At 74.3% G+C, this 57,671-nt stretch carries 47 protein-coding genes; 19 read left to right on the forward strand and 28 right to left on the reverse strand.

Translation table 11 applies throughout. The features are described 5' to 3' along the window. The first annotated feature begins 157 nt into the window (after positions 1 to 157). Genes V6U77_RS16520 through V6U77_RS16545 form a run of 6 tightly spaced genes read left to right on the forward strand, consistent with a single transcriptional unit; the run spans position 158 to position 5,968 of the window. Entirely contained in the window at positions 158 to 604 is a 447-nt protein-coding gene (locus tag V6U77_RS16520; RefSeq protein ID WP_334607220.1) for a ferritin-like domain-containing protein, read from the forward strand. 55 nt (positions 605 to 659) lie between these two features. After that, entirely contained in the window at positions 660 to 1,247 is a 588-nt protein-coding gene (locus tag V6U77_RS16525; RefSeq protein WP_334607221.1) for a PadR family transcriptional regulator, read from the forward strand. Further along, positions 1,244 to 2,002, forward strand: a complete 759-nt coding sequence (locus tag V6U77_RS16530) for an ABC transporter ATP-binding protein (RefSeq protein ID WP_334607222.1) — start codon at positions 1,244 to 1,246, stop codon at positions 2,000 to 2,002. Before V6U77_RS16525 ends, V6U77_RS16530 begins: the two co-directional genes overlap by 4 nt. Continuing rightward, the gene (locus tag V6U77_RS16535; RefSeq protein WP_334607223.1) at positions 1,999 to 4,704 is read left to right on the forward strand and encodes an FtsX-like permease family protein; all 2,706 of its coding nucleotides are present in this window, start codon (positions 1,999 to 2,001) and stop codon (positions 4,702 to 4,704) included. The genes V6U77_RS16530 and V6U77_RS16535 overlap by 4 nt, the downstream gene beginning before the upstream one ends. 28 nt (positions 4,705 to 4,732) lie before the next feature. Next, positions 4,733 to 5,233 (forward strand): nitroreductase/quinone reductase family protein, encoded by a 501-nt coding sequence (locus V6U77_RS16540; protein WP_334607224.1) that lies wholly within the window; start codon positions 4,733 to 4,735, stop codon positions 5,231 to 5,233. Between the two features lie 9 nt (positions 5,234 to 5,242). Then, positions 5,243 to 5,968 (forward strand): nucleotidyltransferase domain-containing protein, encoded by a 726-nt coding sequence (locus tag V6U77_RS16545; RefSeq protein ID WP_334607225.1) that lies wholly within the window; start codon positions 5,243 to 5,245, stop codon positions 5,966 to 5,968. A gap of 11 nt (positions 5,969 to 5,979) precedes the next feature. On the opposite strand, the gene V6U77_RS16550 is transcribed toward V6U77_RS16545, so the two are convergent. Together V6U77_RS16550 and map are read right to left on the reverse strand one after the other, a co-directional pair. Continuing rightward, entirely contained in the window at positions 5,980 to 6,696 is a 717-nt protein-coding gene (locus V6U77_RS16550; protein WP_334607226.1) for a VIT1/CCC1 transporter family protein, read from the reverse strand. After that, positions 6,693 to 7,550 (reverse strand): type I methionyl aminopeptidase, encoded by an 858-nt coding sequence (map, locus tag V6U77_RS16555; RefSeq protein ID WP_334607227.1) that lies wholly within the window; start codon positions 7,548 to 7,550, stop codon positions 6,693 to 6,695. The genes V6U77_RS16550 and map overlap by 4 nt, the downstream gene beginning before the upstream one ends. Positions 7,551 to 7,645: 95 nt before the next feature. Here map and V6U77_RS16560 point away from each other — a divergent pair, with 95 nt between their 5' ends. Next, on the forward strand, positions 7,646 to 7,963 hold the full coding sequence (locus V6U77_RS16560; protein ID WP_334607228.1) for an STAS domain-containing protein: 318 nt from the start codon (positions 7,646 to 7,648) through the stop codon (positions 7,961 to 7,963). A gap of 96 nt (positions 7,964 to 8,059) precedes the next feature. On the opposite strand, the gene V6U77_RS16565 is transcribed toward V6U77_RS16560, so the two are convergent. The 8 genes from V6U77_RS16565 to pcaF all read right to left on the reverse strand — a co-directional run bounded on the left by V6U77_RS16565 (position 8,060) and on the right by pcaF (position 21,019). Beyond that, positions 8,060 to 11,728 carry a SpoIIE family protein phosphatase gene (locus tag V6U77_RS16565; protein WP_334607229.1) on the reverse strand — a complete coding sequence of 1,223 codons (3,669 nt, stop codon included), beginning with the start codon at positions 11,726 to 11,728 and terminating at the stop codon, positions 8,060 to 8,062. 320 nt (positions 11,729 to 12,048) lie between these two features. After that, the gene (locus V6U77_RS16570; RefSeq protein ID WP_334607230.1) at positions 12,049 to 12,816 is read right to left on the reverse strand and encodes a 3-oxoacyl-ACP reductase; all 768 of its coding nucleotides are present in this window, start codon (positions 12,814 to 12,816) and stop codon (positions 12,049 to 12,051) included. Positions 12,817 to 12,820: 4 nt separating this feature from the next. Continuing rightward, entirely contained in the window at positions 12,821 to 14,176 is a 1,356-nt protein-coding gene (locus V6U77_RS16575) for an aldehyde dehydrogenase family protein (protein ID WP_442934445.1), read from the reverse strand. Between the two features lie 132 nt (positions 14,177 to 14,308). Then, positions 14,309 to 15,670: a glutamine synthetase family protein gene (locus V6U77_RS16580; RefSeq protein ID WP_334607232.1), complete on the reverse strand. Its 1,362-nt coding sequence runs from the start codon at positions 15,668 to 15,670 to the stop codon at positions 14,309 to 14,311. Positions 15,671 to 16,046: 376 nt separating this feature from the next. Further along, positions 16,047 to 16,547, reverse strand: coding sequence for a DUF456 domain-containing protein (locus tag V6U77_RS16585; protein ID WP_334607233.1), 501 nt, complete (start codon positions 16,545 to 16,547; stop codon positions 16,047 to 16,049). Then, positions 16,544 to 18,718 carry a putative bifunctional diguanylate cyclase/phosphodiesterase gene (locus V6U77_RS16590; protein WP_334607234.1) on the reverse strand — a complete coding sequence of 725 codons (2,175 nt, stop codon included), beginning with the start codon at positions 18,716 to 18,718 and terminating at the stop codon, positions 16,544 to 16,546. Before V6U77_RS16590 ends, V6U77_RS16585 begins: the two co-directional genes overlap by 4 nt. Positions 18,719 to 18,722: 4 nt before the next feature. Continuing rightward, positions 18,723 to 19,541, reverse strand: a complete 819-nt coding sequence (locus V6U77_RS16595) for an SAM-dependent methyltransferase (RefSeq protein ID WP_334607235.1) — start codon at positions 19,539 to 19,541, stop codon at positions 18,723 to 18,725. A 275-nt stretch (positions 19,542 to 19,816) separates the two neighbouring features. Further along, positions 19,817 to 21,019: a 3-oxoadipyl-CoA thiolase gene (gene pcaF, locus V6U77_RS16600; protein WP_334607236.1), complete on the reverse strand. Its 1,203-nt coding sequence runs from the start codon at positions 21,017 to 21,019 to the stop codon at positions 19,817 to 19,819. Between the two features lie 107 nt (positions 21,020 to 21,126). Here pcaF and V6U77_RS16605 point away from each other — a divergent pair, with 107 nt between their 5' ends. The 4 genes from V6U77_RS16605 (at position 21,127) to V6U77_RS16620 (ending at position 25,504) form a co-directional block, all read left to right on the forward strand. Beyond that, entirely contained in the window at positions 21,127 to 22,092 is a 966-nt protein-coding gene (locus V6U77_RS16605) for a glutathione S-transferase family protein (protein ID WP_334607237.1), read from the forward strand. Further along, entirely contained in the window at positions 22,085 to 22,723 is a 639-nt protein-coding gene (locus V6U77_RS16610) for a DUF998 domain-containing protein (protein ID WP_334607238.1), read from the forward strand. Before V6U77_RS16605 ends, V6U77_RS16610 begins: the two co-directional genes overlap by 8 nt. Positions 22,724 to 22,983: 260 nt before the next feature. Further along, positions 22,984 to 24,288, forward strand: a complete 1,305-nt coding sequence (locus V6U77_RS16615) for a dicarboxylate/amino acid:cation symporter (RefSeq protein WP_334607276.1) — start codon at positions 22,984 to 22,986, stop codon at positions 24,286 to 24,288. A gap of 148 nt (positions 24,289 to 24,436) precedes the next feature. After that, complete coding sequence (locus V6U77_RS16620) at positions 24,437 to 25,504, forward strand: NADH:flavin oxidoreductase/NADH oxidase (RefSeq protein WP_334607239.1); 1,068 nt, start codon at positions 24,437 to 24,439, stop codon at positions 25,502 to 25,504. A 163-nt stretch (positions 25,505 to 25,667) separates the two neighbouring features. Here the strand turns inward: V6U77_RS16620 and V6U77_RS16625 are convergent, their stop codons facing one another. The 6 genes from V6U77_RS16625 to V6U77_RS30075 form a co-directional block, all read right to left on the reverse strand. Further along, positions 25,668 to 29,273 (reverse strand): ABC transporter ATP-binding protein/permease, encoded by a 3,606-nt coding sequence (locus V6U77_RS16625; protein WP_334607240.1) that lies wholly within the window; start codon positions 29,271 to 29,273, stop codon positions 25,668 to 25,670. Positions 29,274 to 29,430: 157 nt separating this feature from the next. Beyond that, entirely contained in the window at positions 29,431 to 30,270 is an 840-nt protein-coding gene (locus V6U77_RS16630) for a GNAT family N-acetyltransferase (protein ID WP_334607241.1), read from the reverse strand. Between the two features lie 94 nt (positions 30,271 to 30,364). Next, positions 30,365 to 31,537, reverse strand: coding sequence for a flavodoxin-dependent (E)-4-hydroxy-3-methylbut-2-enyl-diphosphate synthase (gene ispG / locus V6U77_RS16635; RefSeq protein WP_334607242.1), 1,173 nt, complete (start codon positions 31,535 to 31,537; stop codon positions 30,365 to 30,367). Between the two features lie 9 nt (positions 31,538 to 31,546). Next, positions 31,547 to 32,797 carry a M50 family metallopeptidase gene (locus tag V6U77_RS16640; protein WP_334607243.1) on the reverse strand — a complete coding sequence of 417 codons (1,251 nt, stop codon included), beginning with the start codon at positions 32,795 to 32,797 and terminating at the stop codon, positions 31,547 to 31,549. After that, on the reverse strand, positions 32,797 to 34,011 hold the full coding sequence (gene dxr / locus V6U77_RS16645; RefSeq protein WP_334607244.1) for a 1-deoxy-D-xylulose-5-phosphate reductoisomerase: 1,215 nt from the start codon (positions 34,009 to 34,011) through the stop codon (positions 32,797 to 32,799). The genes V6U77_RS16640 and dxr overlap by 1 nt, the downstream gene beginning before the upstream one ends. Further along, positions 34,008 to 34,664: an SRPBCC family protein gene (locus V6U77_RS30075; protein WP_442934447.1), complete on the reverse strand. Its 657-nt coding sequence runs from the start codon at positions 34,662 to 34,664 to the stop codon at positions 34,008 to 34,010. The genes dxr and V6U77_RS30075 overlap by 4 nt, the downstream gene beginning before the upstream one ends. Positions 34,665 to 34,715: 51 nt before the next feature. Between V6U77_RS30075 and V6U77_RS16650 the strand changes: the two genes are divergently transcribed. Further along, positions 34,716 to 36,032 carry a family 43 glycosylhydrolase gene (locus V6U77_RS16650; RefSeq protein ID WP_334607245.1) on the forward strand — a complete coding sequence of 439 codons (1,317 nt, stop codon included), beginning with the start codon at positions 34,716 to 34,718 and terminating at the stop codon, positions 36,030 to 36,032. An 84-nt stretch (positions 36,033 to 36,116) separates the two neighbouring features. On the opposite strand, the gene V6U77_RS16655 is transcribed toward V6U77_RS16650, so the two are convergent. Further along, complete coding sequence (locus V6U77_RS16655) at positions 36,117 to 36,671, reverse strand: GNAT family N-acetyltransferase (RefSeq protein ID WP_334607246.1); 555 nt, start codon at positions 36,669 to 36,671, stop codon at positions 36,117 to 36,119. Positions 36,672 to 36,722: 51 nt separating this feature from the next. On the opposite strand from V6U77_RS16655, the gene V6U77_RS16660 reads away from it, so the two are divergent. After that, complete coding sequence (locus V6U77_RS16660; RefSeq protein WP_334607247.1) at positions 36,723 to 37,598, forward strand: YhjD/YihY/BrkB family envelope integrity protein; 876 nt, start codon at positions 36,723 to 36,725, stop codon at positions 37,596 to 37,598. On the opposite strand, the gene V6U77_RS16665 is transcribed toward V6U77_RS16660, so the two are convergent. Further along, on the reverse strand, positions 37,502 to 39,700 hold the full coding sequence (locus tag V6U77_RS16665) for an MMPL family transporter (protein ID WP_334607248.1): 2,199 nt from the start codon (positions 39,698 to 39,700) through the stop codon (positions 37,502 to 37,504). The two genes, V6U77_RS16660 and V6U77_RS16665, sit on opposite strands and share 97 nt — an antisense overlap. Positions 39,701 to 39,803: 103 nt before the next feature. On the opposite strand from V6U77_RS16665, the gene V6U77_RS16670 reads away from it, so the two are divergent. Then, positions 39,804 to 40,535 carry a TetR/AcrR family transcriptional regulator gene (locus tag V6U77_RS16670; protein WP_334607249.1) on the forward strand — a complete coding sequence of 244 codons (732 nt, stop codon included), beginning with the start codon at positions 39,804 to 39,806 and terminating at the stop codon, positions 40,533 to 40,535. 165 nt (positions 40,536 to 40,700) lie between these two features. Next, the gene (locus V6U77_RS16675) at positions 40,701 to 42,296 is read left to right on the forward strand and encodes a phytoene desaturase family protein (RefSeq protein ID WP_334607250.1); all 1,596 of its coding nucleotides are present in this window, start codon (positions 40,701 to 40,703) and stop codon (positions 42,294 to 42,296) included. A 148-nt stretch (positions 42,297 to 42,444) separates the two neighbouring features. Here V6U77_RS16675 and V6U77_RS16680 read toward each other — a convergent pair whose 3' ends face one another. After that, positions 42,445 to 44,016 carry a Rieske 2Fe-2S domain-containing protein gene (locus V6U77_RS16680; protein ID WP_334607251.1) on the reverse strand — a complete coding sequence of 524 codons (1,572 nt, stop codon included), beginning with the start codon at positions 44,014 to 44,016 and terminating at the stop codon, positions 42,445 to 42,447. A gap of 271 nt (positions 44,017 to 44,287) precedes the next feature. Here V6U77_RS16680 and V6U77_RS16685 point away from each other — a divergent pair, with 271 nt between their 5' ends. After that, positions 44,288 to 44,509 carry a DUF2631 domain-containing protein gene (locus tag V6U77_RS16685; protein ID WP_334607252.1) on the forward strand — a complete coding sequence of 74 codons (222 nt, stop codon included), beginning with the start codon at positions 44,288 to 44,290 and terminating at the stop codon, positions 44,507 to 44,509. Between the two features lie 100 nt (positions 44,510 to 44,609). Here V6U77_RS16685 and V6U77_RS16690 read toward each other — a convergent pair whose 3' ends face one another. The 8 genes from V6U77_RS16690 to V6U77_RS16725 all read right to left on the reverse strand — a co-directional run bounded on the left by V6U77_RS16690 (position 44,610) and on the right by V6U77_RS16725 (position 53,822). Then, positions 44,610 to 45,968, reverse strand: a complete 1,359-nt coding sequence (locus V6U77_RS16690; protein ID WP_334607253.1) for a DivIVA domain-containing protein — start codon at positions 45,966 to 45,968, stop codon at positions 44,610 to 44,612. Positions 45,969 to 45,999: 31 nt separating this feature from the next. Continuing rightward, positions 46,000 to 47,151 (reverse strand): 23S rRNA (adenine(2503)-C(2))-methyltransferase RlmN, encoded by a 1,152-nt coding sequence (rlmN, locus tag V6U77_RS16695; protein ID WP_334607254.1) that lies wholly within the window; start codon positions 47,149 to 47,151, stop codon positions 46,000 to 46,002. Between the two features lie 104 nt (positions 47,152 to 47,255). After that, positions 47,256 to 48,458 (reverse strand): phosphatidate cytidylyltransferase, encoded by a 1,203-nt coding sequence (locus V6U77_RS16700; RefSeq protein WP_334607255.1) that lies wholly within the window; start codon positions 48,456 to 48,458, stop codon positions 47,256 to 47,258. A gap of 280 nt (positions 48,459 to 48,738) precedes the next feature. Then, positions 48,739 to 49,296, reverse strand: coding sequence for a ribosome recycling factor (frr, locus tag V6U77_RS16705; protein ID WP_089001534.1), 558 nt, complete (start codon positions 49,294 to 49,296; stop codon positions 48,739 to 48,741). A 79-nt stretch (positions 49,297 to 49,375) separates the two neighbouring features. Then, positions 49,376 to 50,143 (reverse strand): UMP kinase, encoded by a 768-nt coding sequence (gene pyrH, locus V6U77_RS16710; RefSeq protein ID WP_334607256.1) that lies wholly within the window; start codon positions 50,141 to 50,143, stop codon positions 49,376 to 49,378. Between the two features lie 160 nt (positions 50,144 to 50,303). Continuing rightward, complete coding sequence (gene tsf / locus V6U77_RS16715) at positions 50,304 to 51,134, reverse strand: translation elongation factor Ts (protein WP_334607257.1); 831 nt, start codon at positions 51,132 to 51,134, stop codon at positions 50,304 to 50,306. A gap of 136 nt (positions 51,135 to 51,270) precedes the next feature. After that, positions 51,271 to 52,203: a 30S ribosomal protein S2 gene (gene rpsB, locus V6U77_RS16720; RefSeq protein ID WP_334607258.1), complete on the reverse strand. Its 933-nt coding sequence runs from the start codon at positions 52,201 to 52,203 to the stop codon at positions 51,271 to 51,273. 380 nt (positions 52,204 to 52,583) lie between these two features. Beyond that, on the reverse strand, positions 52,584 to 53,822 hold the full coding sequence (locus V6U77_RS16725; protein WP_442934446.1) for a hypothetical protein: 1,239 nt from the start codon (positions 53,820 to 53,822) through the stop codon (positions 52,584 to 52,586). A 295-nt stretch (positions 53,823 to 54,117) separates the two neighbouring features. On the opposite strand from V6U77_RS16725, the gene V6U77_RS16730 reads away from it, so the two are divergent. Genes V6U77_RS16730 through V6U77_RS16740 form a run of 3 tightly spaced genes read left to right on the forward strand, consistent with a single transcriptional unit; the run spans position 54,118 to position 57,270 of the window. Then, positions 54,118 to 54,477 (forward strand): YraN family protein, encoded by a 360-nt coding sequence (locus tag V6U77_RS16730; protein ID WP_121396090.1) that lies wholly within the window; start codon positions 54,118 to 54,120, stop codon positions 54,475 to 54,477. 43 nt (positions 54,478 to 54,520) lie between these two features. Then, the gene (locus V6U77_RS16735) at positions 54,521 to 56,041 is read left to right on the forward strand and encodes a YifB family Mg chelatase-like AAA ATPase (protein ID WP_334607260.1); all 1,521 of its coding nucleotides are present in this window, start codon (positions 54,521 to 54,523) and stop codon (positions 56,039 to 56,041) included. Beyond that, on the forward strand, positions 55,951 to 57,270 hold the full coding sequence (locus V6U77_RS16740; RefSeq protein WP_442934448.1) for a DNA-processing protein DprA: 1,320 nt from the start codon (positions 55,951 to 55,953) through the stop codon (positions 57,268 to 57,270). Before V6U77_RS16735 ends, V6U77_RS16740 begins: the two co-directional genes overlap by 91 nt. A gap of 26 nt (positions 57,271 to 57,296) precedes the next feature. Here the strand turns inward: V6U77_RS16740 and V6U77_RS16745 are convergent, their stop codons facing one another. Continuing rightward, complete coding sequence (locus V6U77_RS16745; protein ID WP_334607262.1) at positions 57,297 to 57,632, reverse strand: hypothetical protein; 336 nt, start codon at positions 57,630 to 57,632, stop codon at positions 57,297 to 57,299. Positions 57,633 to 57,671: the final 39 nt, after the last annotated feature.

Below are 57,671 nucleotides of genomic sequence, written 5' to 3' on the forward strand. Positions count from 1 at the left end.
CGCCCGGCGACCGGGCGGCGGCCCGGGCCGCGCTGCGCGAGGGCGAACGCGCCGGCCGGGAGACGGCGACCAGGGCCTGCGCGGCGGCGCCGGCGGAGCGGGCCGCGCTGCTCGCCTCCATCGCCGCCGCCCGGGCCACGCACGTGGAGGCGTTGAAGTGACCGCACCGACACCGTCCGGGGCGGCCGGGGCGCTCCGTGCGGCGCTCTCCGCCGAGTACGCCGCGATCTGGGCGTACGGTCCCATCGGGGTACGCCTCACCGGCGCCGCCCGGAACGCCGCGAGGGAGGCGGAGGCCGCGCACCGGCGCCGCCGGGACGGCCTGATCGTGCAGTTGAGCGCCGGCGGCGGGAGCGTCCCGCCGGACCGGGCCGGCTACACGCTGCCGTTCCCGGTCACCGACCCGGCGGGCGCGCTGCGGCTGGCCGTCGAGGTGGAGGAGCGCACGGCCGCGTTCTGGCGGGCCGTGGTCCCGGTCACCACCGGCGTCGACCGGGACCGGGCCCTGGCCGCCCTGGTCGAGTACGCCCTGCGGGCCACCCGCTGGCGACGCACGGCCGGGATGACCCCGCTGACGGTGCCGTTCCCGGGCCGTTCCACCTGACCGCCGCCCCCGCTCCGGTTGCGGGTCGCATACCAGGTATGCATACTCCGTTGCCATGTCCATCCGACACGGTCTGCTCGCCCTGCTCGAACGCGGCCAGATGTACGGCTACCAGCTCCGCGCCGCGTTCGAGGAGTCGACCGGTTCGACCTGGCCGCTGAACATCGGGCAGGTCTACACCACCCTGTCCCGCCTCGAACGCGACGGGCTGGTCCGGTCGCTGCCCGAGAGCGAGGCGGGGCAGCGACCGTACGAGATCACCGACGCCGGGCGGGCGGACCTGGCCCTGTGGTTCGCCACCCCGATCAGCCGCACCGACCGTCCCCGTGACGAGCTGGCGATCAAGCTGGCCCTGGCGTTGACCACCCCCGGGGTCGACGTCCGGTCGGTGGTGCAGACCCAGCGCAGCGCGACCATGCGGGCACTGCAGGAGTTGACCCGGTTGAAGTACGCCAGCGACCGCCCCGAGGACCTGCCGTGGCGGCTCGTGCTGGACGCCATGGTCTTCCAGGCCGAGGCCGAGGTGCGCTGGCTGGACCACTGCGAGACCAGCCTGGTGCGCTACCGTCCGACGGAGCCCGGCCGCGTTCCGACGACGCCCGCCGAGGCGGTGAACCGCACGGACGAGGAGGCGCGACGGTGAACACGGGGACCCCGCCGGCGGACGGGAGCCCGGCCACACCCGTGCTCGACGTGCGTGACGTGCACCGCACCCACGGCGGCGGCGCGGCGGCCGTGCACGCGCTGCGGGGGGTGAGCCTCGCGGTGCACGCGGGGGAACTCGTCGCCGTGATGGGGCCGTCCGGTTCGGGGAAGTCGACCCTGCTCGCCCTGGCCGGCGGGCTGGACGGCCCGACCGCGGGCGAGGTGTACGTGGAGGGCGAGCCCCTCGGCGCCCTGGACCGGCGGCGGCTGGCCCAGGTACGGCGCCGCCGCATCGGCTACGTCTTCCAGGACCTGAACCTGGTCGGCAGCCTCAGCGCCGTGGAGAACGTCGCCCTCCCCCTCGAACTCGACGGCACGGGCGTCCGGCGGGCCCGCCGCCTCGCGCTGGACGCGCTGGCCGAGGTGGGCCTGCCCGAGCTGGGCGACCGGTTCCCCGACCAGCTCTCTGGCGGGCAGCAGCAGCGGGTGGCCATCGCCCGCGCGCTCGTCGGGGAACGCCGGCTGGTGCTCGCCGACGAGCCGACCGGCGCACTGGACTCGCAGACCGGCGAGGCGGTGCTGCACCTGCTGCGCCGACGGGTCGACGCCGGGGCCGCCGCCGTGCTGGTCACCCACGAGGCGCGGCACGCCGCCTGGGCCGACCGGGTGGTCTTCCTGCGCGACGGGGTGCTGGTCGACACGACGGCCCCGCTGGGCAGCGTGGAGCAGCTGTTGAGCGGCAGCGGTCGGTGAGCGCCGGCCGGGGCGGCCGACTCGCCCGGGCGACCGGCTCCTGGTGGGCGGCGCTGCGCATCGCCCGGCGGGAGGCCCGGCGGGCCCGGGGGCGTACGGCGCTGGTGCTGGCGATGATCACGCTCCCGGTGCTGGTGCTGGCCTTCACCGCGGTGAGCTGGCGGATGTCCGAGCTGACCCCGGCCGAACGGGCCGACCGCCAGCTCGGCGCGGCCGACGCGGAGCTGAACTGGGTGGTGCGGCACCCGCTCGTGCAGAGCGCCTGGGGCGACTCCTGGCGCACCGACCCGGAGGACGTGCCCTCAGCCGGGCTCGTCACCGCCGAGCAGGTGAGCGCCCTCCTGCCGGCCGGGAGTCGGGTGGTCCCGCTGCGCCGCTGGGTGTCGTTCGACGCCCGGGTCGGCGAGCGGGTCGACGACGGCCTCGCGGCGCGCGCCGTGGACCTCGCCGACCCGCTCGGCCGGGGGCTGGTCCGGTTCCACTCGGGGCGGGCGCCAGCCGGGCCGGACGAGATCGCGGTCAGCCCGGAGGCGCTGCGCCGCCTCGACGTCGGCCTCGGCGGCACCGTCACCTCCGGCGACGGCGCCCGTTCCTGGCGCGTGGTCGGGGTGGCCGAGTACCCCGACGACCTGGGCGCGGTGGTGACGCTGCACCCGGCGGCGGGTCGCTCGGAGACCGAGCCGGACGTGAGCTGGCTCGTCGACCTGCCCCGCGCCGCCGACGAGGCACTGTTCCGTCGGCTCAACGCGCACGGCGTCCTGGTGCGCGCCCGTGTCGCCGCCCCGGCGTCGGAGACCGTCACGTTCGCGCCGTACGGCCGCTCCGCCATGGACGTGGAGGGGATGAGCGTCTCGGTGCTCGTCGGCGGGCTGGGGCTGCTGGAGGTGGTGCTACTCGTCGGACCGGCCTTCGCGGTCGGCGTACGGCGGCGGCGCCGGGACCTCGCGCTGGTCGCGGTGGCCGGCGGGGACGACACCCACCTGCGCCGGATCGTGCTGGCCGACGGCGTGGTGCTGGGCGCCCTCGGCGCCGCCGCCGGGGTCACGCTGGGCGTCGCCGCCGCGTTCGCCGGCCGGCCCCTGGTGGAGCAGCACCTCTTCGGCGCGCGCTTCGGCGCGTACCGCTGCTGGCCGGAGGCGCTCGCGGCGATCGCCGCCGCCGCGGTGCTGGCCGGGGTGCTGGCCGCGCTGGCCCCGGCCTGGACGGCCGCCCGGCAGGACGTGGTGGCGGGGCTGGCCGGCCGGCGCACCCCGCCCGCGCACCGGCGGCGCTGGCTGACCGCGGGGGTGGCCCTGGCCGTCGGCGGGGCCGCGGTGGCCGCGTTCGGGGCGGCCCGGACGGCACCGGCGGTGATCCTCGCCGGCCTCGTCCTCGGCGAGCTGGGCCTGGTCTTCGCGACCCCGACGCTGGTCGGGCTGCTCGCCCGCCTCGGGCGGTCCCTGCCGCTGGCGCCCCGCATCGCGCTGCGCGACGCCAGCCGCAACCGGTCGTCCACCGCCCCGGCGATCTCCGCCGTGATGGCGGCGGTCGCCGGCAGCGTCGCCGTCGGGGTGTACCTGGCCAGCGACGACGCCCGGTCGGCGACGATGTACCGGCCGACCCTGCCGACCGCCACGGTGCTGGTCACCGGCCCGGGCCCGCACGGCCCGCCGGACCTGTCCCGGGTCAGCGAGGCCGCGCGCGCCCACCTGGGGGCGCGCACGGTGGCGCCGCTGGCGGAGCCCCGCTGCGAGCCGGACACCGGACCGTGCGAGGTCTCGCCGGTGCTGCCCGCCGAGCGTGCCTGCCCGTGGGCACCCGGCGACCGGCTGAGCCCGGCGCAGCAGCGGCAGGCCCGGGCGGACGCCCGCTGCCGCAGGGGACCGGAGGACCACTTCGGCGGGTACTTCCACGTGGTGGTGGACGACGGGGCGGCGCTGCCGGTGCTCACCGGCGCCGCCCCCGCCGAGGTCGCCGCCGCCACCGCCGTGCTGCGGGCGGGCGGCGTGGTGGTGACCGATGCGCGCTACGTGCGCGACGGGCGGGTCGACGTCCAGGTGACCCGCCCCGGGCAGGCCCGGCCCGACACCCCGACCAGCACCACGGTCGCCGGGTATCCGCTGCCCACCGGGCTGGGCACGGACCGGATGCTGCTCTCCCGGGCCGCCGCCGAGCGGCTCGGGCTGACCGTCCACCCGCTCGGCTGGGCGATAGCCGCCGACGGCGTGCCCCCCGGGGACCGGCAGGACCGGTTCGTCGCCGCCGTGCGCCCGCTCGGCGCACAGGTGGAGATCGAGCAGGGTGCCCTGGAGGAGACGGGACGGCCGCTGCTGCTCCTGCTGGCCGCCGCGGCCGGGGTCGTCACCGTGGGCGCCGCCGGCATCGCCACCGGGCTGGCCGCGGCCGAGGGGCGGGCGGACCTGTCCACCCTCGCGGCGGTCGGCGCCGGCCCGGGGCTGCGCCGGCTGCTCTCGCTCTGCCAGTCCGGGGTGATCGCCGTCCTGGGCTCCGTGCTCGGCATCGTCGCCGGCCTCGGCTCGGCGTCGATCATCCTCACCGCCCTCAACCGCCGCTACGCCGGCCTCTGGCCCGTCCCGGAGCCGTACCCGGTGGTGGTGCCGTGGGCCACGCTCGGCGTCCTGGTGGTGGTGCCGGTGGTCGCCATGCTCGGCGCGGGACTCTTCACCCGCTCCCGGCTGCCGATCGAACGACGTCTCGACTGAGCAGCCGGTGGCGGGCACACTGGTCGCCATGCCCGTACTGGGAGCCCTCACCCGCCGGGTCGGCCACCACCGCTGGTTCGGCGCCGCCGTCCGCCTGCTCGTCCCCGCCGACCGGATGGTCGGGCGCCTCACCCGGGGGCGGGTGGTCGCGCTCGGGCTCATCCCGTCGCTGGTCATCACGACCACCGGCCGCCGCTCCGGCAAGCCGCGCAGCAATCCGCTGCTCTACGTGCGCGACGGCGACGCGTACGTGGTGGTGGGCTCCAACTTCGGCCAGACCCACCAGCCCGGCTGGGCGATGAACCTGCGCGCCGACCCCGCCGCCGAGGTGACCGTCAGGGGCCGCCACGTCCCGGTACGCGCCGAGATCGCCACCGGCGCCGAACGGGACCGCCTCTGGAGCCTGCTGGTCACCGAGTGGCCCGCCTACCGGACGTACGCCCAGCGCGCCGGCGGCCGGGAGATCCTCGTCTTCCGGCTGGTGCCCACCGGGCGCGGCGTGCCGGGCGGGCCGGCCGTCCGCGAATAGGCTGCTCCGGTGACCGGCGCCGACGGCCAACCCCACTGCGACGATCCACGGTGGGCGGTCGCGCAGCGGGTCGCCGACGCCGTGCGCCGGCGGTTCCCGGCCGACGTGCTGGCGGTCGCGGTGCACGGCCCGCTGGCCCACGGCGACGACGACGGTGGCGGCGACGGCGAGGTCGGGCTGCTGGTGGTGACCTACCGGCCCGGCGGGGGACCGTCCCCGGCGACCCGGCGGGTCGACGGCGTGCTGGTGGACCTGACCGTCGCCGGCGCGGACGACTACCTGCGCCAGGCCCGGGTGATCTCCCCACTGTGGCCGTTGACCGCCGACCGGTACGTCAGCACCCGGGCGTTGCACGACCCGACCGGCTGGCTGCGCACGCTGCGCGACGCGCACCTGGGCCGGCTGGCCCGGGCCCGGCCGGCCGAGTTCAGCACGGCGGCGCGCCGGGCCTGGTACCGGGGCGGCGCGGCGCACGCCCGGGCCGCCCGACTGGCCGAGTGGTACGAGACCGACCAGGCGCTGCTGATGCTCGGCGAGGCGCGGCTGGCGGCGGCCACGGTGGCCGGGCTGCTCAGCCGCACCTACTTCCGGGACCCGGGCGACGCCGTGCGCCGCACCGGCCTGGCGGGCGCGGACATGACCGAGGTGGGGGCCGTGCTGACCCGCCAGGCGCACGAGCTGGCGGCCCGGGGCCGCCCCGTCGACGGCACGGTCGACGACCTGCTCGACGGCTGAGCGGGCCCCGGTCAGCCGAGGCCGCCCTGCACGCCGATGAGGGTGCCGACGAGGTAGGTGGCGCCGGCCGCCGCGGCTCCGAGCAGGAGCTGACGCAGGCCGCCGGACCACCAGGACCGGGCGGTGAACCGGGCGACCACCGCCCCGGCCACGAAGAGCCCGAGCCCGCCGACCGCGAGCGCCAGCCACAGGCTCGTCGCGCCGAACAGGTAGGTCAGCAGCGGTACCAGCGCCCCGACCGAGAAGAACAGGAACGACGAGATCGCCGCCGCCCAGGGGCTGGGCTGCTCGTCCGGGTCGACGCCGAGCTCCTCCCGGACGTGCACCCGCAGCGCCTCCTCCGGGTTGCGCCGGACGGCCTGGGCGACCTCCATGGCGAGATCGGGCGGCAGTCCCCGGGCGGTCCACGCCGCGGCCAGCTCCCGCGCCTCGGCCTCGGGGTGCCGCTCCAGCTCGCGGCGCTCCTTGGCGACCTCGGCCGCGACCTGTTCGTTGGCCGAGCGGACGCTGGTGTACTCCCCCAGGCCCATCGAGATGGCCCCGGCCACCAGGCCGGCCACGCCGGTGAGCACGACGCTGCGCGGCGACACCCCGCCGCCGGCCACTCCGGCGATCAGGGCGATGTTGGTGACCAGCCCGTCCATCGCCCCGAAGACGGCGGGGCGCAGCCAGCCGCCGGAGACGTCCGCGTGGTGCGCCTCACGCAGCGCCGCCGGGGTGTCCGTCACGGCAGCGTGAGGATCTCGTGGCCGTCCTCGGTCACCAGGATGGTGTGCTCGAACTGGGCCGTCCACCTGCGGTCCTTGGTCACCACCGTCCAGCCGTCGTCCCACATGTCGTACTGGTGGGTGCCGAGGGTGATCATCGGTTCGATGGTGAAGGTCATCCCCGGCTCCATCACGTCCGTCGGGCGGGGGCTGTCGTAGTGCGGCACGTAGAGCCCGCTGTGGAACGCCTCGCCGATGCCGTGGCCGGTGAAGTCGCGGACGACGCCGTAGCCGAAGCGCTTCGCGTACGACTCGATGACCCGGCCGATCACGTTGATCTGGCGGCCCGGGGCGACGGCGCGGATGCCGCGCATCATCGCCTCGTGGGTCCGCTCGACCAGCAGCCGGGCCTCCTCGCTGACCTCGCCCACGCAGAAGGTGGCGTCCGTGTCGCCGTGCACGCCGTCGAGGTAGGCGGTGACGTCCACGTTGATGATGTCGCCGTCGGCGAGCACCGTGGAGTCGGGGATGCCGTGGCAGATCACCTCGTTGAGGCTGGTGCAGCAGGACTTGGGGAAGCCCTTGTAGCCCAACGTCGACGGGTAGGCGCCGTGGTCGCAGAGGAACTCGTGCACGACGCGGTCGATCTCGTCGGTGGTCACGCCGGGCTTGCAGTGCTCGCCGGCGAGCTGGGTGGCCTGCGCGGCGAGCCGGCCGGCGACCCGCATCTTCTCGATGGTCTCCGGTGTCTGCACGTGCGAGCCGCTCCACTGGAGGGGGCGCTTCTTGCCCACGTACTCCGGGCGGACGATGTGGGCGGGCACGGGCCGCAGCGGGGAGAGGGTGCCTGGGGTCAGCGGCGCACGGACGGTCATGCCCCGAGTTTATCGCCGCGCGCGGCGGTGACCCCCGCCACCGCCCGCCCGGAGCGGTTGTTGCCGTGCCAGGCCCGCTGTGCAATTGTGGCTCCGTGGATCAAGGGGGTGGCGCGTCTCCCGTCTTCTCCGCCCAGGCGGAGCTCGACGGCGGCCACCTCCGCGTCCTGGTCACCGGCGAGGTCGACATGGCGACCGCCGACGCGATGTACCAGACCGCCCTGCGGGAGCCGGCCGAGCGGGTGACGCTCGACCTCCGGGCGGTCACCTTCTTCGACTCGGCGGCGATCCACGCCGTGGTCCGGCTCGCCCAGCACCTTCCCGACGCGCTCACCGTCCTGCCCTCGCGGCAGGTCCACCGGGTGCTGGACATCTCCGGCCTGGGTGACCAGGCCTGGCTCCGCCCGGCCTGAGCCCTCCCGGCTCCGGTCCGCCCGCTCCGCGCCGGCCGCGACCCGCAGCGCCGCCGGTCGGCCGCGCCCAGCCCACCAGCCGCCGACCGGGCGCGCTCAGTCCGCCAGCCGCCGGCGCAAAGTCACCTCGGTCCCCTCGGCGGTACGGGTCACCGACAGCTCCCCCAGCGCCTCGATCAGGGACAGCCCCCGCCCCCGGAAACCCGACCCGGTCGATTCCCGCCACCGGCCGCTGTCGCGCACCGTGGCGACCACGGTGCGGTCGGAGATGGTGACCTCGACGCCGATCGTCGGCTCGGCCGGCTCGACCGGGTGCTCGATGGCGTTGGCGGCCGCCTCGGAGATCGCGACGGTCAGGTCGAACAGGTCCGTCTCGGTGACCCGGTGCGCGACGAGGAAGTCCTCCAGCCGCTTGCGCAGCACACTGAGCCGGGTGGGGTCGGCCGGCAGCCGCAGCGCGAACCGGTTGAGTTCGGCGGCCTCCAGGGCGAGCACCGCGACGTCGTCGCGCAGGGGCCGCCCCGCGACCCGCTCCACCACCGCGTCGACCAGGTCGGTCACGTGCTCGCCGGGGGTGGCCGCGTCCTGCCGCAGCAGGCCCAGCGCGGCGTCGATGCCGAGCTTGCGGTCCTCGATCAGCCCGTCGGTGTAGAGCAGCAGCCGGCTCCCGGCGGCAAGCTCCCCCTCCACCGTCCGGTAGATCGTGTCGGGGATCGCCCCGACCGGCGGCCCGAGCGCCCGGTCGTGCAGGAACGCCACGTCGTCGGCCCGGATCAGCAGCGGGGACGGGTGGCCGGCGCTGGCGTAGCGCATCCGACCCGTGCGGGGACTGAACCACAGGCAGAACACGGTCGCGAAGGAGCGCCCCTCGGTCGTGCCGACCAGCCGGTTGAGCCGGGTCAGCGACTCGCCGGGGTCGAAGCCCTCCAGGACGTACGCGCGCAGTCCGTTGCGCAGCTGGCCCATCGCCGCCGCCGCCGGGACGCCCTTGCCCACCACGTCGCCGATGGCCAGCACGAGTTCGTCGTCGCCGAGCGCGATGACGTCGTACCAGTCGCCGCCGACCTCCACGTCGGCGCTACCCGGCAGGTAGCGGCTGGCCACCAGGGCGCCCGGCAGCTGCGGCAGCGACCTGGGCAGCAGGCTGTGCTGCAGCGTGGTGGCGATGCGGTGCTCGGCCTCGTAGAGCTGGGCGTTCTCCAGCCGCACCCCGACCAGCCGGGCCAGCTGGGTGAGCGCGGCCTCGTCGGTGTGTGCCCCGTCGCCGTCGGGGCGCCAGACCCGCAGCTCGCCGAGGCGTTCGCCGGTGGTGCCGGTCAGCGGCAGCACGAAGGACGGCTCGATCGAGGAGAGCCCACCGCCGTCGGCCTCGAAGCGCATCCCGGTGGCGGAGACCACCACGCGGGCGGCCTCGGCGAGGCTCAGCGCGTGCCGCGCGGCGACCTGGAGCACCTCGGCCGTGGAGCGGGCGGTGTTGACCGCCACCGCCGCGTCGGCCAGGGCGCGCAGCCCTCGGATGATCTGGCCGCGGAGCTGGCCCAGCTCGACGTTGGCCCGCACCCGGGCGATCAGCTCCTGCCCGGAGAAGGGCTTGGTGAGGTAGTCGTCGGCGCCCACCGCGAGCCCGGCGACCTCCTCGGCTGACCCGGCCCGCGCGGAGAGCAGCACGATCGGCAGGTGCCGGGTACGCGGGTCCGCGCGCAGCGCGGCGACCAGCCCGAACCCGTCCAGGCGGGGCATCATCACGTCGGTCAGCACCAGGTCGAACGTGCCGTCGACGGCGTGCCGCAGCGCCTCCACTCCGTCGGTGACCGCGACCACCTCCCAGGACGGCGAGAGCAGCCGGGTGACGTGTTCGCGGAGGTCGGCGTTGTCGTCCGCGACGAGGATCCGACCGGCGGCGCCGTTGCCCCGGGGCGACCCGTCGGTGTCGGTCGACGCGGCGGCACCCGTCCAGAGCGCCGTCTCCGCGACGTAGAGGTCGGCGTGCGCCAGTTCGACCTGCGCCGGGGAGCCGGCGTCGACGACCCGCTCGGCCGGCAGGTGCCCGGCACCGAACGGAACGGTCACCGTGAACGTGCTGCCTCCGTCGACGCGGCTGCGGACGGCCACCTCGCCGCCGTGCATCTCGACCAGTTCGCGGACCAGTGCCAGGCCGATCCCGGTGCCCTCGTGGCTGCGCGAGCGCACCCCGGGCACCCGGTGGAAGCGCTCGAAGATCTGCGGCAGTTCCTCCGGCACGATGCCGACGCCCGTGTCGACGACCTCCAGGTGGGCGGCCCCGCCGACCGCGCGGATCCGTACCCGGATCTCGCCGTCGAAGGTGAACTTCACCGCGTTCGAGACGAGATTGAGCACCACCTTCTCCCACATGTCCCGGTCCACGTAGACCGGTGCCGGCAGCGGCGGACAGTCCACGACCAGGCGCAGCCCGGTCCGCTCGGTGGCGGAGCGGAAGGTGCTGGCCAGGCGGGCGGTGTAGTCGGCGAGGTCGGTGGGCTGGTAGCGGGCGGCCAGCCGCCCGGACTCCAGCCGGGAGAAGTCGAGCACCGTGTTGACCAGCTTGAGCAGCCGCAGCGCGTTGCGGTGCATGGTGGCGAGCCGGTCGGCGTACGCCCCCGGCAGCGCCGGATCGGCCAGCAGGTCCTCCAGCGGGCCGAGCACCAGGGTCAGGGGGGTGCGGAACTCGTGGCTGACGTTGGCGAAGAAGTTCGTCTTGGCCCGGTCGAGGGCGGCCAGCTCGGCGGCGCGGGCGCGTTCGTGCTCGTACGCCTGCTGCCGCCCGACCGCCCGGGATATCTGCGCGGCGACCAGGTCGAAGAAGTCGCGGTACTCGTCGGTGAGCGGCAGCCGGCGCGCGACGCCCACCGTCAGCGTCCCGACGGTCTCGTTCCCGGCGGTGATCGGCAGCACCAGCGCCTCGGCGGTCGCGTCGGCCGGGGCCTCGGCGAGCAGGTCCGGCACGGCGACCGTGGCGGCGGTGCCGTTGGCGGCGACCTCGGCCAGCCGCGCCGGCGGGGGCGTGGCGACCGCCCTCGGGTCGACGCCGCTGCACCCGGCCAGCGCCGCCCCGCCCGCCTGGTCCGACAGGTGCACCAGCGCGAACGGTACGTCCGAGCGGTGCCGGTCGAGCACCGTCGCCGCGACCCGACCCAGCTCGGGCGTGCTGTCCACCTCGGCCAGCTCGGTGCCCAGCTCGGCCAGCAGCCGCAGCCGGCGCTCCCCGATGACGCGGCCGGTGGTCTCGTTGACGATGCAGAAGACGCCGTCGACGGTGCCGCCGGCGCCCAGGATCGGGTCGTAGGAGACGTCGAAGTACGTCTCCTCCAGGAAGCCTCGGCGGTCGAGCGGGAAGGGATGGTCCTCGGCGCGGTACGACCGGCCGTCGCGCCGGACGCCCGCCAGGAGCGGCCCGAGCACGCTCCAGGTCTCCGGCCAGTGCTCGCGGGCCGGTTGGCCCAGCACGCCCGGGTGCTTGTCGCCGATCGTCGGTCGGTAGGCGTCGTTGTAGAAGGCCAGCTCGTCCTCGCCCCAGAACATGGCGATCTGCGAGCTGGAGGCGAGCATCAGGCTGATCGCGGAGCAGAGCGCCGGCGGCCAGCGGTCGGGGGTGCCCAGTGGGTGGGCGGACCAGTCGACGCGTTGCAGCAGCTCGCCCATCTCGCCGCCACCGGCGAAGGCGGCAGCCAGCAACGGGGGGAACTCGTCGTCGCGGCCTCCTGCGGACGGGCGACCCTCGTCCACGCCCCCCTGGGCCGAGCTCATAGTGCCTCCCGCTTCGGCCATCACCGCCTCGGCCCGGTGATCCAACCGGCCGTGCCCGTTTGGTACCCCGACGGACGAGCAACGTAACGCATACCGTCCGGCGAGCGCTGGTCATGTCCGCCCCGCTCCGGCCCCCGGTGCCTGTCGACGGTGTCGCGCGCCGGATCCACGCGGGACCGTGGTCGCCCGGAACCCGGACCAGAGCGGCAATTCAGTCCCGCTGACGGGACCGTAGCGAGTGGCCGGAGCGCCGTCGTCGATCGACTGTGATCTGCACCACCCACCGTCGACGTACGCGGTGATCCCGATCGGCGGCCGGCCTACAGCGGGGTGACGTACGCGCCGGTGATGCCGCCGTCCACGACGAACTGCGCGGCGGTCATGAAGGACGAGTCGTCGCTGGCCAGGAACGCCACCGCGGCGGCGATCTCCTCCGGTTTCCCGAACCGCCCCATCGGCACGTGCACCAGCCGGCGGGCGGCCCGCTCCGGGTCGGCGGCGAAGAGTTCCAGCAGCAGCGGGGTGGCGACCGGGCCGGGGCAGAGCGCGTTGACGCGGATGCCCTCCCGGGCGAACTGCACGCCCAGCTCGCGGGTCATCGCCAGCACCCCGCCCTTGCTCGCCGTGTACGCGATCTGCGAGGTGGCCGCCCCCATCAGCGCCACGAACGAGGCGGTGTTGATGATCGAGCCCCGGCCCTGCCGGCGCATGTGCGGGATGACGTGCTTGCAGCAGAGGTAGACGCTGGTGGTGTTGACCCGCAGCACCCGCTCCCAGGCGTCCAGCCCCGTGGTGAGGATGGAGTCGTCCTCCGGCGGGGAGATGCCGGCGTTGTTGAACGCCACGTCGATGCGCCCGTGCCGCTCGGCCACCCCGTCGAACAGGTCCCGTACGGCCGCCTCGTCGGCGACGTCCGTGGCGACGAACTCGCCGCCGACCTCCTCGGCGGCCCGCCCGCCCGCCTCGGGGTCGACGTCCACGCAGACCACCCGGGCCCCCTCGGCGGCGAAGCGCCGCACGGTGGCCAGCCCGATCCCGCTGCCCGCTCCGGTGACCACGGCCACCCGGTCCTCAAGACGACCCCGCACCTGATCACTCCTCCGTCGCGATGAACACGTTCTTGACGTCCGTGAAGGCGTGCAACGCGTCGGGGCCCAGCTCGCGGCCCAGCCCGGAGCGCTTCATCCCGCCGAACGGCGTCCAGTACCGCACCGAGGAGTGCGAGTTGACGCTGAGGTTGCCCGCCTCCACGGCCCGCGCCACCCGCACCGCCCGGCCCACGTCCCGGGTCCAGATCGAGCCGGACAGGCCGTACTCGGTGTCGTTGGCCAGCCGGATCGCGTCGGCCTCGTCGTCGAACGGGAGCACCGAGACGACGGGGCCGAAGATCTCCTCGCGCCAGTGCCGGTCCGCGGGCGAGTCGGCGAGCAGCACCGTCGGGGCGTACCAGAAGCCGGGGCCGTCGGGTCGGGAGCCGGTGAAGGCGACCGTCGCCCCGTCGACGTACCCGGCCACCCGGTCCCGCTGGGCGGCGGAGATCAGCGGGCCCATCTCGGCGGTCTCCCGGGCCGGGTCCTCCACCCGCAGCGCGCGCACCGCCGGTTCGAGCAGCTCCAGGAACCGGTCGTACGCCGGCCGCTGGACCAGGATCCGCGAGCGGGCGCAGCAGTCCTGGCCGGCGTTGTCGAAGACGGCGTACGGGGCGGTCGCCGCCGCCCGCTCCAGGTCGGCGTCGGCGAAGACGAGGTTGGCGCTCTTGCCGCCCAGCTCCAGGGTCAGCCGCTTCACCTGGGCGGCGCAGCCGGCCATGATCCGGGTGCCCACCTCGGTGGAGCCCGTGAAGCAGACCTTACGTACGGCGGGGTGGGTGACGAAGCGTTCCCCCACCACCGACCCGGCGCCCGGCAGCACGGTGAACACGTCGTCGGGCAGGCCCGCCTCTCGCGCCAGCTCGGCCAGGCGCAGCGCGGTCAGCGGGGTCAGCTCCGCGGGCTTGAGCACCACGGTGTTGCCGGCGGCGAGGGCCGGCGCGAAGCCCCAGGCGGCGATCGGCATCGGGAAGTTCCACGGCACGATCACCCCGACCACGCCGAGCGGCTCGTGGAACGTCACGTCCAGCCCGCCCGGCACCGGGATCTGCCGTCCGGTGAGCCGCTCCGGCGCGCCCGCGTAGTAGTCGAGGACGTCGCGGACGTTGCCCGCCTCCCACCGCGCGTTGCCGATGGTGTGCCCGGAGTTGCGCACCTCCAGCCGCGCCAGCTCCTCCAGGTGCGCGTCGACCACCGCCGCGAACCGGCGCAGCACCCGCGCCCGCTCCCCCGGCGCCGTCCCGCGCCACCGCGCGAAGGCCGCGTCGGCCCGCGCGATCGCCGCGTCGACCTCGTCGGGCGTCGTGGCGGCCACGAGCCCCACGACCTCCCCGGTGGCCGGATCCACCACCTCACTCAAGCCCACCCCTCCCCTCTCCCGGCCGCCCCGCGGTACTGCGGCGTCGATCATGCAGTTGTGGTGCCTCACGAAAGCCACGGATCGCCACCTACCGCCCACCACAACTCCATGATCGACGGGGTGAGGGGCGGGTCAGAGGCGTTCGAAGCCACGGAAGAGCTCCCAGTCCGTCACGGCGGCGTCGTAGGCCGTCAGCTCGACCCGCGCCTGGTTGGCGTAGTGGGCCACCACCTCGTCGCCGAACGCCTCGGCGGCCACCGACGAGTCCGCCCAGAGCGCCAGGGCGTCGCGGAGCGTGCCGGGGACCCGGTCGGCGGCCGGGTCGTCGTAGGCGTTGCCGGTGCACTCCTCGCCCAGTTCCAGCTCCCGCTCGATGCCGTGCACGGCGCCGGCGACGAGTGCCGCGATCGCCAGGTACGGGTTCACGTCCGCGCCCGGCACCCGGTTCTCCACCCGCATCCCCTGCCCGTGCCCGACCAGCCGCAGGGCGCAGGTGCGGTTGTCCGTGCCCCAACGCAGCGCGGTGGGCGCGAACGATCCGGGCTGGTAGCGCTTGTACGAGTTGATGTTCGGGGCGAACAGGAGGCTGAACTCGCGCATGGTGGCCAGCAGCCCGGCCAGCACGCGCTGCCCGGTCGTCGACAGGTGCGCGGGCCCGTCGCCGAGCATCGCGGAGCGGCCCTCGGCGTCACGCAGCGAGAAGTGGATGTGGCAGGAGTTGCCCTCCCGCGCGTTCGGCTTGGCCATGAAGGTGATCGACATGCCCTCCTGGGCGGCGATCTCCTTCGCCCCGTTCTTGTAGATCACGTGGTGGTCGGCGCAGGCCACCGCCTCGTCGTAGCGGAAGGCGATCTCGTGCTGGCCGAGGTTGCACTCCCCCTTCGCGCTCTCCGGGGTGAGCCCCGCCCCGGCCATCTCCCGGCGGATGCGGCGCAGCAGCGGCTCCACCCGGGCGGTGCCGAGCAGCGAGTAGTCCACGTTGTACTGGTTCGCCGGGGTCAGGTCGCGGTAGCCGCGCCGCCAGGCGTCCTCGTACGAGTCGCGGAACAGCACGAACTCCAACTCGGTGCCGGCGTACGCGGTCAGCCCGTGCGCGGCCAGCCGGTCGAGCTGCCTGCGCAGGATCTGCCGGGGCGAGGCGATCACCGGGGAGCCGTCCAGCCAGGCCAGGTCGGCCAGGAGCAGCACGCTGCCCGGCTGCCAGGGCACCCGGCGCAGCGTGTCGAGGTCCGGCACCATGGCGAAGTCGCCGTAGCCGCGTTCCCAGCTCGACATCGCGTAGCCGTCGACGGTGTTCATGTCGACGTCCACCGCCAGCAGATAGTTGCAGCCCTCGCTGCCGTGCGCGGCCACCTCGTCCAGGAAGTAGGGCGCGTGGAACCGCTTGCCCTGCAACCGGCCCTGCATGTCGACCAGGGCCAGCACGACGGTGTCGATCTCGCCCTCGGCGACGGCGACCCGCAGTTGTTCCAACGTGAGCGGAGCTTTCCTCATCGGCGGGCCTCCATCACCAAGGTCTACTGGCTGAACCGGTCGACCGTCAATGCCCTGCCCGGCGTGCCGGCAACCGCCCCGGGGCCGCCGGGTGTCGCCGGACGGGCCCTGTCGAGCTGCCCCGTCCATGGGAACGGCGCCCGGCGAACGGCCCGCCCGACGCTCCCGCCGACCGGCCGGGCCACCGGGCCAATTGCGTTGCCGTGCCTGCGGGTACGAGGCATGCTTGAGCCCGTGACCAGGCCCGATCGCGACGGGCCACCGCCGGGCGCTCGGACCGCCCGGCACGCGGCGGCGCGGGGCACGTCACCTCTCTCTCACCGTACGGCGCTGCGCCGTACCCGACGCCCGCCCCGCGCCGCCGCCCGCGCCACCCTCACGCCATGAGCAGGCCGACGCCCCAGAGCGCGGCGACGAGCAGGCCGGCGAGGAACTCGACCAGCATGGACAGGCCGGCCGCCGCCACGGCCTGCTTCGTCGCCGGCCAGGCCAGCCGGGAGTCGCCCAGCCGCAGCCGCTCCGCCGCCCACACCCCACCGACGAAGCCGAGCACCAGCCCGATCACCGGGATCACGAAGAAGCCGACCAGCCCCAGCAGGCCACCGGCGAGCAGCGACGAGGTGGGCACACCCGTACGTTTCAGGTTCCGCCCCGGCCAGGCGTACTTGACGACGACCCCGCCGGCAGCGACCACCGTCGCGGCGGCGAGCACCGCCCAGCGGCCGGGCCCCGCGCCGCCGAAGACCGCCCAGACCAGCACCCCGCCCCAGCACAGCGGCAGCGCCGGCAGGCCGGGCACCACCACCCCGGCCAACCCGGCGAGGATCGCCAGCCCGGCGAGTACGGCGACCGTCGTCTCGCTGTCCGTCAGACTCATCCCGTCGGCCCCCGATCCTCGGCGCGCAGGCGGGCGGTGATCTCGGCCGCCGCGGCGGGCGGGCCGAAGAAGCGCCCCTGCCCGGTGTCGCAGCGCAGGGCGCGCAGCCGCTCCGCCTGCACCTCGGTCTCCACCGCCTCGGCGGTCACCCACAGCTCCAGCGCGTGCGCCAGCCGGACCAGCGCGTCCACGATCCGCTCGTCCCGGTGGTCGGCCACCGCCTCGGCGTCCTCGCCCCGGATGCCCTCGACGAACGGCCCGGCCAGCTTCAGGCAGTGGATCGGCAACCGGCGCAGGTACGCGAGGTTGGAGTAGCCGGTGCCGAAGTCGTCGATGGCCATCCGTACGCCGAGGGCGGCCAGCCGGTGCAGCGACCGCAGCGGCTCCCCGGCGGTGCCCATCACCGCGCTCTCGGTCAGCTCCAGTTGCAGCAGGTCCGCCGGTAGCCCGGTGGAGGCGAGCGCGTCGGCGACGGTGTCCACGATCCCCGGGTCGTCGGCCTGCCGGGCGGCCAGGTTGACGCTGACCACCAGCTGGGCCCGGGGAAACTCGCGCCGCCACGCCTCCGCGTCCCGGCAGGCCTGCCGCAGCACCCACTCGCCGAGCCGGACGATCAGGCCGGTCTCCTCGGCCAGCCCGATGAACCGGTCCGGCCCGATCAGCCCCAGCTCCGGGTGCTGCCACCGGACCAGTGCCTCCACGGCCAGCATCGAGCCCTCCAGCAGGGACACGATGGGCTGGTAGTGCACGACGAACTCGCCCCGGTCCAGCGCCGCCGGCAGCCCGGCGGCGAGGGCGGAACGGGCGATGTCCCGGGCGCCGCGCTCCGGGTCGTAGACCGCCCACCGGCCCCGTCCCTCCGCCTTGGCCCAGTAGAGCGTGGTGTCGGCGGCCTTCATCAACTCCGAGGCGCTCGTCCCGCCGACCGGGCACTCGACGATGCCGACGCTCGCCGACACCGCGAGCTGGTGCTCGCCGATGCGGACCGGGGCGGAGACCGCGGCCAGCGCCATCTCGGCGACCTGCACCGCGTCGTCGATGCCGGCGCCGTCGTCGACCAGGATGACGAACTCGTCGCCGCCCATCCGGGCGACGAGGTGGCCGCGCCCCGCGACGCAGTCCGCCAGCCGCCTGGCGATGACCACGAGCAGCCGGTCGCCGAGGTCGTGGCCGAGGCTGTCGTTGACCGCCTTGAAGCCGTCCAGGTCGAGGAAGCAGACCCCGACCCGCTGGGCCGCGGCGGCGTCGTCGAAGACCCGGCCCAGCGTCTCGAAGAACAGGGTCCGGTTGGGCAGGCCGGTGAGCGGGTCGTGCAGCGCCTGGAAGCGCAGCCGCTGCTGCAGCTCGTACCGCTCGGTGATGTCCTCGATCATCGCGACGGTGAACCGGGGTCGGCCGTCGTCGTGGCGGATCAGGGAGACGGACAGGTCCGTCCAGACCACGCTGCCGTCCTTGCGGTAGTAGCGCTTCTCCACCCGCGCCCTGTCCTGCTTGCCCTCGATCAGCTCCTGGTAGAGCTCCCACATGCCGGCCGCGTCGTCGGGGTGGAACAGCGAGGCCACGTTGGTCTGCCGCAGCTCCTCGATCGAATAGCCGAGCATGCCCGCGAACGCCTGGTTGACGTCGATGATCTGACCGTCGACACCGGCGATGCCGATGCCCGTGGCCGCCCCCACGAAGACCGCCCGGAACCGGGCCTCGCTGTCGCGCAGAGCCTGCTCCACCTCGTCGCGGGCTTGCCAGGCGGAGCGGGCGATCCGCTCCTGCTGGGCGAACGTGCGGTCGCGCAGGGCCCGTGCGAAGCCGGCGGCGAGCCCGCCCTGCAACGCCGCGACCCGTTGCGCCGTCCCGTCCCGGTGGGCCCGGTCCGGCGCGACCTGGGAGAGGAACCGGTCGCCGAGGGCCCGCACCGACCAGTCGAGCACCCGGGGCTCGGTCAGGTGCTCCTCGACCAGCGCGCGCCCCACCTCCTCGGCCGGCAGGGGCGAGAACGGCTCGGCCAGCAGGGCCCGGGCCAGCCGGACGGTGTGCAGGTGCAGCAGGCGTTCGGTCTCGGCCGCGCTGAGCGGCACGAACCCGAGCCGACGCACCGCCCGGGCCCACTCGGCCGCGTACCGCTGGGCGCCCGACCGGCTGAGGTCGTCGCCGCCGGGCTCCGGGACGGCGCCCATCGGCTCAGGCGGTCAGCTGGTCGTACCGGGCGACGCCGCCGAAGGCGCCGAACCGCTCGGGGTGCTCGTCCACGTCGGAGGGCGAGTCGGGGCGCCAGAGCGGCATGTGCACCACGCCCGGCTCCAGCAGCGTCCAGTCGCCGAAGAAGCTCGTCACCTCGGCCCGGGAGCGCAGCGTGATCTCGGTGTCGGTACGCGCCGAGAGGCGCTGCGCGTCGAGCATCTCCTGCGGCTGGTCCTCGAACGTGGAGTGCGAGATGACCAGGTGGCTGCCCGGGGCCGCGGCGGCCCGGAGGGTGGCCAGGACGTCGCCGGGGCGGTCCGCGTCGGGAACGAAGTGCACCACCCCGGCGAGCAGGATGCCCAGCGGCCGGCCGAAGTCGAGCAGCCCGAGGTCACGGGCCCCGGCCAGGATCCGCTCCGGCTCGCGCAGGTCGCCGTGGATCACCCCGGTCAGCTCGTCGCCGGCGAGCAGCTCCCGGCTGTGCGCCACCGCGACCGGATCGATGTCGACGTAGACCACCCGGGCCTTCGGGTTGGCCGCCCGGGCGACCTCGTGCACGTTGCCGACCGTGGGGATGCCGGAGCCGATGTCGAGGAACTGGTCGATGCCGGCGTCGAGCAGCGTCCGCACGGCGCGGCGCAGGAACTCCCGACCGGCGCGCATGGTCGCCGCCAGGTTCGGGGTCATGCTGGCGATCTGCTCGGCGAGCTGCCGGTCGATCTCGAAGTTGTGCGCCCCGCCGAGGAAGTAGTCGTACACCCGGGCCGCGCTCGGCCGGGAGAGGTCGATCTCGGCGGGAAGTCCGTCCGGCATCTGCACTGCTGCACCTCATGGTCGTCGCCGCGGTGCGGGAGGCAACCGCTGCCGGGGTGCGAGGGCACGCGCGGCACCGGCCGACCCGCGGGTCGTGTGGTGCTCACCACTCTAGGCCGCGCGGCACCGGCTCCGGGAGATCCCATGACCCACTTCGTCGGCCCGTCCGGCCCCCCGTCCACGGGCCGGACAGCGCACCCGGGCCGGTCCCCGTCGCGGCGCGGACGCCGAGCGTGGACGGGCGGTGGCAACCCCGGGCGCCCGGGGGGCCGGGCCGCGGATCAGGCGGCTTCGAGCAGCAGCGAGATGCCCTGCCCGACGCCGACGCACATGGTGGCCAGCGCCCGCCGGCCGCCCCGGCGGCGCAGCTCCAGCGCGGCCGTCAGCGCCAGCCGGGCGCCGCTGGCGCCGAGCGGGTGCCCGAGCGCGATCGCCCCGCCGTTCGGGTTGACGTGCTCGGCGTCGGTGGGCAGGCCCAGCTCGCGCAGCACCGCGACGGACTGCGCGGCGAACGCCTCGTTCAGCTCAATCACGTCGACCGCGTCGAGGCCGAGGCCGAGGCGGTCGAGCAGCTTGCGGGTGGCCGGCACCGGGCCGACACCCATCACCTTCGGCGGTACGCCGGCCGCGGCGGCCCCGGCGACCCGGGCCAGCGGGGTCAGGCCGTGGCGGGCCACCGCCGCCTCGGAGGCGACCAGCAGCGCCACCGCGCCGTCGTTGACGCCCGAGGAGTTGCCGGCGGTCACGGTGCCGCCCTCGCGGAACGGGGTGGGCAGCGCGGCGAGCTTCTCCAGCGAGGTCTCCCGGGGGTGCTCGTCGACCTCGACGAGCTTCGTCTCCCGCCGCCCCGCCGGCACGGTCACCGGCACGATCTCCTCGGCGAACCGGCCGTCGGCCTGCGCCTTCGCGGCCCGCTGCTGCGACCGGTACGCGAACTCGTCCTGCTCGGCGCGGCCGACGCCGTACTCGGCGGCGACGTTCTCCGCCGTCTCCGGCATGGAGTCGATGCCCCAGTGCCTCTTCATCAGCGGGTTGACCAGCCGCCAACCGATGGTCGTGTCGTAGACCTCGGCGGTGCGGGAGAACGGGGTGCTCGCCTTCGGCATCACGAACGGGGCGCGGCTCATGCTCTCCACCCCGCCGGCCACCACGAGGTCGGCCTCGCCGGCGACGACGGAGCGGGCCGCGGTGGCGAGGGCGTCCAGGCCGGAGCCGCAGAGCCGGTTGACCGTGCTGCCGGGCACCCCCTCGGGCAGCCCGCCGAGCAGCGCCGCCATCCGGGCCACGTTGCGGTTGTCCTCGCCGGCCTGGTTGGCGCAGCCCAGGATCACGTCGTCGACCCGCGCCCAGTCGACCGACGGGTGTCGGGCGACCAGCTCGCGGATCACGTGCGCGGCCAGGTCGTCGGGGCGGACGTTGGCGAGGGCGCCGGCGTACCGGCCGATCGGGGTGCGGACACCGGCCACCAGGTATGCCACGGTCATCAGCGCGATCCTTCGGGGGGTGGGAAGGGCGGGGGGCTGGGCGGTTCCGGGTCGCGGGGACGCCCGCCAGCCAGGATATCCGCGCGGGCAGCGGATAGGTTGGCGGCATGGCCCGGGCCCAGTTCAGCGCAGAGACCAGCGGCGGCGGCGAGTTCGTCCGCCAGCCCAACCGGTTCACCGGGAGGGTCACCCCGGACTCCGACTCCCCACCCGGGGGCGGACCGGACGCGCAGGGCCGCTGGCCGCTGGAGCCGGGCCGCTACCGGCTGATCTGGTGCCGGGCCTGCCCGTGGGCGCACCGGGCCCGGATCGTACGCAACCTGCTCGGTCTCCAGGACGCGATCTCCCTCGGCACCGTGGACCCGATCCGCGACGAGCGGGGCTGGCGGTTCGCCCTCGATCCCGACGGGTTCGACCCGGTGCTCGGCATCGGCTTCCTCTCCGAGGCCTACCTCGCCACCGACCCCGACTACACCGGGCGGGTCACCGTGCCGGCGCTGGTCGACACGCGCACCGGCCGGGTGGTCACCAACGACTATCCGCAGCTCACCCTGGATCTGTCCACCCAGTGGCGCGGCCTGCACCGGCCCGGGGCGCCGGACCTCTACCCGCGGGCGCTGCGCCCGGAGCTGGACGCCCTGATGGCGGAGATCCACCGCGACGTCAACAACGGGGTCTACCGGTGCGGCTTCGCCACCTCGCAGGGCGCCTACGACGAGGCGTTCACGGCGCTCTTCGCCCGGCTCGACGCGCTGTCGGACCGGCTGGCGGGCCGGCGCTACCTGATGGGCGACGCGATCACCGAGGCCGACGTGCGGCTCTTCACCACCCTGGTCCGCTTCGACGTGGCCTACCACGGGCACTTCAAGTGCAACCGGCACAAGCTGACCGAGATGCCGGTGCTGTGGGCGTACGCCCGGGACCTGTTCCAGACCCCGGGCTTCGGCGAGACGGTCGACTTCGACCACATCAAGCGGCACTACTACGGCACCCACGCGGCGATCAACCCGTCGGGGATCGTCCCACTCGGCCCCGACACCTCCGGCTGGACCACGCCGCACGGGCGTGGCTGAGCCGCGCCGGGCCGACCCGCGCACCGCCCCGCCCCGGGCCACCGCCGCGTCGGCCTCCGCCGCCTGCGTCGTCGGGGGCGCGGTCGCGGTGACCGTCGCCGTGGTCGCCGGCCCCGGGCCGGGCCTGACCGGGTACGTCAGCGAGGCGGGCGTCACCGACAGCGCGTACGCCTCGGCGTACCGCATCGGGGTCTTCGCCCTGGCGCTGGGGGTGCTGCTGCTCGCGGCGGCGCTGCCCCCCGTGCTGCGGGCGGCGGCCGGGCTGCTCGCGGCCGGGAGCGTCTTCGCGCTGGTCTCCGGGGCGGTGACGTGCAGCGCCGGCTGCCCGCTGCCGCCGTTCGAGCGGGCGACCACGGCGGACCTGGTGCACGGCGCGGCGAGCATCCTCGCGGTGGCCGCGGTGGTCCTCGCGATGCTGGCGGTCACGCTCACCCGGGCCGCGCCGCCGGCGCTGCGCCGGCTGGCCGCGCTGGCCCTGACGGCGGCCCTGCCGCTGGCGGGCGCGACCGCCGTGGCCCTGGTCCTCGTGGGGCGCGGCGGCCTGATCGCCGTCCTGGAGCGGCTGCTGCTGCTGGTGGCCGTCGTCTGGGGCGCGAGCACCGCGACCGCTGTCGCGCTCCGTCGGCGGTAGGAGGCGGCCCAGTCGACGCGCTGGCGGGGCGGGGGTTCTTCCCGCCCTCCGCTGTAAGGAGCGTCACCGCGTACGGTCCTTCCGCAGCATCGACGCGCGGCGCTATCGTCGGCGGGCGATGACCAACGTCTGGCACCTGACCGTACGCCTGTATGTCGACCTCCGACTGCAGGCCAGCGGCGTCTGTCCGGCGCAGCCGCTCTCCTGACGCTGCCCGTACCGGCCCTCCAGACCTGGGACACACCCTCATGGCTTCCGCCCTGCGCAAGATCCCCTTCTCCGTGCAGATCCTGCTCGGTCTCGTCCTCGGCGTGGCGCTCGGCTTCCTCGCCCGCGCCAACGACCTGAGCTGGCTCACCAGCACCCTCGACACCGTCGGCGGACTCTTCGTCCAACTGCTCAAGCTGGCCGTGCCGCCGCTGGTCTTCACCGCCATCGTGGTCAGCGTGGTCAGCCTGCGCGGCGTGACCAACGCCGCCCGGCTGGCGCTCAAGACCCTGCTCTGGTTCGGCGTCACCGCGCTGATCGCGGTGGGCGTCGGCATCGGGCTCGGCGTGCTCACCGACCCGGGCCGGGGCGTCACCCTCGACACCGCCGGCGCCACCGTCCCCGCGAGGACCGGCTCGTGGACCGACTTCCTCACCGGCATCGTGCCGACCAACCCGGTCGGCGCGTTCGTGGACGGCAACGTGCTGCAGATCGTCTTCCTGGCCCTCGTCGTCGGCGCGGCGGCGCTGCTGGTGGGCGAGCCCGCGGAGCCGTTCGTGGCGATCAACCGCGCGCTGCTGCAGATCGTGCAGAAGGCGCTGTGGTGGGTCATCCGGCTCGCCCCGATCGGCACCCTCGGCCTCATCGGCAACGCCGTCGCCTCGTACGGCTGGGACCTGGTGGCCCCGCTCGCCAAGTTCACCACCGCCGTCTACGTCGGCTGCGCGATCGTGCTCCTCGTGGTCTACCCGCTGCTGCTGGTGGGCGCCGGCCGGCTCAACCCGCTGCGCTTCTTCGCCGGCGCCTGGCCCGCCATCGAGCTGGCGTTCGTGTCCCGCTCCTCGGTGGGCACCATGCCGGTGACCCAGCGTTCGGTCGAGCGCCTCGGCGTCCCCCGCGAGTACGCCTCGTTCGCGGTGCCGTTCGGGGCCACCACGAAGATGGACGGCTGCGCGGCGGTCTACCCGGCGCTGGCGGCGATCTTCGTCGCCCAGGTCTTCGGGGTGCAGCTCGGGATCACCGACTACCTGCTCATCGCCTTCGTCTCCGTGGTCGGCTCGGCCGCCACCGCCGGCCTGACCGGCGCGATCGTGATGCTCACCCTGACCCTGAGCACGCTGGGCCTGCCGCTGGCCGGCGCCGGCCTGCTGCTGGCGATCGACCCGATCCTGGACATGATCCGCACCGCCACCAACGTCGCCGGCCAGGCGCTGGTGCCGACGATCGTGGCCGCCCGCGAGGGCACCCTGGACCGGTCCGCGTACGACTCGGCCGGCCGGCGGTCGCCGCTCGCCCCGACCGACGCCGACGCCGACGGCCCCCGCCGCTCGGAGGAGCTGCACCCCGTCCCGGCCTGAGCCACCCGAAACGCTCGCGGGCGCCCGGGGCGGGCCTGAGCCGCCCGCCCGCGGCCGAGCCGCCCGTCGCGCCCGTGCCCGGCGCGACCCCGACCAGTCGGAAGGGCCCCCGCCCCGGGGTCCGCCCCGCGTCCGAGAGGATGACCGCATGAGTGCCCTGTTCACCCCGCTCACCCTGCGCAGCGTGACCCTGCCCAACCGGATCGCCCTGGCGCCGATGTGCCAGTACACCGCCGGCCCGGACGGCCTGCCCACCGACTGGCACCTGGTGCACCTGGGCGCCCGGGCGGTCGGCGGCGCCGGTCTGGTGATGACCGAGGCCACCGCCGTGCTGCCCGAGGGGCGGATCAGCCCGCAGGACACCGGGCTCTGGTCCGGCGCGCACGTCGACGCCTGGCGGCCGGTGACCGCGTTCGTCGCCGCGCACGGCGCGGCGCCGGTCGTGCAGCTCGCGCACGCCGGGTTCAAGGCGTCGACGTACCGGCCGTGGGCCCCCCGCCGGGGCGGGGTGCCCGACGACGAGGGCGGCTGGACGCCGGTCGGTCCGGGGTCCGCGCCGTTCGTGCCCGACTACCGGGTGCCGAGCGCGCTGGACGAGGCGGGCATCGCCGGCGTCGTCGAGGCGTTCGCGGCGGCGGCCCACCGGGCGGTCGACGCCGGGTTCGCGGGCGTGGAGATCCACGCCGCGCACGGCTACCTGCTGCACGAGTTCCTCTCCCCGCTGACGAACCACCGCGACGACGGCTGGGGCGGCGACCGCTCCGGCCGGATGCGGCTCACCCTGGAGGTGGCGCGGGCGGTCCGGGCGGCGGTCGGCGAGGACGTGCCCGTGCTGACGCGCATCTCGGCCACCGACTGGGAGCCGGACGGCTGGACGGTCGAGGACAGCGTGGTCCTCGCCGGCGAGCTGGCCGCCGCCGGGGTGGACCTGGTCGACTGCTCGTCGGGCGGCGCCTCGGCCACCGCGAGCATCCCGGTCGGCCCGGGTTACCAGGTGCCGCTGGCCGCCCGGGTGCGCCGGGAGGCGGGGATCGCCACCGGCGCCGTCGGCCTGATCGTCGAGCCGGAGCAGGCCGAGGAGATCGTCGCGGCGGGCGACGCGGACCTGGTCCTGCTCGGGCGGGAACTCCTGCGGGACCCGTACTGGTCGCACCGGGCCGCCGCCAAGCTCGGCGCCACCCCCACCTGGCCCGCCCCGTACGCCCGCGCCACCTGACCCCCACCCCACCCCACCCCGCCACCCGCCCGTCGATCATGAGGTTGGCGGCGATGTCGATCTCCATCCGTGCCGCCAACCTCATGATCGACGTGGGTGGGGCCGGGGGTGGGGTGGGGTGGGGTGGGGCCGGGGGGGGGGTGGGTGGGGTGGGGTGGGTGGGTCAGCCGGCCAGGTGGGACCAGTGGGGCTCCAGGTCGCGCCAGGGGCCCTGGGCGGCGACCCTGCCGGAGCGCAGGACCACGACGTGGTCGGCCCGCACCAGGGCGGCCCGCTTCGAGGTCGAACCCACCACGGTCACCCCGTGCTCGCGCAGCGCCTGCCACAACGCCAGCTCCGTGGTGACGTCCAGCGCCGAGGAGACGTCGTCGGCCACCAGCAGTTCGGTACGCGGGGCGAGCGCCCGGGCCAGCGCCAGGCGCTGCAACTGCCCGCCCGAGAGGCGGGTGCCCTTGTGCCCGATCAGCAGCCCGAGCCCGCCACCGGCCGCCGCCAGGTCGTGGTCGAGCTGGGCGGTCGACACCGCCGCCGCGGCGTCCACCTGGTGGCCGAGGGTGATGTTGTCGGCCACCGTGCCGGAGAGCACCCGGGGCAGCTGGCCGACGTAGCCCACCTGGTGGGGGCGCAGGAACAGTTCCGGCTCGGTGACCAGGTCGCCGTTCCAGGTGAGCCGGCCGGTGTGCGGCGCGATGCCGGCCAGCGCCCGCAGCAGCGACGACTTGCCCGAGCCGACCGGCCCGACGACCAGCACGAGCTGACCGCGTTCCACCGTCAGGTCGACGTCGCGCACGGCCACCGTCCCGTCGGTGTGCCGTACGCCGAAGCCGGTCAGCTCCAGCCGGCGCAGCGGGTGCCGGGGCGGCACGACGGGCGCCGGGGCGGTCCCCGCGCCGAGATCCACCTCCGGCACCGGCGCCGAGTACGCCTCCACTCCGGTCATCGCCACCGTCCGCCCGGTCCACACCCGCGCCGACGGGATCTGCGAGATCAGCGAGGCCGTCGTCCAGGCGAACCAGCGGGCGGCGGCCAGGGTGGCCACCGCGACCAGCGTGGCGCCGGCCGACAGGTGCCCGGCCAGGAAGAGCGCCCACGCGCCGATCGGCAGCAGGCCGCTGACCAGCGACGGGGTCGACCGGGACCAGACCTGTACCGAGATCTCCCGGCGTTGCCGGTCGCTGCGCACCACGTCGAGGTCGGCCAGGTGGGCCAGCACCGGGCGGGTGGCCCCGGCCAGTTTGACCGTACGGGCGGCCGACAGCGAGGAGACCAGCGCGGTGGCGAACGCGGCCCGCGCCGTGACGGTCGCCCGGGCGGAGCGTTCCAGGTGGGGACCGAACAGCGTCGCGGCCAGACCGGAGACCAGCATCGTGCCCGCGAAGAAGAGCCCCGGCACGACGCTGCCGGTCACGGCGGTCATCGTGACCAGGAGCAGCAGCGAGATCCCCTGGTCCATCAGGTTGTCGGCGAGCTGCACCACCCGCTCGGTGTCGCCGCCCTGGGCCACCACCTCCGCCGGCGTGTGCCCGCTGACCCGGCGGGGCCCGGTCTGGCCGTGCACCAGGCGCAGGCTGATCCGCAGCATCTGCCGGACCCACCACTGCGGGAAGCGCAGACCGGTGAGGTACGGCACCGGCAGGGTCACCAGCAGGCCGGCGACGATCCCCAGCGCCGGCTTCCACGGATCGCCGGTGCCGTCGACCAGGTCGGCCCAGAGCCAGGGCAGGACCGGCCCCTCCAGCCCGAGGAGCACGAGCAGCAGGAACAGCGAGAGGGAGGCCAGCCCGTACCGCGCGTCGTTGACGCAGAGCCGCAGGATCTCCCGCAGCCCCCGCAGTCCCCGCCGGACCGGGTCCCCGAACGACCCGGCGCCGCCCCCGCCGGAGCGACCGTCGGCCACCCCGCCCGTCGGTCCCGTCGGGGGCGTGCCCGACGACGCGACCAGGGGCCTGACCGGCGGTTCCGTCGTGGGCGTGACCGGCGGGACGAGCGGGTGCGCGGCCGGCGGGAAGGGCTCGTCCCCGCCGGTGGACGGCCACGGGTCCGACGGGCCGGTCAGCAGGTCGACCCCGCCGGAGCGACCCGGCGCCGCCTGGGCGTACGCGGTGGCGTGGCTGGTGGCGAGCAGTTCGGCGAAGCGTTCCGAGGAGTGCAGCGGCCCGGCCTCGACCACCGCGCCGTCGGCCATCACGACCACCTCGTCGCAGCGGCGCACGGAGGAGAGGCGGTGCGCGATCACGATGCCGATCCGGTCGCGCAGCAACCGCTCGGTGGCCTGCTGCACCCGCGTCTCGGTCACCGGGTCGAGGCGGGCGGTGGCCTCGTCGAGGATCACCACGTGCGGGTCGCGCACCAGGATCCGGGCGAAGGCGACCAGCTGCTCCTGGCCCGCCGAGAGCACGTGCCCGCCGTCGCCCAGCCGGGTGTCCAGGCCGGCGGGCAGCTCGGCGATCCAGCCGTCCAGCCCCAGCTCACGCAGCGCCCGGGCGGCGGCGTCGAGCAGGTCCGGGTCGAACAGCGCGACGTTCTCGGCGAGGGTCCCGGCGAGGATCTCGGTGCGCTGGGGCACCACGGCGACCCACCGGCGCAGCGCCTCGACGTCGAGGTCGCACACGTCGTCGCCGGCCAGGAAGACCGTCCCCGGCGGCACGTCGACGGCCCGGGTGAGCACCTTGGCCAGGGTGGACTTGCCGGAGCCGGTCCGGCCGACCAGGGCGTACGAGCGGCCCCGGGCGAAGGTCAGGTCGACGTCGCGCAGGGTGGGGCCACGCCCGTCGTCGGCGCCCGCGTAGCGGAAGGTGAGGCCCCGCACCACCAGGTCCCCCTCGGCCGGGGCGGCCCCGCCCTCGGGCTCCTGGGGGGAGTTCGCCAGCAACTGCACGCGTCCCCACGCGCCGAGGGCGTACTGGAGCTCGGGGACCATCCGGCTGACGTGCTCGACGGTCATGCCGAATCCGACGACGAGCAGCCAGATCGCGGTGAGGCGGGCGCCGTCGATGCGGCCGGCGACCAGCGCCCAGGCGCCGCCGAGCACCACGGCCGCGATCCCGGCCCGGATGACGCCGGCGGCCACGGTGGTGACCTGGGCCGACATCCGCCACACCCGTGCGCCCCGGCTGAGCACCTCGGCGGCCCGCCGGGCGTAGAGGCGCAGCACGTACGGCCGGGCCAGGCTGGTGCGCACGTCGTCCTGGCCGTGGATGGCCTCCTCCATGACCGCGGCGAGGTCGGACCATGCCTCCTCCTCGGCCATCCGGGCCGGGCCGATCCGCGCGGTGGGCCCGCGCAGGCCGGCGGCCAGCAGCACGGTGAGCAGCAGCATCCCGACGCCGGCCGGCCACCACACCGCGAGGGCGACGACGGTCGACAGCACGCCCGCGGCCAGCCCCTGCGCGATCCGTACGCCCTGGTTACGCACGGCGGCGGCGACCTGGTAGACGTCGCCGTCGATGCGGTCGAGCAGCTCGCCGACGGGGGTGGTCTCCAGGGTCGGCAGGTCCTGCCCGAGCGCGACCCGGCACAGCCGGCGGCGCACGTCGGCGGACCAGTCGGCGGTCACTCCGGCCATCAGCAGGCTCACCGCGAGGTCGGTGAGGACGGCGGCGACCAGCGCCACGGCGAGCAGCGCGAAGAACCCGGCGGCGCGGTGCACCAGGACGGGGCCGGCCAGCGCGGCGGCGGCGGCCTGGCCGCCGGCGCCGAGCACGATGAGGCAGGTCACGATCGCCATTCGGCGCGACGAGGTGGCCCACATGTCCCGGAGCAGACGCATGACGAAGTCCCTTCGGGCAAAGCGGGGCGGAGCATCCAGCCTGCTCGGTGGAGCCGGCCGGCTCAACGCATTTATCGGCCTTTCACCTGGCCGGAGGCGAGGTCGAGGGCCGCGCCGGCCGAGGTCGAGAGCCGCGGCCGGCCGAGGTCGCGACCGCTCAGAAGAGCACGGTGGCGAGCGTGCCGACGGGGCGGAATCCGCAGCGCTCGTAGACCCGGCGGGCCGGCAGGTTGAAGTCGTTGACGTAGAGGCTGACCGTCGGCGCGACCCGCAGCAGCGCGTCGCGTACCACCGCCGCCATCGCCGCCGAGGCGATGCCCCGGCCCCGCCACTCGGGGGCCACCCACACGCCCTGCACCTGGGCGGTCCGGCGGGTCACGACCGCCAGCTCGGCCTTGAACACCACCTGACCGTCGACGAACCGGGCGTACGCCCGCCCGGTCCGGACCAGATCGGTGACCCGCCGTCGGTAGCCGCGCCCGCCGTCGTCGACGAGCGGCGACACGCCGACCTCCTCGGTGTACATCGCCACCGCCGCCGGGAAGAGCCGGTCGACCTCGCTGGCGCGTACCCGCCGCACCTCCGGGTCGGCCCGCAGCGCCGGCAGCGCGTCGGTGGCCAGCAACGGCTGGTTGGGGCGTACGTCCCGGGCCGGCCCCCAGACGGCGGAGAGGCGGTCCCAGAGCCCGAGCACCGCGTCGGCCCGGCCCACGATCGACGAGCAGAGCCGCTCCTCGCCGGCGAGCAGGTCGGCGTAGGCGGCGACTGCCGGCTCGGTGGCGAGCACGGGAGTGAGGTTGCCGCCGAGCCAGCAGATCGACTCCAGGTTGCGGCGGCTGCCGTAGCCCAGCACCCGCCCCTCCGCGCGCCACCAGGCCAGGCCGCGCGCGGTGATCCGCTCGGCGACCTGCGCGCCCGCGAACGGGTCGAGGTCGAGCAACCGCTCGACCGCGCGGCGCTCCGACTCCCCCAGTTGACGAACCGGCACCGTCAGCACGGATACCAGCCTGCCAGATCCGCCCGGTGCCGCGCGGGCCGTGTGACGAGTGGGACCACGGCACCGGCACCGGACGGGCCGACTGCGGGACGGGTCAGTGCACGCTGACGGTGGCGCCGGGGAGCAGGCCGCGCAGCTCCTCGGGCAGCTCGGCGCCCATCTCGTCGGCGATGCGCAGCGCCTCCTCGATCAGGGTCTCCACGATCTGCGCCTCGGGCACGGTCTTGACCACCTTGCCCTTGACGAAGATCTGGCCCTTGCCGTTGCCGGAGGCCACCCCGAGGTCGGCCTCGCGGGCCTCGCCCGGGCCGTTCACGACGCAGCCCATCACCGCGACCCGCAGCGGCACCGGCAGCCCCTCCAGACCGGCGGTGACCTCCTCGGCCAGCTTGTAGACGTCGACCTGGGCGCGGCCGCAGGACGGGCAGGAGACGATCTCCAGGCCCCGCTCCCGCAGCCCGAGCGACTCCAGGATCTGGTTGCCGACCTTGATCTCCTCCACCGGCGGCGCCGACAGCGAGACCCGGATCGTGTCGCCGATCCCCTCGGCCAGCAGCGCGCCGAAGGCGACCGCCGACTTGATGGTGCCCTGGAAGGCCGGGCCGGCCTCGGTGACGCCCAGGTGCAGCGGGTAGTCGCACTTCTCGGCGAGCTGGCGGTAGGCCCGGATCATCACCACCGGGTCGTTGTGCTTGACCGAGATCTTGATGTCGCGGAAGCCGTGCTCCTCGAACAGCGAGCACTCCCACAGCGCCGACTCGACCAGCGCCTCGGCGGTGGCCTTGCCGTACTTGGCGAGCAGCCGCTTGTCCAGCGAGCCGGCGTTGACTCCGATGCGGATCGGCACGCCCGCGTCGCCGGCCGCCCTGGCGATCTCCTTGACCTTGTCGTCGAACTGCCGGATGTTGCCCGGGTTGACCCGGACCGCCGCGCAGCCGGCGTCGATCGCGGCGAAGACGTACTTCGGCTGGAAGTGGATGTCGGCGATCACCGGGATCTGCGACTTCTTCGCGATCGCCGGCAGCGCCTCCACGTCGTCCTGGCTGGGCACGGCGACCCGGACGATCTGGCAGCCGGACGCGGTCAGCTCGGCGATCTGCTGGAGCGTGGCGTTGACGTCGGAGGTGAGGGTGGTGGTCATCGACTGCACCGACACCGGCGCGCCCCCACCCACCGGGACCGAGCCGACCATGATCTGGCGGCTGAGCCGACGCGGGGCGAGCGGCGGGGGCGGCACGGAGGGGATACCGAGACTGACAGCGGTCACTTCAGGCACTCACCTTGAGAAGAGCGTGATCGGGTTGACGATGTCCGCGGTGATGGTCAGCAGCGTGAACACGCCACCGATCAGGATCACCGCGTACGTGACGGGCATGAGCTTGAAATAGTCGACGCGCCCGGGGTCGGCGCGGCCGATGCGGGCGTAGAGCCAGGAACGGGCCCGCTCGAACCAGGCGATGGCGATGTGCCCGCCGTCGAGCGGCAGCAGCGGCAGCAGGTTGAACACGCCGATGAAGAAGTTCAGCGAGACGAAGAGCATGAAGAACAGCAGCCAGGCGTCGTTCGCCACCGCCTCGCCGCCGAGCCGGCTGGCGCCGACCACGCTGATCGGGGTGTCGATGTCCCGCTCGCCGCCGGTGATCGCCGTCCACAGGGCCGGAACCTTCTCCGGGATGCGCTTCATCGCCTCGAAGGTGTTGACCGCCATGTCGCCCGTGAAGTCGGCGGTCGCGCCGACCGCGCCGACCGGCCCGTACGTGATCCGGGTCGGCGTGCTGGGCACGAGGCCGACGCCGAGCGCGGCGACCGGGGCGACCTGGCCCTTCGGGTCGTCGAGCGGGGGCCGCTGGGTCTGCGCCAGCACGGTGCTGGCCGTGGCCGGCTGGCCGTCGCGGACGTACGCGATCTGCGCCGTCTCGCCCGGCTTGAGGGCGCGCAGCGTGGTTAGCAGCTGGCCGTAGTCGTTGATCGGCGTGCCGTTGATGGCGGTGATCCGGTCGCCGTCGCGCAGCTGCGCCTGGGCGGCCGGGCTGGCCGGGTCGGCGGTGGTGCACTCGCGCAGCGTGTTCTCCGGGACCACGCACTTCGACAGCGCGATGACCGCCGGCTCCTTGCGGATCTCCGCCTCGGTGCTCGGGAACTCCGGGTTCGGCAGGCCCGAGGAGACCGCGATGATCCAGAGGGCGATCACGGCCAGGGCGAAGTGGGTGATCGAACCCGCGGACATCACGATCGTCCGCTTCCAGACCGGGAACCGCCACATCGCGCGCGGCTCGTCGGCCGGGTCGACGTCGTCGTCCTGCGGGGTCATCCCGACGATCTTGCAGAAGCCGCCGAGCGGGATGCCCTTGAGGCCGTACTCCGTCTCGCCCCGTTTGAAGGACCAGAGCGTGGGACCGAATCCGACGAAGTACTTGGTGACCTTCATCCCGAAGGCCTTGGCGGTGAGCAGGTGCCCCGCCTCGTGCAGGCTCACCGAGATGAGGATCGCGAGGGCGAAGAGCACCACCCCGAGCAGGTTTGCCATCAAGCTCCTTCCACCGAACCCGCGATGATGATCTCCTGCGCGTGCGCGCGCGCCCACGACTCCGCCGCGAGCACGTCTTCGACCGTACCCGGTTCGTCGAAATCGGGAGCGTCCTCCAGCACCCGCCGGAGGGTGTCGACGATGCCGAGGAAGGGCAGTCGGCCGGCCACGAACGCGGCCACGCACTCCTCGTTCGCCGCGTTGTAGATCGCCGGCCGGCACCGCCCGGCCTCACCGGCGGCCTTGGCCAGCGCCACCGCCGGGAACGCTTCCTCGTCCAGCGGCGCGAACTCCCAGGTGTGGGCCTTCGTCCAGTCGACGGCGGCGGCGGCGTCGGGCACCCGGTCGGGCCAGCCGAGGGCGACCGCGATCGGCAGCCGCATGTCCGGCGGGCTGGCCTGGGCGATGGTGGAACCGTCGACGAACTCGACCATCGAGTGGATCACCGAGGTCGGGTGCACGGTCACCGTGATGTCGGCGTACGGCACGTCGAACAGCTCGTGCGCCTCGATCACCTCCAACGCCTTGTTGACCATGGTGGCGGAGTTGATCGTGATGACCTGCCCCATGTTCCAGGTCGGGTGGGCGAGCGCCTGCTCGGGCGTGACCTGCGTCAACTCGTCGCGCCGCTTGCCGCGGAACGGGCCGCCGCTGGCGGTGACGATCAGCCGCCGCACCTCGCCCCGGGCGCCGGAGCGCAGGCACTGGGCGAGCGCGGTGTGCTCGGAGTCGACGGGGACGAGCTGCTCCGGCCGCGTCACGGCGGCCTTCACGAGCGAGCCGCCGGCCACGAGCGACTCCTTGTTGGCCAGCGCGAGCGTACGCCCGGCGCGCAGCGCGGCCAGCGTCGGCGCGAGCCCGAGCGAGCCGACCACCCCGTTGAGCACGACGTCGCAGGGCCACTGCGCCAGCTCGGTCATCGCGTCCGGGCCGGCCACGATCTTGGGAAGCTTGAAGTCCCCGCTGGCCCACCCGCGCCGGCTCGCCTCGGCGTAGAAGGCGAGCTGGAGGTCCTGCGCGGCGGACGCCTTCGCCACGCCGACCGCGTCGACGCGCAGTTCGAGGGCCTGGGCGGCGAGCAGCTCGACGTTGCCGCCGCCGGCGCCGAGCGCGACCACCCGGAACCGGTCCGGGTTGCGCCGCACGATATCGATGGCCTGGGTGCCGATCGAGCCGGTGGAGCCGAGCAGAACAAGATCACGTGGGGAGGTCACCGGGCCATTCTTCCCCAGCGCCCTGAACGCCCGCCGGGAGCCTCAGCCCTCGGCGCCGGCCTGGTCCTCCGGGCTTTCCCCGCCCTCCTCCGCCGCCTCCTCGCCGAGCACTGGTACTGCTCGCCGGTCAGCTTGCTTCGGGCCTGAATCACGCTGCCCGTGGCAGCCATGGCGTCCGAGAACAGGTCCGGCGAGTGGGCGGGGAGATCCGCAAGCCGCGCCCGTAGCCCCGACGGTCCGTGCGCCAGGCGTCGAGGCGAACCCCACGCCGGGATCTTCGTCAGGGTGGACGAGCATGGCCGGCAGGTGTCACGCGGCCGTCTCGGACGGCGCCTTCTCCGCGAGGTGGCGGAGCGCGTGTTCCCACCCTTCGCCGGTCTCCCCTTCAGGGTGAACGGCAGGCCGCTGTGCCGCAGGGTCAGCGTCACGCCGCCACTCTCCGGTGTCAGCGTGATCTCCACCCAGGAGGCGCCGGGCGGGATGGCGGGCGCGCCGGGGGTGTCTTCCCAACCAAAGGTGAAGCTCATCCGCTCGTACGGCTTCAGCTCCACGAACTGCCCCCGCATGACCGGACGCGGACCTTCCTGCATCCGCACCACCAGGTCGCCTCCGGGACGGGGATCCACCTCGGCCTCTCCCCACCACCGCGCCAGCCGGCCCGCAGGTAACTTTCAGCACATCGATGACTGTGGTTGACTTCCGTCATGCGGAGAGCTCTCGTCTGGCTGGCGGCCGTGCTGGTCGCCGCCCCACTGCTCGTCAGCCCGGGAGTGGCCCAGGCTGCCACCTCGACACCTTCGCTGGTCATCGCCAGCGACTTCCCGGACCCCGACGTCGTCAAGTTCGGCGGCACCTACTACGCGTACTCCACCAACAACGGCCACGGCAACGTCCCGGTCGCCACGGCCACCTCGCTGACCGGCGCGTGGACCAGGCGGCCCGACGCGATGCCGACCCTCGGCGCCTGGGCCAACGGGGGCCTGACCTGGGCGCCCGACGTGTCCCAGCGGGCCGACGGGCGTTACCTGCTCTACTACACCGCCCGCAGCCGGGCCACCGGCCGGCAGTGCCTGGGCGCCGCGCTGGCCACGTCCCCGCTCGGCCCGTTCACCTCCGTTGGCACCCAGCCGCTGGTCTGCAACGCCGGCGAGGGCGGCGACATCGACGCGGCGAGCTTCACCGACAGCACCGGCCTGCGCTACCTGCTCTACAAGGACGACGGCAACGCCATCGGCCAGCCGACAAGCCTCTGGCTGCAACGGGTCGCGGCCGACGGGGTGACCCTCCAGGGCGCCCGGGTCGAGCTGCTGCGCAGCGGTCGCGCCGAGGAGGGCGGCATCATCGAGGCGCCGGTGCTGACCAAGGTCGGCGCGCAGTACGTGCTGTTCTACTCGCTCGGCGGTTACGGCGGCGACGGCTACCAGACCAGCTACGCCACCTCGACCTCGCTGACCGGCCCCTACACCAAGGCGTACCGCTCGCTGATGACCACGGCGTCGCTGGACTCGGCCGTGCGGGGGCCCGGCGGCGCGGACGTGGTACGCGAGGCGGGCGGCGACCACATCGTGTTCCACGGCTGGATCAACAACTACTCCGCCCGGGGCATGTACGTGGCGGCGCTGGGCTGGGCCGGCGGGAACCCCGTGGTGCGGGGCAGCCGGGTGCGGTACGAGGCCGAGCGCGGCGGGCTCAACCGGTGCGCGGTGCGCGCCGCCCCGAACACGTCCCAGGGGCAGGTGGTGGCGTACATCGACCACGCGGACAGCTGGGTCGACGTCACGGTCTTCGCGCCCCGGGCCGGCGGCTACCGCGTCCACGTCGCCTACGCCGCCGGCTACGGCGACGCCCAGCACACGCTGACGGTCAACGGGGCGAACCCGAAGGTCGTCACCTACCCGAACACGGGCTGGGACGTCTGGCGGCAGGTGGGCGTCGACGTCACGCTCAACGCGGGCTTCAACACCCTCCGGTTCGCCCACCTGAGCCGCTGGGCGGAACTCGACTTCGTCGAGGTGGCGTAGCCCGCGCCGGGAGCGCGTGGAGATCTTGGTGGGAAGGCGCCCCTCCAGGGGCCGGTTCCTACCAAGATCTCCACGCGGAGCGGGTCAGGCCCCGTCGACGGGGGCGGTCAGCACGAAGGTCTCCAGGGACTCGCCGCCGTACCAGTCCGAGCGGCGCCCCACGTGCGTCATGCCGAGCCGGCGGGCCACCGCCATCGACGCGGTGTTGCCGGGCGCCACCACCGCGTAGACCTTCCGCGTGCCGGCGGCCAGTTCCCGCGCCGCCGCCGCCCGGGCCGCCTCGGTCGCGTACCCGTGGCCCCACGAGTCGGGGTGCAGGTGCCAGCCCACCTCGATGTCCTCGGTCGGCACGTTCTCGTCCCGCCCGGGCAACGGCTTGAGCAGCACCGTGCCGGCCACCACGCCGGTGTCGCGGACCTCGATCGCCCAGGTGCCGTACCGGCCGCCGTGCCCCGCGTGCCGCTCCCGCCACATCGCCAGCCGGTCGGCGGCCCGGGCCGGGTCGGTCAGCGGCAGGCCGGGGGCGCCCAGCCAGCGGGTGACCTCGGGCCGGGAGTAGATGTCGAAGATCCGGGCCAGGTCGACCGGGTCCGCGCTCCACTCCCGCAGGACCAGGCGCTGCGTGGTGAGAACGGTCATGACCCGTGATGATAATGAGTGACGCGGGACGGTACGGGGAAAGAAGCCGCGATGGGCGGCGGATGGCAACGGGCGAAACGGGTCGGCAGTGCGGCGTTCCGCCCGCTGCGAGGGCGGGACCTGTCCCTGCACGCCGCCGCGATCACCTTCTACGGGGCGATCGCCGTGGTGCCGGTGGCCCTGCTGGCGATCTGGCTGACCTCGCTGCTGGCGGGAGCCGAGCGGGTGCGCCGGCTCACCGCGTACGCCGTGGACACACTGCCGGACGCGATCGGCGCGCCCCACGCCGTGCAGGCGCTGGTCGGGGCCGGGGTGGGGTTGACCCCGCTGCTGGCGCTGGCGTCGCTGCTGCCGGCGTCGCTCTACGGCGAGGGGCTGCGGCGCGCCTTCGTCTCGGTCGCCGTGCCGCGCAGCGAGGAGTCGATGGTCGGCTGGCGGGGCCGGCTGCTGCTGCTGCCGCTGCTGGCGCCGGCCCCGGCCCTGCTGCTGTCGATCCTGCTCGCGCTGCCCACCACCACGGGGCTGGTCCGGCAGGGCGGCTGGACCGGCGCGCTGGGGGTGGTGCTGTCGTTCCTCGCGGTCTGGCTGGTGCTCACCCCGGTGCTGCTCTGGGTGTTCCGGGTGGTCGGCCCGGCGTCGCCGGACTGGCTCTCCACGCTGGGCGTCGGCTCGTTCACGGCCGCCAACCTGTCGGGCTTCCTGCACGGCTTCGTGCTCTTCGCCTCGCTCCCGATCGACCTGGGGGTGCCGTTCGGGGGCTTCGACGAGATCGGCGCGGGGGTGGCCGTCCTGCTCTGGCTCTACCTCTTCCACGTGATCGTGCTGGCCGGCTACTCCGCCACCCTCGCCCTGTCCCGCTGGCGCACCAACCGCTCCGGGGCCGCCGGCCCGGGCTCGTCGGACTCCTTGATGCCGAAGCGGCGGTAGACCCGGGCCAACGGGCCGGGGGCCCACCAGTTCCAGCGGCCGAGCAGCCGCATCGTGGCCGGCACCAACAGCGCCCGGACCAGCGTCGCGTCCACCACGATCGCCACGATCATGCCGATCCCGATGAGCTTGATGTACGCCATCTCGCCGGTGGCGAAGCCGGCCACCACGATGATCAACAACAGCGCGGCGGCGGTGATGATCCGCCCCGTGCGCTGCAACGCGACGGCCACCGAGGCGGTGTTGTCGCCCGTGCGGTCCCACTCCTCGCGCACCCGGGAGAGCAGGAACACCTCGTAGTCGGTCGCCAGCCCGAAGAGCACGGCGAGCATGAGGATCGGGTTGCTCGGTTCGATGAACCCGGTCGGGGTGAAGCCGAGCAGGTCGGCGAAGTGCCCGTCCTGGAAGATCCACACCACCACGCCGAACGACGCGCCGATCGACACCAGGTTCATCAGCACCGCCTTGACTGGCAGCACCACCGAGCCGAAGGCGAGGAAGAGCAGGACCAGGATCGCGGCGGCCATCAGCAGGGCCATCCAGGGTAGCCGGTCGGCGAGGCCGTCGATCAGGTCGAGGTCGACGCCGGGCCGGCCGCCGACGAGCACCTCGGCGTCGGCCGGCGGGGGCAGGTCGCGCAGCGCCCGGACCACGTCGTGCGCCACGTCGCCGGTCGGCTCGCCCGGGTAGGTCACCGTCAGCAGCGTCGACGCGCCCCGGTTGGCCGCCACCTGCACGCCGGTCACGCCCGGCACGGCGGCCACCCGGTCGGCGAAGGGCTGCACCTGCTGCGGAGACGCCCCGGAGACCAGCACGTCGATCGGCGCGATCGTGCCACCGGGGAACTCCGCGGCGATCCGCTCGGAGACCACCCGGGGCTCGGCGCTCGCGGGCAGCACCCGGTCGTCGAACCCGCCGAACTCCATCCGCAGTATCGGCGTGGCCAACAGCAGGAGCAACACGGTCACCCCGACCAGGTAGCGCACCGGCCGCCGCATCACGCTGTGCGCGATCCGGGCCCAGGCGCCGCCCGTCCCACCGTTCGCCGGCCGCCCACCGCGCGCCCCACGCCGCCACGGCAGCGGTACGCGCAGCGCGTCGATCCGGTGGCCGAGCACCGCGAGCAGGGCCGGCAGCACGGTCAACGCCGCCAGCATGGCGACGAGCACGGCGGCCATCCCGCCGAGCGCCATCGAGCGCAGGAACGCCTGCGGGAAGATCAGCAGACTCGCCATGGCGGTCGCGATGGTGAGCCCGGAGACCAGCACCGTGCGTCCGGCCGTGGCCATGGTCCGCCGGATCGCGGCGGGGGTGTCGTGCCCGGCGGCCAGCTCCTCGCGGAAGCGGCTCACCACGAAGAGGGCGTAGTCGACCGCCATGCCCAGGCCGATCAGGGTGATGACGTTGATCGCGAAGACCGACACGTCGGTGACCATGTTGACCAGCCGGACGGCGACGAACGCGCCGAGGATGGCGAGCCCGCCGATCAGCAGGGGCGTGGAGGCGGCCACCAACCCGCCGAAGATCAGCACGAGCAGCACCAGCAGCACCGGCATGGAGAGCAGTTCCGCGCGGGTGATGTCCTTCGTGGTCTGGGTGTTCGACTCCTGCAGGGCCGCCGTGGCGCCGCCGACCTCGGTCCGTACGCCGGGCGCATCGAGCGCGGGCCGCAGCTCCTCGTACGCGGCGGCCTTGTCGTCCTTGTCGGCGGCCCTCAGCTGGACCAGCGCGTAGGTGGCCCGGCGGTCGGTGGAGAGCAGCACGGGGGCCTGGGTGTCGTACCAGGTGGTGACGCTGGTGATCTCCGGACGCGCGCGCAGCCCGGCGACGGTGGTCGCGACCGGGTCGCGGAAGGCGGGCTGGTCGACGGTCGACGCGTCGCTGGACCAGAGCACGACGAGATCGGCGCCCTGCGGCCCGAGCTCCCGGGTGATCCGCTCGGCGGCCCGGCTGGACTCGCTGGCCGGGTCGTCGAAGCCGCCGCCGGTGAGCTGCCCGAAGACGCCGACCCCCCAGGTGGAGCCCACCGCGACGAGCACCAGGGCGGCGGCCAGCACCGACCAGCGCAGTCGCACGACCATGTGTCCCCACCAGGCGAACATTCGCCTCCCCCTCCGACGACGGCTACGCTGTGACCATCGCTCATTTGAGTGAACGCCGTTAACTATCGCAACGGCGGTCGATTCGGTCAAGGGAGTCAGCCGGATGGGCGTACCGAGCCGACGGGAACGCCTGCGCTCGGCGACAGTCGCCGAGATCAAGAACGGGGCACGGCGGCTGCTGGTGACGGGCGGGGTCGACGCCGTGTCGCTGCGGGCCATCGCCCGCGACATGGGCATGACCGCGCCCGCCATCTACCGCTACTTCCCCAGCCTGGAGGCGCTCGTCGCGGCGCTGGCCGGCGACCTCTACGACGAGCTGCGGCTGCGGCTGGAGGCGGCCCGCGACGACGCCGGGGGCGAGCCGGTCGACCAACTGCTGACCATGTCCCGGGCGTTCCGCGCCTGGTCCGTGGCGCATCCCGCCGAGTTCGGGCTGATCTTCGGCGCCCCGGCGCCCGGCCGGAACACCCCCGTCGACGACCGCGCCGACCCGGACCATCCCGGCGCCCGCCTCGGCGCGGTCTTCATCCGACCCATCCTCGAGCTCTGGCGCCGCTCCCCGTTCCGCACCCCGCCGCCGGAGCGGCTCCGGCGCCTGGGTGGGCGGCGGCTGGAGCCGCTGCGGCGCAGCCACGGCGAGGTGCCGGTCGAGGTCGCGTACGCCTTCCTCTCCGGCTGGACCCGGCTCTACGGGCTGGTGGCCATGGAGGTCTTCCACCAGTTCGACTGGGCGGTCACCGACGCCGAGGCGCTCTTCGAGCTGGAGCTGGAGACGTTCACCGCCCAGCTGCTGCGCGACCCGCCCACGGACGATTCGCCCCGCGTGATCCACTGACCGACGCGCACGTCGGCGGCCTCGACACCCGTCGGTCATGATCCGCACCGGGGCCCCCGGCCGTCCCCCGGGCACCCTGCCCGCCGGCAGGCTGTACGACGACGAGAGGCCGACAGGCGGCGAAGGGCTGACCGGCGACACCTGCGGGCAGTAGGCTCCCCCGGCATGGGTGACGAGCTGCCGTCCCGGGCCGACGTGGTGATCGTCGGGGCCGGGCACAACGGTCTGGTGTCCGCGATCCTGCTCGCCCGCGCCGGGCTCGACGTGCTGGTGCTGGAGGCGGCGGACGTGGTCGGCGGGGCCACCCGCACCGAGGCGCCGTTCCCCCGGGTGCCCGGGCTGCGCCACTCCACCGGGTCGTACCTGCTCGGGCTGATGCCCCCGGAGCTGCTCGCCACGCTGGACGTGCGGATCCCCGTGCTGCGCCGCGACCCGCACTACTTCCTGCCCACCCCCGGCGGCCCCGGCTCGCCGTACCTGCTCTTCGGCAGCGACACGGCGGCCACCCGGGCGCAGCTCGCGCAGTTCTTCTCCCCCGCCGACGCGGCCGCCGACGACGCCCTCCAGGCCGAGCTGGCCGCGCTGCGCGAGGACCTGGCCCCCGCCTGGCTGGCCGAGCCGCTGCCGGTCGACCAGACCGCCGAGCGGTACGTCCGGCCGGCGCTGCGGCAGGTCTTCGTCGACCTCGTCCGCGGCTCGGTCGCCGAGCACCTGGCCCGCTTCGACTTCCGCTCCGAGCTGCTGGTCAGCATGTACGCGGTCACCGACGGCCTCTCCGGGCTCAACGCCGGCCCCGACGACCCGGGCACCGGGCACAACTTCCTCGTGCACAACATGTGCCGGCTGCCCGGCTCCGACGGCACGTGGATGATCGCCGAGGGTGGGATGGGCACCGTGTCGCGCACCTTCGCCGACGCCGCCCGGGCCGCCGGCGCGACGATTCTGACCGGCACGCCGGTCAGCGCGATCACCCTGGACGGCGGCGCGGCCAGCGGGGTGGTCCTCGCCGACGGGCGGGAGGTCGCCACCCGGGTGGTGCTCGGCGCCTGTGACCCGTACCGGCTGATGGGCCTGCTGCCCGATGGCGCGCTCCCGACCCCGCTGGCCGAGCGGATGGCGGCGGTCCGCCGGCCCGGTACCACGCTCAAGCTCAACCTGGCGCTGACCGGCCTGCCCCGCTTCTCCTGCCTGCCCGGTGACGCGCCGAGCCCGTTCGGCTCGACGATCCACCTGCTGCCCGGCTCGGACTCGCTGACCGGAGGGGGCGGCGAGTCACCGATGGCGGCGCTGCGCGCCATGTGGGCAGACGTGCAGGCGGGGCGGCTGCCCGCCGAGCCGACCATCGAGTGGTACCTGCACACCACCGTCGACCCGTCGCTGTCGGACGGCCGCGGGCACCACTCGTCGGCGCTCTTCGTGCAGTCGGTGCCCTACGAGCTGGCCGGCACCGGCTGGGACGAGGCGCTGCCCGGCTACGTCGACCGGCTGATCGGCATCTGCGAGCGGTACGCCCCGGGCACCGGCGACCTGATCGCCGACGCGGTGCCGCTGCCGCCGCCCGGCATCGAGGCGCACTTCGGCATCACCGGCGGGCACATCCACCACGTCGACAACACGGTCTCGTTCACCGACCGGATGCCGTACGCCACGGGCGTCGACGGCGTCTACGCCGGCAGCGCCGGCTGCCACCCGGCCGGCAGCGTCATCGGCGCCGCCGGCCACAACGCCGCCCGCCGCATCCTCACCGACCTCTCCCGCTGACCACCGCTCCCCCCGCTCCCCCGTGCCCGCTCACCCGAGAGCGTCGATCATGCAGTTATGGTGACCGATTCAGGCCGCTTTGTACGGTCTTGTCATCCATCACAACTGCATGATCGACGCGGGAGAGGGAGGGGCGGGGGGATTGCCGTCAGCTGGTCGGGGCGGGGGTCTGCTGCTCGTCGGCGCGGTGGGCGCGGACCTTGTGGCCGACGCTGGTCAGGCAGCGGCCGCTGGGCAGGTCGAACCGCCAGCCGTGCAGCTGGCAGGTGAGCTGGTCACCGTCGACGATGCCGAACCGCGTCAGGTCGGCCTTCAGGTGCGGGCAACGCCGCTGCACGACCCAGCCGCCGAGCGTGATGTCCTCGGCGTCGCTGCTGCGCTCGTGCTCGTCGTACCAGCCCTCGGCGTACTGGAGGCGCTCGGTGGACAGGCACTTGAAGAAGGCGTAGACGAACTCGTTGTACTGGCCGATCCGGGCCGCCGAGAAGCGGCAGGAGAGGAAGAGCGAGTTGACCCAGTCCACCTCGCCGATGTGCAGCAGGTGCTCGATCAGCGCCCGCTCGGTGCGGAACCGGTAGCGGACCTTCTCGTCGGCGTACGGGCGGACCTGCTTGCCGGGGAAGTCCACCACGATCGACTCGACGCTCTCGCCGTCGTAGCCCACCAGGTCGAAGCGGACCGGGCCGCCGACCCCCTTGGCCAGGTAGATCGACTCCTCCAGCAGGGGCTCGACGCGGCGCTGCATCTCCTTGAGCACGTCCACCTCGGGGTGCCGCCAGGACGCCTTCTCGGCCTCGATGACCGGCCGCTTGCGCTCGCGCATCTCCTCCAGGTGGGCCGCCTTGTTGGCGAAGAACTCCTCGACCGGCACCGGGTGGCTGGTCGCGCAGCTCCCGGTGGTGATCTCGGCGACGCTGCCCGGGAGCAGCACGACGCCGTTGGTGCCGCCGACCTTGGCGTACTCGCTGAGGAAGACCGACTGGTCGGGGAAGATGTTGCCCTCGTCGCCGTGGATGTCGTTGAACTGCCACAGCTCGTCGTCGAGGAAGCAGGGCGGGCCGGCGATCGGGAAGACGTGGTCGGCCTTCAGGTCGTCGATGTAGCGCCAGGTGCGGTCGAACTGCCGGTCCCGCTTCTGCTTGCCGAACGCCGTCTTCGCCGCCTGCGGCAGCTCGTAGACCATCGGGTACCAGATCGCGCCGGAGAACTGGAGCATGTGCGCGTGCACGTGGCCCAGCTCGGCGAAGACGCCCAGGTCGGTGGGGCGGGCGTCGTTCTGGTTGAGCAGCCGGACGCCGTCGTACTCCACCCACAGCGAGGAGTCGCCGATCGGGCCGTCGGTCGGGCTGGTCAGCGCCTGGATCATGATCTTCAGGCCGCCGTCCAGCTCCACGACCTGCTCGTTCGGCGCCCGCAGGAACTTGGTGAAGCCCAGCTCCCGCAGCTCGTCCTCCATCTCGGAGGTGGGGAAGGCGGGCAGCAGCACGGTGGCGTCCTTCGACACGAAGCGCTTCAGGTGCGCCGCGTCGAAGTGGTCCCGGTGCAGGTGGGAGACGTAGAGGTAGTCGACGTCGCCGAGGGTTTCCCAGTCGAGCAGGGAATTGTCCGGGAACGGGAACCACGAGGCGAAATAGGCGGGATTGACCCATGGGTCGCACAGGATGCTGCCGGCGGCCGTGTCGATCCGCATGCTGGCGTGTCCCGTACCGGTCACTCGCACCGCAGTTCCCCCTCAAAACGACAAACAAGGTGTACGCCAGAAACGCTACCGGAGGGAGTCTGGCAACCGACCCGCGACGCCGGTAGTGCCGATGCGCACGGATCGGGCCGGGACCTTGGTCCCACCTGCCGGCCCTCGTACGCCCGGCCGGGCCAGGCGTGCCTCGGACGGCCGGATCGTGCGGTCCGCCCCATCGGCCGGACCCAGCGCCGGGCCCGGCGCGGGGCGTGCCAGACTAACCGGAGATCCGATCGCGAGGGAAGGACCGACAGTGGCAGGAAGCGAGCCGGTAACGTCGCCAGACCAGCACAAGCCCGGGCACCGCAAGTCCGGGCGGATCGGTGCGGTGCTCTCCGCGCTGGCCCTGCTGGCGATGCTCTGCGGCAACCACGAGGGCAGGGTCGAGAACATCTGGCTGATCGGCCTGGCCGTGCTGCTGCTGGTCATCGTCATCGGCGACGTCGTGCTGCGGCGCAACGGCCTGCGGTCCTGACCGCACCCGCGTTCCCCGGCGTCGTGCCGGTCCGCGCGCCGGAGGTCACACGCACGAGGGCCCGCCCCCGACCGGGGAGCGGGCCCTCGCCGTACGCGGATCAGTGACCGAACAGGATGTCCTGCACGTCCTTGAGCGCGGCGTCGACCTCGGCCTCGAAGTAGCCGCCCGGCACCAGCCCGAAGCGCAGCGTGTCGAGGTCCTTCGGGTTCACCGGCATCGGGTTGCGCCCCTGCATGCCGCCCAGCAGCGTGTCGAAGAACCGGTCGACCTGGTCCGGGTCGTACCCGCTGCCGAACCGGCGCACCTGGAAGCTGCGACGGATCTGGTCGACACGGTAGAGATCGCTGCCGGGGGGTCCGGCCATCGGCGGACCGGCCATCGGCGGCGGACCAGCGACCGGGGGCGGGCCACCCATCGGCGGGCCACCGGCGGGCGGGCCGGCGTTCGGGGGGCCGCCGAAGCCCGGCTGCGGCGGGGGCCCGGCAGGGCCCCGGCCCCGCAGGTCGCGCAGCTCCCGTTCCGGCATCCTGATCTCGGCGGTCATGTCGGCGCGCGCACGCCGACCGGCCTCGAACCCGTCGAAACGCGGCTCGTCACCGTAACCGCCACCGGGAGCGTCGCCGAAGTTGCCCGGGCGGTCACCGTAACCGCCACCAGGGGCGTCGCCGAAGTTGCCCGGGCGGTCACCGTAACCGCCACCGGGAGCGTCGCCGAAGTTGCCCGGGCGGTCACCGTAACCGCCGCCAGGGCCGTCACCGTAGCCCCCGGGGCCTGCGGGCAGGCCACGCGGCGGGGCGCCATGGCCGACCGGACCGTCGCCGAAGTTGCCCGGGCGGTCGCCGTAACCGCCGCCAGGGCCGTCACCGTAGCCCCCGGGGCCTGCGGGCAGGCCACGCGGCGGGGCGCCGTGGCCCACGGGACCGCCCGGTCCCATCGGGCCGGGGCCGCCCGGTCCGCGCGGCGGCTCGTAGCCGCCCCGGGGGGCGTCGTAGCCACCGGCGAAGGCACCGGTGGGCTCGTCGTAGCGGCCGTAGCGGTCGGCGGGGGGACCGGCCTGGGCCGGCATCGCCCGGGGCGGCATCGGCGGCGGGACCGGCGACATGCCGCGGTCGTCGCGCGCCGGAGGGCCCATCCGGTCGGGCGGACCCATCCGGTCCGGGGGACCCATCCGGTCGCCGTCGCGGGGCTCGCCGCCACGCCCGGCGGCGCCGCCGCGCTCCTCGAGTTCGGCCAACTGCCGCTCGACCCGGTCGAGGTGCAGGTCGACCTGCCACTCGTCGTAGCCGTTGAAGCGGACCCGGAAGACGACGTCGTGGACCTCCTGGGAGGCGACGGGCGCACCCACGGGCCGGCCGTCGAGCGTGGCCTCGACCCGGTCCAGGAAGGCGTCCACCTCGTCGACCTTGTATCCCCGGCGGAGCGCCTTACGCCGGAAACGCTGACCCTGACTCGCCACTATGTCTCCTGGTCTCGTTCGCTACGCCCGGTCACGCCTTCTCCCTGGCCCGGTCGGTGTCGGTGTCGGTGTCCCCGGCGGCGGCGAGCTGCCCGCATGCTCCGTCGATCTCGCGGCCTCGGGTGTCCCGCACCGTCGTCGACACCCCGGCCTCGCGCAACCGCCGGACGAACTCCCGCTCGACCGGCTTCGGGCTGGCGTCCCAACGGCTGCCCGGAGTCGGGTTGAGGGGGATGAGGTTCACGTGGGTCAGCTTCCCAGCCAGCAGCCGCCCGAGCAGATCGGCTCTCCACGGCTGGTCATTCACATCTCTGATCATCGCGTACTCGATCGACACGCGACGCCCCGTGCGGGCCGCGTAGTCCCACGCCGCGTCCAGCACCTCTGACACCTTCCAGCGCTGGTTGACCGGCACGAGTTCGTCGCGCAGCTCATCATCGGGGGCGTGCAGCGACAACGCAAGGGTCACCGAGAGGTCTTCGCTGGCCAGTCGGCGGATGGCCGGGACCAGGCCCACCGTCGAGACCGTGATGTGGCGCTGCGACAGCCCGAGCCCCTCGGGCGCCGGGGAGACCAGCCGACGGATCGCCGCGACCACCCGGGAGTAGTTGGCCAACGGCTCGCCCATGCCCATGAAGACCACGTGCGACAGGCGCGGCGGCGAACCCGCCACCGCTCCGGAGGCGGCCACCCCGGCCAGGTAGACCGCCTGGTCGACGATCTCGGCCGTGGAGAGGTTGCGGGTCAGCCCCGCCTGGCCCGTGGCGCAGAACGGACAGGCCATGCCACAGCCGGCCTGGCTGGAGATGCAGACGGTGACCCGGTCCGGGTAGCCCATCAGGACGCTCTCCACCAGCGAGCCGTCGTGCAGCCGCCAGAGCGCCTTGCGGGTCGCGCCGTCGTCGCAGGCCAGCTCGCGCACCGGGGTGAGCAGCCGGGGCAGGAGCCGGTCGGCGAGCTTCTCCCGGGTGGCGGCCGGCAGGTCGGTCATCTGCCCCGGATCGCGCACCAGGCGGCCGAAGTAGTGGGTGGAGACCTGCTTGGCGCGGAACGCCGGCTCCCCCAGCTCGGTGACCAGGGCCCGGCGGCCGGCGAGGTCGAGATCGGCGAGGTGACGCGGAGGCATCGCGGGCCGGCGCCCGGGGGCGTCGGGGTCTGCGGGAATCAGGGGCAGGCTCGTCATGGCCCGTCCAGTCTGTCACGCCGGGCTGGCGACACACCTGTCCGGAGGTGGCGAATCGCCCTCCGCCGCCCGGGCGGGACCGCTGACGCCGGGTGATTCACGCCTCACTCCAACACCGGGACGAAGACCGCCAGGAGCAGGTACGCGGTCGGCAGCGCGAACAGGATCGAGTCCAACCGGTCCATCAGGCCGCCGTGCCCGGGGAGCAGGTTGCTCATGTCCTTGACGCCGAGGTCGCGCTTGATCATGGATTCGGCGAGGTCGCCGAGGACGGCGGCGCCGGAGACCGCCAGCCCGAAGAGCGCGCCCCACCACGGGGCCACGTCGAGGAGCAGCCAGAGCAGCAGCGCGCTGCCCAGCGCGGCGGCGGTGACCGAACCGGCGAAGCCCTCCCAGGACTTCTTCGGGCTCACCGAGGGCGCCATCGGATGCTTGCCGAAGCTGACGCCGGCGGCGTACCCCCCGGTGTCGGAGAGCACCACCGCGGCCAGCGTCACCAGCACCCGCAGGTCGCCGTCCCCGGGCGCCGCCGCCAGCAGCGCGGCGAAGCCGCCGAGGAACGGCACGTAGACGGCGATGAGCGTGGCGGCGGTCAGGTCCCGTTGGAAGCCGCCCGGCCCGTCGCCGAGCCGCCAGACCATGGTGCCCAGCACGGTCACCAGGAGGCCGAGGCTGAGCGCGTCGGGGCCGGAGAACCAGGCGAGCCCGACGGTGAGCACCCCGCCGACGAGCAGTGGCACCAGCGGCGGGTGCGCGCCGCTGCGGCGTACCGCGCGGGCCATCTCCCAGATACCGATGCCGACCGCGGCGGCCACCACCACCAGGAAGGCGGGGGGATAGAAGAACAGCGGCACCACGATCAGGGCGCCGAGGGCCAGCCCGACGCCGATGGCCGCAGGCAGGTTGCGTCCGGCCCGACTCGGGACGGGCTGCTGGGTGGGTGGCCGGTCCAGGCCGGCCCGACGTCGGCCGCGCTGCCGGCGGCCCGGTGACCGCGCGGGCTCCGGCTCCGGCTCGACGTCCCGGACCGGTTCGAGCTGGGTGGTCGGGTACTCGGAGTCGTCGGGACCGTCGCGGTGGCCGTTCATCGCCGCCGGGTCACCGACCGCCGCCGGGCCGCCGTGCGGGCGGGCCGGCGCCTCGGCGTACGCGTCGGGGACGACGGCCGGACGGCGGTGCCACTGACCCGGGTCGATCTCGGGCTCCGGCCAGGGCAGGGCGGGAGCCGGTGCGGGAGTGGGAGTGGGGGCGTCGGGGCCGTCCCAGCCGCGGGGCTCGGCGCTGCCGTGGGGATCGAGGTGGGACATCACGCACCCAGCGGGACCGGTACGAGATCCACCAGATGACGCACAACCACAACCATTCCCCTACCCGCGCGACTGTTCCGTCCGGTTGACCCGCCCGACGGCCGGCCGATCCCCATCGTTCACCGCAGGGTGGCCGGGAATCCTGCCGAGCCTACTGCACCCGCCGATCCCCCACGTCGGACCGGCCCCGCGACGACGGTGGCACCGGGCCCCTCCGCCCGGGAGCGGACAGGAGCGCCGGTGCCACGATGTCGTCGTCGCCGGTGGGGACCGGCACGGCTCACACCTCGAGGAGTTCGTTCTCCTTGTGCTTGACCAGGTCGTCGACGGCGGCGACGAAGCGCTGGGTCAGGTCGTCGAGTTCCTTCTCGGCGCGGCGGCCGTCGTCCTCGCCGACCTCGCCGTCCTTGACGAGCCGGTCCAGCTCCTCCTTGCCCTTGCGGCGGATGTTGCGGATGGCCACCTTGGCCTCCTCACCCTTGTGCCGGGCGACCTTGATCATCTCTCGGCGGCGCTCCTCGGTCATCTGCGGGAGCAGGATGCGGAGCTGGTTGCCCTCGTTGTTCGGGTTGGCGCCGAGGTCGGAGTCGCGGATCGCCTTCTCCATGGCGTTGATCTGCGAATTGTCGTAGGGCTTGATGATCACCATGCGCGGCTCGGGAACCCCGATGGACGCCATCTGCGGCAGCGGCGTCGGGCTGCCGTAGTAGTCGATGATGATCTTGGAGAACATGGCGGCGTTGGCGCGACCGGTGCGGATCGCGCCGAACTCCTCCTTGGCGTGCTCGATGGCACGCTCCATCTTTTCCTCGGCCTCGAGGAGGGTGTCGTCGATCACCGGTCTCCTCGCCTCCTTCTGTGCTCGTCGTGGGCTTGTCGTGTCGGAGGGACCGCTGAGGTCGGGGTCGCGCGACCGCTCAGGCGGTGATCAGGGTGCCGATCTTGTCGCCACCCACGGCCCGGATGATGGTGTCGTCGCCCTGCGCGCCGAAGACCAGCATCGGCAGGCCGTTCTCCATGCACAGGCTGAACGCGGCGGCGTCGGCGACCCGAAGGTTACGCCGCAGCACCTCGGAGAAGGTGATCGCGTCGAACTTGCTGGCGGTCGGGTCGACCCGCGGGTCGGCGCTGTAGACGCCGTCCACGCCGTTCTTGCTCATCAGCACCACGTCGGCGCGGATCTCCAGGGCCCGCTGGGCGGCCACGGTGTCCGTGGAGAAGTACGGCATGCCGGCGCCCGCGCCGAAGATCACCACGCGGCCCTTCTCCAGGTGCCGGATGGCGCGCAGCGGGATGTACGGCTCGGCGACCTGGGCCATCGTGATCGCGCTCTGCACGCGCGTCTCGATGCCCTCCTTCTCCAGGAAGTCCTGCAACGCGAGGCAGTTCATCACGGTGCCGAGCATGCCCATGTAGTCGGCCCGGGCCCGGTCCATGCCGCGCTTCTGCAGCTCCGCGCCCCGGAAGAAGTTGCCGCCGCCGACCACCACCGAGACCTGCACGCCGCGGCGGACCACGGTGGCGATCTGCCGGGCGATGGCCTGCACGACGTCCGGGTCCACCCCGATCGCGCCCCCGCCGAACACCTCACCGGAGAGCTTCAACACCACCCGGCGGGCCCGGCCGGGAGGCGGCGCCGTCGGATCGTCCGTCGCCAGACTCCGGTCACTCACAACCTGCGTCATCCGCCCCGTCCTTCCCCATGCGCACGTCCCGTACGCCCCGTACCGCGAAACTGCCGTAGCCGACCCTATGCGACGAGGAGGCCGCGGTGCCTGTCACGTACACCGGCGGCCTCCTCGTCGACGTTTCCCTGCCCGCGGCGCGCGAAGCGCCCGGGGCGGCTCAGGCCTGGCCGACCTCGAACCGGACGAAGCGGGCGACGTCGATGCCGGCCTCGGCCAGCAGCTGCTTCACCGTCTTCTTGTTGTCGGCGACCGACGCCTGCTCGAGCAGGACGTAGTCCTTGAAGAACGCGTTCACCCGGCCCTCGACGATCTTCGGCAGCGCCGCCTCGGGCTTGTTCTCCTCGCGGGCGGTCTGCTCGGCGATGCGCCGCTCGGACTCGACGACGTCGGCCGGCACCTCGTCCCGCGTGAGGTACTTCGGCCGCATGGCGGCGATCTGCATCGCGACGCCGCGGGCGTCCGAGTCGGACGCCTCGTCGCCGGCGGTGCTGGTGTACTGCACGAGCACGCCGACCGCCGGGGGCAGGTCCTGGCTCTTGCGGTGCAGGTAGACGGCGGTGGTGCCGTCGAGCTTGGCGAACCGGTTGAGAACGAGCTTCTCGCCGATCTTGGCGGACTGCTCCTGCACCAGGTCGGCGACGGTCTTGCCGTCCAGCTCGGTGGCGAGCAGCTCCTCGGCGGTGCCGACGCCGCTGCGCTCGCCGTGCTCCACCAGCTGCTGGGCGAGCTCGATGAAGGCGTCGGTCTTGGCGACGAAGTCGGTCTCGCAGTTGAGCTCGAGCAGCGCCTTGCCGGAGTGGGCGATCAGACCATTGGCGGCCGTACGGCCGGCCCGCTTGCCGACATCCTTGGCGCCCTTGACGCGCAGGATCTCGACGGCCTTGTCGAAGTCGCCCTCGGCCTCGGTCAGCGCCTTCTTGCAGTCCATCATGCCGGCGCCGGTGAGGTCGCGGAGCTTCTTGACGTCCGCGGCGGTGAAGTTGGACATGGCTCTCTCTTCGGTGTTGAGACTGCGGGTGGGTTGGTCCTGGTGCCGGTTACCCGGATCCGGGCGCGACGTGCCCGGCGTACCTGCCGCTTCCCCGCCGCCCGGGAGAACGGGCGGCGGGGAAGCGGCGGTGCGGTCACTCCGCGGCGGCGGTCGCCGGCTGCTCGACGGGCTGGGCCTGCGGGGCCTGCTCGGCCGGCTGAGCCTGCTCGGCCTGCGGGGCTGCCTGCTCGGCCTGCGGGGCCGCCTGGTCGGCCTGCGGGGCCGCCTGGTCGTCGGCCTTCTTCGGCTCCTCGAGCAGCTCGCGCTCCCACTCGGCCAGCGGCTCGTCGGAGGCGACGCCCGGCTCCGGCTTCTCGTCGCTGCCGCGACGACGGCCGGAACGGGCGATCAGGCCGTCGGCGACGGCCGCGGCCACGACCCTGGTCAGCAGCTCGGCCGAGCGGATCGCGTCGTCGTTGCCCGGGATCGGGAAGTCGACCTCGTCCGGGTCGCAGTTGGTGTCGAGCACCGCGATCACCGGGATGCCCAGCTTGCGGGCCTCGTCGACGGCGATGTGCTCCTTCTTGGTGTCGACCACCCAGATCGCGGCCGGAAGCTTCTGCATGTCCCGCAGACCGCCCAGGGTGCGGGTCAGCTTGATCTTCTCGCGGGAGAGCTGCAGGGTCTCCTTCTTGGTGTACCCGGCGGCGGTGCCGCTCAGGTCGCCCAGGGCCTCCAGCTCCTTCATCCGCTGCAGCCGCTTGTAGACCGTCTGGAAGTTGGTCAGCATGCCGCCGAGCCAACGGTGGTTGACGTAGGGCTGACCGACCCGCGTCGCCTGCTCGGCGATGGCCTCCTGGGCCTGCTTCTTGGTGCCGACGAAGAGGATGCTGCCACCCTCGGCGACGGTCCCGCGCACGAACGAGTAGGCCTTCTCGATGTAGTCGAGGGTCTGGCGCAGGTCGATGATGTAGATACCGTTGCGCTCGGTGAAGATGAAGCGCTTCATCTTCGGGTTCCAGCGCCGGGTCTGGTGCCCGAAGTGGACACCGCTCTCCAGCAGCTGACGCATGGTCACGACGGCCATGGTGGGGTACTCCTCGTGGTCCCTGGTTGTTCCGCCCGGCCAGGCAGCCGGGCGTCCTGGCGCCCGGTCGGCGGCCATGGCGGGCCCGACCAAGATCGGGACCAGGGAGGCCGTCGCCCCACGACGGCTCGTGGAGAGGGCGCGCGAGGTCGACCGCGCGAGGCGGTCGCCAGTCGACCAGTGTACGCCCCTTCCCCGCCCCCGATGCCTCGGGTGCGGGGAAGGGGTCGGAACGCCCATTTCCGGCACTCGGCGCGCCCGCCCGGACCGGTGCCCGCCGCCAGGCGGAGCGGTCTCCGAGGGCGTCAGGCGCAGCGGCCCCCCGGCGTCAGGCCCCGGAGGCGTCAGGTCCGAGGGCGTCAGGTCCCGACGGTCGAGGGTCAGCCGACCGCGAGGGCGGCGGCGACGAAGAGCACCAGGCCGACGGTCAGGTACGCCGTCGGCGGGCGCAGCCAGCCCCGGCTCCCCTCCGCCAGCGACAGCCCGCCGGTGCGCAGCCCGTACAGGCCGATCGCGAAGATCGGCAGGCCGCAGACCAGGAAGATCCCCACCACGACGTCGGCGGCCGAGACAGGGTCGCCGGTCACGCCGCTGATCAGCACCCGCATCGCGGGCACCTCGAACACCAGGACCAGCAGGGTGAAGAGCGCGGCCAGCGCCGGCCGCCGGGTCCGGTAGACCCCGTCGCCCGCCGGCGCTCCCGGGTGCGGGGCGACCACCGGCGGGTACGCCGGCAGCTCCCCCGGCGCGAGGTCGCCGCGGGGCGCGATCGGCGGCATCGGCCCGGTCGGCATCTCCAACGGGTTCGGGGGCGCGACCGGCCGGACCGGCTCGTCGACCGGCGTCTCCGCCGGGCTCGCGGCCTCGGCCACCCGACCGGGCGCGACGATCGGATAGCCGCCCAGCGGGGCCGGACGGGTCGGCTCCGCGGTCCGTTCCACGGGTCCCGCCCCGGCCAGGGCGTCGACGCCCGACGTCGACAGCGCGTCGCGGGTCTCCCTCGATTCCCGGGCGGCGCGCCGGCCCGGGCGGTCGGCGGGCAGTTCCCCGGAGACGTCCGGGTCCGCCTCGGCCCGACGCGAGCGGCTGGCCCGGTATCCCTCGGTCTCCGACCGGCCGTCCCCGAGCGGCGGTACCGCCGCGAAGCGCCCCGAATCGCCCTCGCCGAACCTTCCGGGCTCCGATCCCGTGACGGCGAACCGGCCGGAGTCCTCGGGGCCGGTGACGGCAAACCGGCCGGAGTCCTCCGGTCCCGTCACGACGAACCGGCCCGAGTCCTCCCGTCCCGTGGCCGCGAACCGGCCGGAGTCCTCCGGTCCGCCGAAGCGGCCCCGGTCGGGCTCGACGGCCCCGAAGCGGCCCGAGTCGGGCTCCGTCGACGCGCCGAAGCGTCCTGGTTCACCGCGCCGGGTCCCCGTGGAGTCGCCGTAGCGGTCGTCCTCCGCGGCCCGGCGCTGCTCGGGGGCGTTCAGGTCGTCGTCCCGGTATCGGCTCTCGGCCGGACCGCGCCAGTCCGCCTCCCCGTAGCCGCTCTCACGGTCACGGTCGCGGTCGCGGTCGCGGTCGGCCGGATACCAGCGCGACTCCTGATCTTCGACAAAGTTTCGTCGTCCGTCCACGCCCGGCACCGTATGCGACCGGCTCCACGGGCGCCATTCGCCCCCGGGACACCCGCGCTTTCGCGAGCGTCGGTCACCGCGCGGCGCTGGTCGCGGACGACGCTGGGCGGGACGGCGGCGGGCGGGCAGGCCCAGCTCAGCGGTGCACCCCGTGGCTCCTGACGGCGGTCCACCGGGGCGGGCCGCGTAGCACGACGAGGGCATGATCGTCCGTCCGTCCACAGCGCCTCCGTCATCCACAGCTTCCGGAGCGCGGGGCGGCGGCTGCCCGCCCGTCGGGTGCACGGTGCCGGACATGACGAAGCGGAACCAGGCGGTCGGCGCGTACGGGGAGCGGTGCGCCGTCCGGCACCTGATCGGGGCGGGACTGCGCCCGGTGGCCCGGAACTGGCGCTGCCCGGCCGGGGAGATCGACATCATCGCCTGGGACGGGCCGGTGCTCGCCTTCTGCGAGGTGAAGACCCGCCGCACCGACGAGTTCGGGCCGCCGGCGGAGGCGGTCGTACCGGCCAAGGCACGGCGGCTGCGGGGGCTCGCCGCCCGGTGGCTCGCCGACACCGGCACCACCGCCGACGAGGTGCGCTTCGACGTCGTCTCGGTACGCCTCACCGGCGCCGGCGCCGCCCGGGTCGAGCACCTCAAGGGGGCGTTCTGATGGGCGGGCCCGAGTCCGGCGCCGAGCGACGGCGGGCGGTGTCGTGAGCTACGCGAAGGTGCTCTGCGTGGGCCTGGTGGGCGTCACCGGGCACCTGGTGCAGGTCGAGGCCGACCTGGCGGCCGGTCTGCCGGCGGTGGTCATCTCGGGGCTGCCGGACACCGCCCTGCACGAGGCCCGCGACCGCGTCCGCGCGGCCGTGGTCAACTCCGGTCAGCGGTGGCCCAACCGGCGGATCACCCTCAACCTGCTGCCGGCCGACCTGCCGAAGTTCGGCTCCGCGTTCGACCTGGCGATCGCGGCGGCCCTGCTGGGCGGTTCCGGCGAGCTGCCGCTGCTGCCCCTGGAACACGTGGTGGTGCTGGGCGAGCTGGGCCTCGACGGCACGGTCCGGCCGGTGCGCGGTGTGCTGCCGATGGTCGCCGCGGCCGCCCGGGCCGGCGTCGGGAAGGTGATCGTCCCGGCCGGCAACGCCGCCGAGGCGGCGGTCGTCCCCGGGGTCCGGGTCCGGGCGGTCGACACGCTGCACCGGCTGGTCAGCTTCATCCGCGACGGCTCGCCCCTGATCGAGCCGGAGTCCGACGGGCCGCCGCCGGCCGGCGGCGGGCCCGACCTGGCCGAGGTCGCCGGGCAGGGGCTGGGCCGCAGGGCGCTGGAGGTGGCCGCGGCGGGCGGGCACCACCTGGCGCTGGTCGGGCCGCCGGGAGCCGGCAAGACCATGCTCGCCGAGCGCCTCCCGTCGATCCTGCCCGAGCTGGACGACGAGGCCGCGCTGGAGGTCACCGCGCTGCACTCCATCGCCGGGCTGCTGCCGCCCGGCGGCCGGCTGCTGCGCCGCCCGCCGTTCCAGGCGCCGCACCACACGGCGACGGTGCCCTCGCTGGTCGGCGGCGGCTCCGGGCTGGCCCGCCCGGGGGCGATCTCGCTCGCCCACCGGGGCGTGCTCTTCCTCGACGAGGCGCCCGAGTTCAGCCGGGGCGCGCTGGAGGCGTTGCGTCAGCCGCTGGAGAACGGCCGGGTCCGGCTCGTTCGCAGCCGAGGCGGCGCCGAGTATCCGGCCCGTACGCAGCTGGTGCTGGCGGCCAACCCGTGCCCGTGCGCCAAGCCGGCCGGGGACGCGTACTGCGAGTGCCCGCCGCAGGCCCGGCGGCGCTACCTCAGCCGGCTCTCCGGGCCGTTGCTGGACCGGATCGACGTGCAGGTGAAGCTGCCGCCCCTCCGGGCGGCCGAGCTGATGGAGGCCACCGTCGACAGCGAAACCTCCACCACCGTCGCCGCGCGGGTGGCGGCGGCCCGGCGGGCGGCGGCCGCGCGCTGGGCGGTGCTCGGTCACCGGCTCAACGCCGAGATACCCGGCCCGTACCTGCGCCGCCCGCCCTGGCGGTTGCCCGGGCCGGACACGGCCGAGCTGCGGGCCCGGCTGGACGCCGGGTCGCTGTCGGCCCGGGGCTTCGACCGGATCATCCGCCTGGCCTGGACGATCGCGGATCTGGACGGTCGGGACCGCCCCGACCGGGAGGACGTCCGGGAGGCCATCCAACTGCGAACGGGGGACGCGACGTGAGCACCGACGAGGAGACCCTGGCCAGGGTGGCGCTCACCTGGCTCGCCGAGCCGGGCACCTGGTCGGTGCACCGGCTGGTCGACCGGCTCGGCCCGACGAGGGCGCTCGACCTGCTGCTCGACGGGGGCGCACCGGAGGAGACACTGCGCAACACCGTGGCGGCCCGTTGCGCGGCCGGCGACGCCCGGGCCGTCGCGGCCGAGGCGCTGGCCCGTACGGACCGGCTCGGCGCCCGGATCGTCGTCCCCGGCGACGACGAGTGGCCCGTCCGGGTCGGCGACCTGCGCCGGCTCCGGCTGCCCGGCGCCTACCGGCGGGTGGACGTCGAGACCGCTCCCCCGCTCTGCTTCTGGGTACGCGGCTCGTGGCCGCTCGCAGAGGCGTTCGACCGCTCCGTCGCGGTCGTCGGTGCCCGCGCCGCCACCGGGTACGGCACGCACGTCGCCACGGAACTCGGCTACGGGCTGGCCGACCGGGACTGGACCGTCGTCTCGGGCGGAGCCTTCGGCATCGACGCCGCGGCCCACCGGGGCGCGCTCAACGCCGGTGGCCTCACCGTGGCCGTGCTCGCCTGCGGGGTCGACCGCCCCTACCCGATGGGCAACGCGGCGCTGTTCGACCGGATCGCCGACACCGGGCTGCTGGTCAGCGAGTGGATGCCGGGGGCCGATCCGCTCCGACCCCGGTTCCTCATCCGCAACCGGGTGATCGCGGCGGGCACCCTCGGCACGGTGCTGGTGGAGGCGGCCGCCCGCAGCGGCGCGACCCAGACCACCCACCGGGCGCTCGCCCTGGACAAACCCAGCATGGTGGTGCCCGGCCCGGTCACGTCGGCGATGTCGGTCGGCGCGCACGAGACGCTGCGGGAGTACCCGAAGGCCCGGCTGGTGACCGGCGTCGCGCAGGTGCTGGAGGAGGTCGGGCGGATCGGCGAGCTGGCGCCCGTACCGCGCGGCCCGCAGCAGCCGGTCGACCTGCTCGACGACGACGCACGGGCCGTCGTCGAGGCGTTGCCCCGCCGGGGCGCGGTCGACGTGGACGTCCTCGCCGCGCGGGCCGGGGTGCCCGTCCGTACCGCCCTGCGGAAGCTGTCGATGCTCGAGGAACTGGCCCTGGTGCTCCGCCGCGACGACGGGTACGCCCTCGCGCCCCCGCCGGCCCGGAACGCGGCCGCCGGGCGACCCCGGCACGCGGCCGCCGGGCGACCGGCGACGCCGGACGAGCCGTGAACCGCCGGACGGACCGCGAACCGCCGTCAGTCCCCCTCGAAGCGGATCTCCATCGCGCGGTCCTGCCGGCAGCGCCGCGCCAGCCGGTCCAGCCGGCGCACGTGCGTCAGCTCCGGCGTCGACCGGGCCACCTCGGCGAGGCAGCGCACCTCGGCGAGGAGCTGCGGCGTCTGGCCGGCGGGGACCACCAGCTCGCCGACCGGATCCACCCGGTCGAGCAGCGGGGTACGCCCGGCGCCACGGACCCGCCGGACGAGGTTCAGCAGTACGTCGTCGGGATCGGGCAGCACCTCGGCCGGCACGAGGCGACGCCGGTCGGAGGCCACCCCGACCGCCCGGTAGAGGACGACGTCCACCCCCATGTCCGGTCCCCCTTCGTCGAGCCTGATCCCGTCGCTGCG

The organism is Micromonospora sp. CPCC 205546, assembly GCF_036902715.1.
GTDB lineage: Bacteria > Actinomycetota > Actinomycetes > Mycobacteriales > Micromonosporaceae > Micromonospora.

What these genes read in the sequence shown, in the direction of transcription:
- tsf (WP_334607257.1), bottom strand. Translation starts at nt 51,134, where the DNA reads ATGTCCAACTTCACCGCCGCGGACGTCAAGAAGCTCCGCGACCTCACC.
- V6U77_RS16565 (WP_334607229.1), bottom strand. Translation starts at nt 11,728, where the DNA reads ATGAGCTCGGCCCAGGGGGGCGTGGACGAGGGTCGCCCGTCCGCAGGA.
- V6U77_RS16675 (WP_334607250.1), top strand. Translation starts at nt 40,701, where the DNA reads ATGGGTGACGAGCTGCCGTCCCGGGCCGACGTGGTGATCGTCGGGGCC.
- V6U77_RS16700 (WP_334607255.1), bottom strand. Translation starts at nt 48,458, where the DNA reads ATGTCCCACCTCGATCCCCACGGCAGCGCCGAGCCCCGCGGCTGGGAC.
- rlmN (WP_334607254.1), bottom strand. Translation starts at nt 47,151, where the DNA reads ATGACGAGCCTGCCCCTGATTCCCGCAGACCCCGACGCCCCCGGGCGC.
- V6U77_RS16580 (WP_334607232.1), bottom strand. Translation starts at nt 15,670, where the DNA reads ATGAGGAAAGCTCCGCTCACGTTGGAACAACTGCGGGTCGCCGTCGCC.
- pyrH (WP_334607256.1), bottom strand. Translation starts at nt 50,143, where the DNA reads ATGACGCAGGTTGTGAGTGACCGGAGTCTGGCGACGGACGATCCGACG.
- V6U77_RS16525 (WP_334607221.1), top strand. Translation starts at nt 660, where the DNA reads ATGTCCATCCGACACGGTCTGCTCGCCCTGCTCGAACGCGGCCAGATG.
- V6U77_RS16670 (WP_334607249.1), top strand. Translation starts at nt 39,804, where the DNA reads ATGGGCGTACCGAGCCGACGGGAACGCCTGCGCTCGGCGACAGTCGCC.
- V6U77_RS16585 (WP_334607233.1), bottom strand. Translation starts at nt 16,547, where the DNA reads ATGAGTCTGACGGACAGCGAGACGACGGTCGCCGTACTCGCCGGGCTG.
- V6U77_RS16665 (WP_334607248.1), bottom strand. Translation starts at nt 39,700, where the DNA reads ATGTTCGCCTGGTGGGGACACATGGTCGTGCGACTGCGCTGGTCGGTG.
- map (WP_334607227.1), bottom strand. Translation starts at nt 7,550, where the DNA reads ATGACCGTCCGTGCGCCGCTGACCCCAGGCACCCTCTCCCCGCTGCGG.
- V6U77_RS16730 (WP_121396090.1), top strand. Translation starts at nt 54,118, where the DNA reads ATGACGAAGCGGAACCAGGCGGTCGGCGCGTACGGGGAGCGGTGCGCC.
- V6U77_RS16650 (WP_334607245.1), top strand. Translation starts at nt 34,716, where the DNA reads ATGCGGAGAGCTCTCGTCTGGCTGGCGGCCGTGCTGGTCGCCGCCCCA.
- rpsB (WP_334607258.1), bottom strand. Translation starts at nt 52,203, where the DNA reads ATGGCCGTCGTGACCATGCGTCAGCTGCTGGAGAGCGGTGTCCACTTC.
- V6U77_RS16640 (WP_334607243.1), bottom strand. Translation starts at nt 32,797, where the DNA reads ATGGCAAACCTGCTCGGGGTGGTGCTCTTCGCCCTCGCGATCCTCATC.
- V6U77_RS16660 (WP_334607247.1), top strand. Translation starts at nt 36,723, where the DNA reads ATGGGCGGCGGATGGCAACGGGCGAAACGGGTCGGCAGTGCGGCGTTC.
- V6U77_RS16745 (WP_334607262.1), bottom strand. Translation starts at nt 57,632, where the DNA reads ATGGGGGTGGACGTCGTCCTCTACCGGGCGGTCGGGGTGGCCTCCGAC.
- V6U77_RS16540 (WP_334607224.1), top strand. Translation starts at nt 4,733, where the DNA reads ATGCCCGTACTGGGAGCCCTCACCCGCCGGGTCGGCCACCACCGCTGG.
- V6U77_RS16620 (WP_334607239.1), top strand. Translation starts at nt 24,437, where the DNA reads ATGAGTGCCCTGTTCACCCCGCTCACCCTGCGCAGCGTGACCCTGCCC.
- V6U77_RS16605 (WP_334607237.1), top strand. Translation starts at nt 21,127, where the DNA reads ATGGCCCGGGCCCAGTTCAGCGCAGAGACCAGCGGCGGCGGCGAGTTC.
- V6U77_RS16625 (WP_334607240.1), bottom strand. Translation starts at nt 29,273, where the DNA reads ATGCGTCTGCTCCGGGACATGTGGGCCACCTCGTCGCGCCGAATGGCG.
- V6U77_RS16590 (WP_334607234.1), bottom strand. Translation starts at nt 18,718, where the DNA reads ATGGGCGCCGTCCCGGAGCCCGGCGGCGACGACCTCAGCCGGTCGGGC.
- V6U77_RS16655 (WP_334607246.1), bottom strand. Translation starts at nt 36,671, where the DNA reads ATGACCGTTCTCACCACGCAGCGCCTGGTCCTGCGGGAGTGGAGCGCG.
- pcaF (WP_334607236.1), bottom strand. Translation starts at nt 21,019, where the DNA reads ATGACCGTGGCATACCTGGTGGCCGGTGTCCGCACCCCGATCGGCCGG.